The sequence below is a fragment of the Tropicimonas sp. TH_r6 genome (assembly GCF_033101155.1).
Taxonomy (GTDB): domain Bacteria; phylum Pseudomonadota; class Alphaproteobacteria; order Rhodobacterales; family Rhodobacteraceae; genus Tropicimonas.
In genome coordinates this window covers 1-55,145 of record NZ_JAWMPX010000020.1, presented here as the reverse complement: position 1 = coordinate 55,145, position 55,145 = coordinate 1, and the positions used below count along the sequence as shown (strand labels likewise).

Below are 55,145 nucleotides of genomic sequence, written 5' to 3'. Positions count from 1 at the left end.
AGGAAGGCGGTCGCATTGCCTGCCTCTTCATGGACGGCGCGCTTGGTGCGGTTCAGATCGGCTACAAGCTCGACGGTCGTGTGAACTGGCGGTTCGAATTCAACGCAGGTGCACCAGTTTTGCCCGGCTTTGAGGGTCCGGCCTCTTTCGTGCTGTAAACAAGGAAACGAAGTTGCTATAGTTCAGGCAAAAATCAGCAAAACCCACGAGAAGGAGCAGTTCGCGTGAGGATTTTCGGAAAGACCATGCGGCGTGCAGCCGTTAGCCTGGCATTCACGGCACTCGTTATCATGCCCGTTCGAGTCTCTGCGGAGACACTGACGGACGCTTTGATCGACGCGTATCGCAATTCCAACCTACTGACACAGAACAGGGCGCTCTTGCGGGCGGCGGATGACGATGTCGCCATCGCGCAATCGTCTCTGCTTCCGACTCTTGATTTCGTGATGGGTCTGGATGCGGTGCACCCGCAACGGGAGATCTATTCGAGCTTCTACAACGCTGGCCTTTCTCGCGACAATCTTGTCGCGACCTACCAGCTTCAGGCGAGCATCGCGATCTATGCCGGCGGCGCCAACCGAATGACGATCGAAAGCCGCAAGGAAACCGTTCTGGCGACCCGGGAAGCGCTGCGCTCGCTGGAGCAGAGGGTCCTTCTAAACGCCGTCGTCGGGTATATGGGGGTTCTGCGGGCGGAGGCCTTTGTCACCTTGCGCGAGAACAACGTGCGCGTTCTCACCCAGGAGAAACAGGCGACGGAAGACCGTTTCGAGGTTGGTGAGGTGACGCGAACGGACGTCGCGCTCGCCGAGAGTCGGCTTGCGGCGGCAATCAGCCAGCTGGAAGCAGCGCGCGGCGATCTCGCTGTCTCGCGCGAAACGTTCCGGACCGCAGTCGGGCGCTACCCGAACAACCTTACATTTCCGGGTGCGCTGCCCAAGACGTCGTCGAGCGTTGACGAGGCGATCCGGGTCGGTGTGCGGACCCATCCCGACATCCGCCAGGCGCAACGTGAAGTGACGGTTGCGGAGCTTGGTATGCGAATTGCCTCGGCGAGCTATCGGCCTTCCATCAGCGGTAGTATCATCTCGCAAACGGATTCGGAGTATCAGGACGAGGAACACTTCCTCTCGCTGGATCTCAGGCAGCCGATCTATCGCGGCGGCGCTCTTGCCGCGTTTGAGCGTCAGGCTATCGCACAGCGCGATTCCAACCGGGCGAACCTGCTGCAGGTCACGCTCGGGATCGAGGAGCAAGTCGCTTCGGCCTGGGCGAATTTCGACGCCGCGACGGCGCAGATTCGGGCGTCCGAATTGCAGATTCGCGCCGCTGAGATCGCCTTCGAAGGGACACGCGAGGAAGCGACCCTCGGTGCGCGGACGACGCTGGACGTCCTTGATGCGGAACAGGAACTGCTCGACGCGCGCGCGGCCCGGATCGATGCGATTGCAACGCAGTATGTAGCAGTTTATTCACTTCTTTCTGCGATGGGTCTGATGACCGTAGATCATCTAAGCCTCGGAATTCAGACCTATGACCCGGCCGGTTATTACAATGCTGTCAAGTCCGCTCCTGCGCGCCTGTCGCCGCGTGGTCAGAAGCTTGACCGCGTGCTTCGCAAGCTTGGCAAGCAGTAAGCCAGGCGTTCTTCGCACGGTTTTTGCTTCCGATCTGGAGGGGATGACGCTCCGGATTGGTATGCGCAGGGTGCAGGTTCGTGTATCTGAGAGAGAATCTGGAAGACAGGAGCTGACATGTCGGACCCGGTAAGCAACGCAGAAATCGAAGACGTGCTTTCCTCGATTCGCAGGCTTGTTGCGGGGGACCGTGACGAGACACCCGAGGAGGCGGAAGCTCCGGAAAACACGGCGCAGGACGTCCCGCCGGAGGAGTCGGACGCCCTTGTTCTGACTCCCTCTTTGCGGGTCGAGGAGGTGCCGGAGCCCTCGGAAGGCGCGTCGGACCAAGAAGCGCGCGCGTGGGACGAGGATGCGAAGGTGGAACTTGGTGAAGCTCTGGAGGAGGCAGATCCGGAGTCGCTGGAACGTTCCCCGGAAGAGGCTGAATTGGACAGCGTTTCAGAGCCGGTCTTTGTTCGTCAGGATGTGACGGACCTCGAGCCGGACCTTACGGAGTTGGACGATGATCCGACCGAGTATGTTGAGGCGGCACAGTCGGATGATCTCGAGACTGAAATGGAATTGCCCAGTTTTGTGCGCCCGAAACTCAACGTTTCCGATGACTCCAGTGCAGAGGATGTTGTGTTCTCCGAGGACGAATTGAGCGGCGATGGGTCTGCGGAGGTCGATGAGCCTGTCGCGGAGGCAGAGATTGCAGAGCTGGAGACCCCCGATGAGTCCGAGGGGTGGCAGGCCGAAGCGGACGCCGTTCCCCCGCGCAATGCGCCGCGCGCCGGCTTCATGTTCGGGTCGATCCGGGATGAAGACCTGGTCGAGGAGGGCGACGCCCTTGGGCAGGAGAAACAACTCGACGTTCCTCTTATAGAGGAAGGCCTTGCTCCACCGGCTCTGGAGGCTGAAGAGGAGGTCTCTCCAGTCGACTACGAGCCCGAGCCATCAGATGAAGACGCTTTCGACGAGGCTCTCCATGCGGCGGAGATCGAAGAGTTGTTGGAAGAAGACGTCCAGCCTGATCTTGCCGAGGCACTTCCGGAAGCGGACGAGATCCTGGCCGAGGCCGTCCAGAGTTTTTCGGCCGAAGGGGACGACGAGACGACCGCCGATTTGTCGGAAGATCCGGAAAATCTCTTTGCGGAGAATGGCGCAATACCAGTTGAGGCGGATTTGCGTGATCTCATCGCCGAGTTGCTACATCAGGAGTTGCAGGGGGCACTTGGCGAACGGATCACACGGAACGTTCGCAAGCTGGTTCGTCGCGAAATTCACCGGGCACTCGCCGCGCGCGACTTCGACTGAGCTCTCGCGAACCTGACGAACTGGATCCTGCTTGTCCGCTGGCGGCTTGTCTGCTGAGCGAAGGCAGAACGGAATTTTTTCCAGGAGTTACTTTGTGTGGGGCGACCCACAGATCGTCCGATCCTCAGGCGCCACGGCGTGGTAGAGGATAGCGGCTGGGCGCAAGAAATCTCGCAGCGCGGTTTGACCCGTCCGTGACGGCATGTCCTGTTTACAAGAACTCCAAGCCCACCGAAGCCATCCGGTCGTGTCAGATTGTCTTGTTCAGGTAAGGGTCTAGCCGTGCAGTGGTGACCGACACTTCTTCGGGGCGGTGAGGCTCTCGAGCTTTCGTAGGTAGGAGGCAAGCAAGCCCCTATGGCTGGCTCCTGCAGGGCCGAAAAAGAAACGCGCCTCTCGGCGCGTTCTTTTAATTTCCGAAGGTTCCCTCGGATTATGCGGCTTCGGCCTGTTCAGCAGCCTGCCGCCGTTCGCTTTCCTCGCGCGACAGCGCGACGGAGGTGCGGACACCGTTGGACACGAACTCCATAAGCCCGGACACGACACGTTCGTTCGGGTCGATACCGGCGCAGCTGAGAACTTCGCGGCCATCCCGCGAGCGTGCCCAACGGGCGATCTGCTCCGGACCGTTGCCATATTTCTTGTCGTCGGCAATAGCATCATCCAGCGCGGCCAACACGACAGCAGCAAAGAGCTTGCGCGCTCGTTGACCCTGTTCGTAGTTGAATGCCGTACCGTCAACGAAATCGGTCATCTCGTCGTCCTTTTTATTCTTGCTCTTGTCTTTTCGGCGTGAGGCCGAATATGACGTTTTTACAGCGATTCGGTATTTCCCTTTTGGAATGCCTCCTATGCGTTTTGTGCATAGCTAAGGTTTCTCCAACGCCATATATGCTCGGCTTGTCAGCCGCCGGCCTCCAAGATATAGACGCGTCCAACATTCGTTCAAGCGCGGTGAAGGTCAAATATGCCGAAAATCAACGGAAACGAAATTCGCCCCGGAAACGTTCTGGAGCACAATGGCGGGCTCTGGGTTGCCGTGAAGGCGGACCATGTGAAGCCCGGAAAAGGCGGCGCCTTCGCACAAGTCGAGATGCGCAACCTGCGCAACGGCTCGAAGCTGAATGAACGTTTTCGCAGTGCCGACAAGGTAGAGCGCGTCCGGCTTGAGCAGAAAGACCAGCAATTCCTGTATGAGAATGACGGAATGCTTGTGTTCATGGACAACGACACGTTCGAACAGATCGAGCTGCCGGTCGAGATTCTTGGTGATCGCCGCCCTTTCCTGCAGGACGGCATGACGATCCAGATCGAGTATTACGAGCATGAGGCGCTGAGCGCGACGCTCCCGCAGAAGGTGGTTTGCAATGTCGTCGAGACCGAGCCGGTGGTGAAGGGTCAGACAGCCGCGAACTCGTTCAAACCGGCGCTGCTGGACAACGGTGTCAAAGTGATGGTGCCGCCGTTTGTTGGTCAGGACGAGGATATTGTCGTCAACACGGAGACGATGGAGTATTCCGAGCGCGCCTGACGCCAACATTCGGTCACGGAAACATGGGGGCTGCCTGCGGGTGGCCCTTTGTGTTTTCGGTCAGTGACCGAGGCGCGACAAGCGGGCTTCGACCATGTCGCGATAGCCGGGCCCGAAAAGCGTCATGTGCACAAGTGCGGGCCAGAGTTGGTATGCGGCGCGCCGCTCCTTTGCGCCGGGCAAGAGTGGGCCGTAGCTTTCGGAAAAGGCAGCCGGCGGGTGGTTGAAGAGTGCCAACATGGCGAGATCTACCTCTGGGTCACCGAAATAGCAGGCCGGATCGATCAGGTGGACCGCTCCATCGGGGCCGAACAGAACGTTGCCGGTCCACAGGTCGCCATGAAGGAGGGCAGGGGACGGCGTTTGAGGCAGAAAGTCCCCGAGCCGGCCCGACAGGGCTTCGACCCGCCGAGCGAGGTCCATTGGCAGGTCTTTCAGAAAGGGCAAAAGGCGGCTCTCCGCCCAGAAACCCGGCCAGTCCGAGGCCGGGCCATTGGCGATCGGCACCGATCCGAAGGCGTAGTCGTGGCTCCAGCCAAAGTGCGGCGCGCTCTGGCTGTGTAGCTGTCGCAACCCTTGGCCAAGTGCGCGCCAACCCGCCGGGGATGCGCTGGTTTCGGGCAAGCCTTCCAGGAGCAGAACAGTGTCAACGACGCCGAGAACCTTCGGTGCCGGCGCCCCGGCGGCGGAGATTGCGCGCAGCATCTCCGCTTCCTGCGCGACAAGCGGCCCGGACTTGGCGACCGCTGTGCAGCCGTCAGAGAGAGACAGGCGCCAGACCTCGGACAGCGAGCCGCCATGGAGTGACTGGATGCGCTCGACGGAGAGCCCGAGCCTTTCGGATACCGCGGTTTCAATGCGGTTCAGCCGCGCCATGTCACCTGTGCTCCGGCAGCCTGCATCTCGTTGCCCGCCCGGTCGAAACGGAGATAGGCGATGGCACGGCCGCCGGATTGTGTGAAAATCTGGCCGACAGGCTTCCCATCCGCTTCGACCCCGGTCCCAACCGGGACATCACCGGTGATGTCGACCGTCGCGAAACCCTTTTTCAGCTCGGTCTTGTGCTTCATCCGGGCCGTCACCTCCTGCCCGACATAGCAACCCTTGCGGAAATCGACTCCGTTCAGCCGTTCGAACCCCGCTTCAAGGATATAACTTTCATTGGGACGCAACTCGGCTCCGCTTTCGGGAACGCAATGCGCGACGCGAAGTGCGTCCCAGTCAGTCTCGTCTTGCGGCAGTGCCGTTTCGGCATAGAGGCGCCAGCCGAGTGCGTCATGGCGCGGATCGGACAGGGCGCCTTCGGGAGCGGTGCCGGTGCCACGCGAGACCGCAAGATTGGTCGACGTGATCTGCACATCGGCCCGAAGACGATACATGGAGAGACGTTTGACCAGATCGTCCGCCAGCGTCTCGGCCACGTCAAGCAAGACGCGCTCGCCCTCCGCGACCAGAAAGAAATCGGCAAGATACTTGCCTTGCGGGCTCAGAAGGGCCGCATAGACCGCGCCGTCCTTGAGTTTATCCACATCATTCGTGACCAGCCCCTGGAGAAAGGACAGCCGGTCCGCGCCCGTGATGGCCAGCACCCTGCGTTGTGATATCGCTTGCTCCGACATTTCAGGCTCCCTCGTTGCATCGCAATCATATAGGGGAGGATGCGCCCGCCCGACAGCCCGGAGATTGCCATGCCCGCCCCGCTTTCCGTCATCATCCCCACGCTGAACGCCGCGCCGGAGGCTGCCGGGCTTCTTGCCGAGTTGATGGATGGTGTCGCAACGGGGCTGGTGCGAGAGGTGATCGTCAGCGATGGCGGTTCGTCGGACGATATCGAGGAACTGGCCGAGGCGGTCGGGGCGGAGTTCGTCTCAGGGGCGGCGGGGCGCGGCGGACAGTTGCGGCGCGGCGTGGCTGCGGCGCGGGGCGAGTGGTTTCTTGCATTGCATGCCGACAGCCGGCTGCCCAACGGTTGGGCCGAGACGGTTCAGGCGGCGATGGCGGCGCAAGGGCGCGCCTATGCGTTCCGGCTCGGCTTTCGGGCGCAGGGGCTGGCGCCGTGGCTCGTGGCTGGATGGGCAAATCTGCGCACGCGTGTCCTGCATTTGCCCTACGGGGATCAGGGGCTCCTGGTCGCGCGGCCGGACTACGCCGACGCCGGAGGCTATCGGGACATCCCGCTCATGGAGGATGTGGCGCTTGTCCGCGCGTTGAATTGCAAGGTTGTGCTGCTGCCGCTGGTGCTCACCACATCGGCAGGCCGGTACGAGGCGGAGGGATGGCTGCGGCGCGGTGCGCGGAACCTGTCGCTGCTGCTGCGCTATCTTGCCGGGGCGGACCCGGAGCAGCTTGCCCGTGCCTATTCAGGCAAGTCCTGAAGCGGCGGGAGCAGGTCCTGCCAGGGCTTGCCGGATTGCTTGGCGCGGAAGGTCTCGGTGGCAACCCGGTGATCGTATTCGGTCCGGAACCAGTCCTCCATTGCGATCGGCGCGGCGGCGTTGCGCAGCTCGTAGAGATCGATGATGTGGTCGACGATACCGGTCTCGGTCCAATCGAGATGGATATACTTGACCGCCAGATGCTTGCGCGCCTCCTCGAGCGGAACGCCCTCGATGATCGCCTTGTAGAGTACGGCGGCAAAGCCAGCGCGGTCGGCGCCGGACTTGCAGTGCATCACGAAGGGTTTGGGCATCTCGCGCATGGTGTCGATCAGGCGAACGATCTCCTGGCGCTTGGCAGCCTTGCGCGCGTAGATCTTGGCGACCCGCAGATCGAGTCCCAGCTCTTCGCAGGCCTCCTGCTCGAAGAGCCACGGAGAGTAACCGTCCTCACCGCGCAGGTTCAGCACGCCGCGGATTCCCATCTCCTTGTAACGCACAAGCCGGCGCGGGCCGGGATGATTGGAGCGGTAGACATCCTCGGCGACGCGGTCGAAATTTGTCCAGGGCAGGCGCAGGAAAGCATGGTCGAACAGGTTGAAATGCCACCAGGCCTGACGACGCAGTTCCGGCGTCGAGATATCGTCGCCAAAGGACCGACGTAGGCGGCGTTCCGTGGTTTCGAACCAGTTTGAGAGGCGTTTGAACATGCAACCTGTCGGATTTCCGGCGCCATTTGCGAAGCGCGCCGGGCGGGTCTAGCCTGAACCGGTCGAGCGGGCAAGCTGGCTGACCGGCACGTCGCGCCGCGGTCCGTAATTCTTGGGTGGTTTAACGTTTGAGCAACAGCGTCTGAGATGCGGGCAGAACGGGTGTCCACGGGGGCGTGGCGCAAGGTCGGGTTTGACGGATTGGCGAAGGCGTCTTAGGACCAAGCGTCGGCCCTGCAAGGAGTTCGTGCCATGACGCTGTCCCGTGGTAGCCATTACCTCGCCATTCCCGGCCCCTCCGTCATGCCTGACGAGGTGTTGCGTGCCATGCATCGGCCGGCGCCGAATATCTATACGGGCGAGTTGCATGACATTGTCGACACGATCATTCCGGACCTGAAGCGCGTCGCCGGAACGCAGCACGATGTGGCAATCTATATCTGCAACGGGCATGGCGCGTGGGAAGCGGCGCTGACCAATGTCTTCCGGCGGGGCGACAAGGTCCTGGCGCTGGCAACGGGGACCTTTACCCATGGCTGGGCGGACAAGGCGGAGCAATTGGGCATCGCGCCCGTGCGGCTGGATTTCGGGCGGCGCGATGCAATCGATCTTGCGCGGGTCGAGGCGGTGCTGACGGAGGATGCGGGCCACGAGATCAAGGCTCTCCTCTGCGTTCAGGTCGATACGGCAAGCTCCGTGAAGAACGATATCAAGGGGGTGCGGGCGGTTCTGGATCGAGTCGGCCACCCGGCCTTGCTGATGGTCGATTGCATCGCCTGTCTCGGGGTGGACGAGTTCCACATGGATGACTGGGGTGTCGATGTGATGGTGACCGGCAGCCAGAAGGGGTTGATGACGCCACCTGGCCTCGGTTTCGTCTATTTTTCTCCGAAGGCCGATGCAGCGCGGGACCGGGCGGATCTTGTCACGGGCTACTGGGATTGGCGGCCGCGGGTGAACGCGGAGGCGTTCTACCAGTATTTCTGCGGGACTGCGCCGACGCATCATCTCTACGGGTTGCGTGTGGCGCTGGATCTGATGCTGGACGAAGGGATGGAAAAGATCTGGGAACGGCACGCGGCGCTGGCGAAAGCGGTCTGGGCGGCCTTTGACGCCTGGGGCGCGGGGGGGCCGCTGGAGCTCAATATCGCCGATCCGGCCATGCGCAGCAACGCGGTGACGGCGGTTCGTGCGGGTCGGGAGAACGGAACGCGGCTGCGTGACTGGGTGAGCGCGCATGCGGGCGTGACGCTCGGGATCGGACTGGGCATGGGCACGGACGAAGATCCGGCCTCGGACGGCTTCTTTCGGGTCGGCCACATGGGGCATGTGAACGCACAGATGGTGATGGGGGCGCTTGGCGCCATCGATATCGGGCTCAAGGCGGTCAAGATTCCGCATGGGCCCGGCGCGCTGGAGGCGGCTTCGACAGTGCTGTCGCGGGCCTAGCGGCGCCTGCCAAGGCGGGTGATAAGCCGGTCGGTCGCGAAGGCTGTGATGAGCGGGACGACAAGGCCGAAGGCGAGCCAGAGCGCGTAGAGCAAGCAGAAGAGGTTGATGCCGAGCATGATCAGCGCGGCATTGGTGTAGTCGGGAGCACGGTCCTGTGCGTGATGCTTCATCGTCGGCCTCCGAACAGCAGGATAGCGCGATTGTGCCGCCGGGGAATGACATTCGAGTGAAGCGACGGAGGAGGGCGGATTGGAGGCCGGGTTTGCCGTTCGCCGACAGGACGCTTCCGGCTTGCCTGTGCGCCTTCAATCGCCAAGGGTTCCTCAGTTCGATCTATCTCGGATGGCTGGAGATACGGTCGGGCGCGGCGCGGTCCTCAGTCGTCTGACTGCTTCAACAGTCGTTTGACCATATCGCTTTGGGGATCGCAGAGTGGGTCGAGAATGTCGAAATGGTGCCTGTTCTCGGAAATGGTCAGATCGGCCTTCTGCCAGTGATCCGCCATGCGGATCGACTGGTCGATGAAAGCAGGCCGTTCTGCTGAGCCGACCTCGATGGCCACATTGCAGAGCGGTTCGGGATAGGAGATCGGGCTTTCGCGCTCGGCTTCCTCGGCGTCGATTCGGAGCGTCGCGTTCATCGGCAGCATGACGAGTGGCGTCAGGTCGGCCAACGGTGAGATCGGCTGGATGCCGGCAATACGCGCCGCGACTGCCTCCGACAGCCCGACATCGGGGCAGACCATCCGCATGGCGAGGTGCCCGCCCGCCGAGTGGCCGCCGATCAGGATGGGGCCGGGAAGTTCCCTGGCCGCGGCCTCCAGCGCAAGGACAATCGACCGGGTGATCTCCGAGAGACGTGCCGTCGGAGCCAGCGGATAGGAGGGCAGGGCGACCGCCCAGCCATTGCCAAGCGCGCCCTGGGCAAGATGCGACCAGTCTTCGCGCCCACTCAAATACCAGAAACCGCCATGAATGAAGAAATACAGCCCGCGCGCAGGCCATTCCGGGAGAAAAAGATCATAGCGCTGACGGTCGCCGGCGCCATAAGCCCGATCGCGCCGTTGCAATACGGTCGGGTGATGTGCTCTGAAGTTTTCCGCTGCTTCCGCCCAGCGAGCGAAATAGGAATGCCCATCGGGAATGAAATCGGCGTTGTCATAGGCTGTCGGGTCAGTCATCCAGCGTCTCCTGAAACTCGATGCTGGCGCGGCGAGCCACGCCAGGTTCGATTGGTGGCGTCGGCGCGGTGACGCGACGCGGGTCAGGTCTGCGCGACCCCCATTGCGGCGAGCTTCTCCGCCTCTTCCTTCAGCAGCGCTTGTAGCTCTTCTTTACGCAAGGGCTTGAAAACATTGTAACCCACGGCCAGATCTCGGGCCGAGGCGATCATCTTCGCGGCCACGATCGGCGCGTCCGATCCACCGGTGACAAACCGCAACCGCAACGGCCGGTCTACATCGACGATCCACTCGATGGCCTCGATCCCGTCCATTTCCGGCATGTTCACATCGACCAGTACAAGCGCCGGCCCACTTCCCATTCTCAGCGTTTCGAGCAGGATCGCGCCATTTTCGCAAGTCTCGACGCTCCAACCTTCGCGCCGGCAGACGGTCGCGACGTAATTGGCGAATTCCAGGTTGTCATCGGCAATGACGATCTGTGGCATTACGGCTCCAACGGAAATTATCGCCGTTTCGTGGCGATACTCATTCCGGCGCATCATAGGAAGAATTCCGCCCGGAATACAATATCTCCGCGCCTGTGCAGGTGCGTTGGTCGGACATGCCGCGGGAGGGTTGAAGCATTGTCACATTGGCATTCACCAACGCGAGGCATATGTCTGCCGATGTAGATCTGGTCGGACCAAAACATGAAGCTTGAGAACCGTTACCCTTCCATTCCGTATCTTGCCGAGAAAGCCCGAAAGCGGGTTCCCTTCTTCGCCTGGGAGTATCTCGCCAGCGGCACCGGGACCGAGCGTCTGGTGCCGCATAACCGCGCCGCGCTCGATGCGGTCGAGATGGTCCCACGCGTGCTTCGGGGGCGGTTTACCCCCTCGTTGGAGACGGAGATTTTCGGGCGCCGCTACTCGGTTCCCTTCGGCGCGGCGCCGGTTGGGCTGTCGGGGCTGATGTGGCCGGGCACGGAACGCTATATCGCCCGGGCGGCAGCGGAGAAGGGCTTTCCCTACGGTCTCTCCACGGTTGCCAATGAGGCGCCGGAGACAATCGGTCCGCTCTGCGAGGGCAATGGCTGGTTCCAGCTCTACACCCCGGTCGACCCCGAAATCCGAGCTGACATCATGCGCCGCGCCCATGAATGTGGCTTCGGAACGCTCATGATCACGGTTGACGTGCCGGTCGGAAGCCGTCGGGAGCGACAGCTTGTCGCCGGGGTCTCCGTACCGCCGCAGTTCACGCCGCAATCGATCTGGCGCGCCGCGATCCGTCCGCGCTGGTCGCTGGAGACATTGGCCAACGGGTTGCCGCGCTTCAAGATCCTCGAATCCTATTTCGACGGCCAGACCTTTGCCGGGGCCGCACGGTTTGTCGGCAAGGTGGTCGATGGCCGGCCGGATTGGGAGATGCTGCGCCAGATGCGGGATGCGTGGCCGGGGCATTTCGTGGTCAAGGGGGTGATGCATCCCGAGGATGCGGAACTGGCTGTCGCGGCGGGCGCAGACGGGATAGTCGTGTCCAACCATGGTGGCCGGCAATTCGACGCCGGCCCTGCCAGCATCGATGTGTTGCCCGAGATTGCCAGGGTTGTGAACGGCCGCCTCAAGGTGTTGTTCGACAGTGGCATCGAGGGCGGGCTGGATATCATGCGCGCCCTGTCGCTCGGTGCCGATTTCTGCATGCTCGGACGTGGATTCCTCTACGGGACAGCCGCGCTCGGGTCGCGTGGGGCAGAGCATGTCTATGACATCCTGAAGGCCGATCTCGAAGCGAACATGGTGCAATACGGGGCGGTGGATATTGAGGCCCTGAAGTCGCAACCGAGGACAATTCAGGGCTGAGTGACTTGCCATGGCTGCCCGGCCTCTGGAAATACTCGCGCCATGAATTCGCCATGCCGCGTGGGTAGACAATCCTCATGAAGAAATTTCGGAATTACCTCATTGGTATCGATCAGGGCGACACGCGGCTCTTTTCCGATTTCCGGAATGACGGGCCGATGTGGGCGGGGAAAGGCTCGCGGGAGGCGACGGTCGAAATTCGCTTTTCTGAGCGTTTCATGACTCCGCCCTCGGTCCATGTTTCGTTGTCGATGGTGGATATCGCGGCCAGCTCCAATCCGCGTATCGACATCACGGCCCGTTCGATCACGGAAGAGGGGTTCGAGATCGCCGTTCACACCTGGAGCGATACCCAGATTGCCCGCGCCTCCGCGTCCTGGCTGGCCATCGGTGAGCTGGCGCATGAGGATGATTGGGACATTTCCTGACATCGGGGCTGATCTTGGGTGTTTTTGCGGTTGCGCTGCGCGTGCGTGAACGAGCATTGGCTGTCTGGACCGCTCCGAGCCCGGCACAGTGTCCTTCGGCCGTGAGGCCGGGCCAACGGCACTGGGCCCCCACCCCCTCATCAGGCTTTTTCACCCTCTTTCGACGGATCAAACTTCAGCAGAGGCTGGCCAAAGCCTTGGGCAGCGCGGCTGCAAAGAGGTCCATCTCCCGATCCGGGCCACAGGAAATGCGGATACAGCGGTCCTGCGGTGCGACGAATGGCATGCGGACGAAAATGTCCCGTTCGATCAGCGCCTGCAACAGAGCGCGGGCGAAATCGCCGTCACGCCCCGTGTCGAGAGCGACGAAATTGGTGGCGGAGGGGAGTGGGGTCAGACCATTTGCACGCGCGATCTCCGCGATGCGGTCTCGGGAGCGGGCGACACGCGCGATGGTCTCGGCAAGATTGTCCGGATCGGCGAGGCTCGCCAGCGCTGCGGCCTGGCTGACCCGGCTCATGCCGAAATGGTTGCGGACCTTGTTGAAGGCGGTGATCAGTTCGGGATGACCCACCGCGTAGCCGACCCGCATGCCCGCAAGCCCATGCGCCTTGGAGAAGGTCCGCATGCGGATGACGCGTCTGTCGGTCGGGTCGAAAGCGGGCGCGGTGCCCTCGGGGGCAAGCTCGATATAGGCCTCGTCGAGCAGTAGGACGCAGCCCTCGGGCACGGCGTCGATGGCGCGGGAAATACTCGCGGCGTCATGCCAGGTTCCCATCGGGTTGTCCGGATTGGCGAGATAGACCAGCTTTGCCCCGACCTCGGCGGCACGGTCGAGAAGCGCCGCCGGATCTTCGTGATCGTCGCGATAGGGAACCGTGTGCAGCGTGCCGCCGAAACCCGCGACGTGGTAATTGAAGGTCGGATACGCGCCGGCGGAGGTGACGACCGAGTCGCCCGGTCCGACAAGCAACCGCACGAGATAGCCGAGCAGCCCGTCGATTCCCTCGCCGACCATGATCGCCTCGGTCGGCAGGGCGTGATGGGTGGCAAGCGCCTGAATCAGGTCGTGATTCTCTGGGTCGCCATACATCCAGGCACCGCTGGCCGCGTCCGCGATGGCGCGCATGACCGACGCGGCCGGGCCGAAGCCGGATTCATTGGCGCCGAGGCGCGCGGCAAAGGGGCGGCCGCGCGCGCGTTCCTGGGTTTCGGGGCCGACAAAGGGCACGGTGGCGGGGAGCGAGGCGGCAAGCGGGGTGTAGCGAGGTCCGGTCATGGGCGAGGAGAGTGGCGCAAGCCGGGCGCAACGGCAAGGCTTGCGATGCGCTCCGGCTCGGCTAGTGTTGCGCGGCAAAAAGACAGGGAAAGAGCCATGGCCGATCCGCAATTCCTGACGACGCCGCAGGGGCGTCGCATCGCCTATCATCGCCACAAAGGACAGGGCCCGGCCATCGTCTTCTGCCACGGGCTGCGCTCCGACATGGGGGGCACCAAGGTGCTGCACCTGGAAGCCTGGGCGCGGGCGCAGGGGCGGCCCTTCATCCGGTTCGACTGCTCGGGGCACGGGCAGAGCAGCGGCGCGTTCGAGCAGGGGGCGATCGGCGACTGGTTCGAGGACGCTTCGGCGGTGATCGAAACGCTGACCGATGGGAAGATCCTGTTGCTCGGCTCGTCCATGGGCGGCTGGCTCTCGCTGCTGCTGGCCCGGGCGATGCCGGAACAGCTGGCCGGGCTTGTCACCATCGCCGCGGCGCCAGATTTCACCGAAGATGGATTCTGGGCCGGGTTTTCCGAGGCCCAGAAGGCGGAAGTGCTGGAAGCAGGGCAGGTTGCGCTTCCATCCGATTACGGCGACCCGATGATCGTGACCCGGCGACTGATTGAGGAGGGGCGCGACCGGCTCGTCCTGCGATCCCCGCTCACGCTGCCTTTCCCGACCCGTTTCCTGCAAGGTACGGCGGATGAGTCGGTCGAGACCGCCACCGCGCTGCGCCTGCTGGAGCATGTCGAGGGCGAAGATATTCGCCTGACGCTCGTCAAGGGCGCCGACCACCGCTTCTCGGAGCCTGCGGATATGGGCCTGATCGTTGCGGCGGTCGAAGAGGTGTTGCGGGAGGTGGAAGGATGAGAATGCTTGCCTTTGGGGTTCTGGGCCTCCTGCTTGTCATTGGAGCCCTGTTCCTGTTCGGGCCTCGCGAACCGGTGGACCGGGACATATCCTTCGCGGCCGACACACTCGGCGACAATCTCGATGACTGGCTGGCCAAACAGGAGGCAGATGTGCCGAACCTGCGCCCGGAAGCCGTGAAGCGCATCCAATGGGCTGGGGAACCGGGGGCGACGACCCCGCTCTCCATTATCTATTTGCACGGCTTTTCGGCCAGCGCCGAGGAGATCCGCCCGGTGCCGGACAAGGTGGCGGAGACGCTCGGCGCCAATCTCTTCTTCACCCGTCTCACCGGGCATGGCCGCGACGGGGATGCGATGGCCGAGGCAACGGCCGGGGACTGGATCGAGGACATGGCGGAAGCGCTGGCCATTGGCCGCCGCCTCGGTGAGCGCGTCCTCGTGATCTCCACTTCGACCGGCGGCACGCTGGCCGCCCTCGCCGCGACCGACCCCGACCTCTCCGATGGGCTCGCGGGCGTGGTCTTCGTCTCGCCGAACTTCGCCTTGCAAAACCCGAAGGCCGGTATGCTGACCCTGCCGCTGGCGCGGTACTGGCTGCCGCATCTTGTCGGGCCTGAGCGTGGTTTCGAGCCGCTGAACGACGCCCATGCCGCTCATTGGACCACGCGTTACCCGACCACCGCCGTTCTGCCGATGATGGCGCTGGTGGAGCATGTCGACGGGCTTGACCTGTCTGCGGCGACCGTTCCGGCGCTGTTCGTCTATTCCGAGCAGGACCAGGTCGTTTCACCTGAGAAGACTGCTGAGGCGATGGCGGCCTGGGGTGGGCCGACAGAGGTCTCGCTGCGGGTGATGGGTCCGGAGGACGACCCCAGCTCGCATGTGATTTCCGGGGACAGCCTGAGCCCCGGGCAGACCGAAGAAACAGCCCGGATCATCGCTGATTGGGCCGGGAAACTGTGATGGAGATGAGTATGGAACGTCGTGTCAGCCTGATCACCCTCGGCGTGGCCGATCTGGAGCGGGCCGCACGCTTCTACGAGGCACTTGGATGGGAGAGGGAGGCGAGCCCGGACGGGGTGATCGCCTTCAACCTTCTGGGCCAGACGCTCGGGCTCTACCCGCTCGACAAGCTGGCCGAGGATATCGGCGTGCCGCTCGAGTCCCTCACCCCGGGCAGCTCCACGATGACGCTCGCGCATAACGTGCGCAGTCCGGAGGAGGTCGCGCGCCTTCTCGCCGCCGCGGAAGCGGCTGGCGGAAAGCTGCTCAAGCCAGCGCAGGATGTGTTCTGGGGCGGCCATCACGGCTATTTCGCTGATCTTGACGGGCATTTCTGGGAAGTCGCCTATAACCCCTTCTCGCCGCTTGGCCGCGACGGGGCCTTCCAGTGGGGAGGCGGCGCTACCGAGTGAGGCGTTTCGGGCTTTCCGCCGGACTGGCGCCGCTCTATAGCCTGCGGCCGGATGCATGTAACGGTGCCAGAGCAGTCAACGAGGGCCGAGTGAATGAATGAACCGCTGGTATTCCTGCCCGGCATGATGTGCGACGCGCGGCTCTTCTGGCCGCAGGTGATGGAGTTCGGACGCGATCGTGCGGTCATGGTCGCCCCCGTCGCTGGAGCCTCCTCCATCGGGGCCATCGCTGCGCAGGTGCTGGAGGCCGCTCCGAACCGCTTCGCCCTTGCCGGGCTCGCCATGGGCGGGATGGTCGCCATGGAAGTGCTCCGCCGTGCGCCCGAGCGCATCACCCGGCTGGCGCTCTTCGACACCAGCCCGCTGCCCGAGACGCCGCAGGCCGCCGCAGATCGCGAACCGCAGATCGTCGCCGTGCGCTCCGGACGGCTCGGGTCGATGATGCGCGAGGAGATCGGCCCGCGCTCCCTCGCCCAGGGACCCAATCGCGGCGAGGTTCTCAACCTCATCGTCGACATGGCTGAAACGCTCGGCCCGGAGGTCTTCATCGCCCAGTCCCGTGCGCTGCAGCGCCGCCCGGATCAGCAGAAGGTCCTGCGCACGACCCGTGTTCCGACGCTTGTGCTCTGCGGCGACCAGGACGTGGTTTACCCGGTCAAACGTCATGAATTCATGGCCGAGCTTATCCCGAATGCCGATCTGCACATCGTGGAAGGCGCCGGTCAGCTGCCGACACTCGAACAGCCGCAAGTCACCAACCAGATCCTGCGCAACTGGCTCGAATCTCCGCTCATCCTCCGCTGATCGAAAGGTCTTCGGTCGGGAATGTCGCCAAGGCGGCCGCGGCCGACGCCGCGACAGCAAGGGCGATCCCCGTTCGCCCCTACCGCGAATGCAGCGACTTGATGTTGGCGAAATCCATCCGGCGCCGCTCATGGGACATGTTCGCGTCGATGAATTCCAGAACCAGCGGCCGGATATTGTTGCGCCAGGATTTGCCGGCAAAGATGCCGTAATGGCCGGCGCCCGGTTCCAGGTGGCTCGCCTTCTTGCTGTCGTCGAGCCCGGTCAGCAGGTCCAGCGCGGCGACGCATTGGCCCGGCGCCGAGATATCGTCATTCGAGCCCTCGACCGTCTTCACCGCGACATCGGTGATCGCGCCGATATGCACGCGCTTGCCGTTCACCTCGAAGATGTCCTGGGCGATCTCGCGATTCTTGAAGATCCGCTCGACGGTCGACATGTAGAATTCCGCCGTCATGTCCATCACGGCGAGATATTCGTCGTAGAACCGGTTGTGGCGGTCATGCTCGTGCGCCTCACCGCGTGCCGTGCGCACGATCTGGTCGAAGAAGGCGGAGGAATGCATCTCCGAATTCATCGCGATGAAGGAGGCGAGCTGTTGCAGGCCCGGATAGACCATCCGCCCCGCGCCGGCATATTTGAATCCGACCCGTTGCAGCACATGCTGTTCCAGCTGTCCCATCGTGGCCGTGCGCCCGAACTCGGTCACCTCGGTCGGGGATGCGCCCGGATCGATCGGGCCGCCGATCAGGGTCAGCGAATTGGGCTGTGCGGCGGGGTCTTCCTCCGCGAGATAGGCGGTAGCCGCTAGTGTCAGCGGGGCCGGCTGGCAGACTGCGATCACATGCGTGTCCGGTCCGAGATGCTTCATGAACTCGACAAGGTAGAGCACGTAATCCTCGACATCGAACTTGCCGGCTGAGACCGGGATGTCGCGCGCATTGTGCCAGTCGGTTGTATAAACCTCGCAATCGGGCAGCAGCGAGAAGACAGTCGAGCGCAGCAGCGTTGCGTAATGGCCGGACATCGGCGCCACCAGAAGCACCTTGCGCGGCAGTTCTTCCCGGCCCTGGACCTCGAAGTGGATGAGGTCGCCGAAGGGCTTCTCGACCATCGGTATCACGTCGATCAAGTGGTCGCGCCCGTCTCTGCCGACGACGGAGTTGATGTTCCAGTCCGGTTTGGCCTGCATGCGTTGGAAGCTGCGCTCGGTCACTTCGCCCCAGGCTGCGGTGAGCTGGAGGAACGGATTCATGGACAGCCCGAAGGCCGGATGGGAGCACGCCGCCTTGGCGGTGGAGCCAAGCCACTCATTGGTGACCCGGATACTCTCCATCAGGTCATAGGTTGCCATGTATTTCATGCGTCACTTACTCCTTGGGTGGCGCCTCTGGCGGGCGACCGGAACAAAAGGTCGCTTTGCCGGAACATTCCTGCGAATATATTCATTGCGGCGAAACTAATGGAAAAGGGCCTTCCATGACAACCGATCAAGAGACTCAAACACCAGATCAGGACGAGCTCGCGGCCAATCTGGCGAAAATCGAGTCGCTTTCTCAACGGCTTGTGGCGGCCCTGTCGCATCAAAGACCGATTGACCCGGCACTGCAGTCCCCGGGTCAGGACCTCTATATGAAGGCCGGATCGGCCTATTGGACCGAGATGATGAAGAATCCGGCCAAGATCTTCGAACATCAGGTGGATTTCTGGGGAAAGACGTTGAAACACGCCTTTGAGGCCCAGCAGGTGCTCGCATCCGGCAAACTGACCGCCCCTGAGGACAAGACACCGCAAGACCGCCGATTCGCTGGTGAGCTCTGGCAGACGCACCCCTATTACAACTTCCTCAAGCAGCAATATCTGATGACGGGTGAGGCCATCAACAAGGCTGTCGCCGATCTCGATTATCTCGAACCGAAGGACAAGCAGCGGCTGGAATACTTCACCAGCCAGATCGTCGACATGATGAGCCCGGCCAATTTTCTCAGCACCAATCCGGAGGCGTTGCAGAAGGCTGTGGACACGGAAGGGCAGTCCTTGGTTGCCGGGCTGGAGAACCTTGTGCGGGATATGGAGGCCAATGACGGCGATCTGGTCGTCACGCTGGCTGACAAGGACGCCTTCACCGTGGGCCAGAATATCGGTGCGAGCGAGGGCGAGGTCGTTTTCCGCAACCGGATGTTTGAGCTGATCCAGTACAAGCCGACGACCGAGACGGTCGCGCGCGCGCCGCTGCTGATCTTCCCGCCCTGGATCAACAAGTTCTACATTCTGGATCTCAAGCCTGCCAACTCGCTGATCAAATGGGTGGTGGATCAGGGCTACACGGTCTTCGTCGTCTCCTGGGTCAACCCCGATGAGTCCTATGCGGATGTTGGCATGGAGAACTACATCGAGGAGGGCTATCTCACCGCCATCAACGAGGTGAAGTCCATCTGTGGCGAGGAGAAGATCAACGTTATCGGCTATTGCATCGCCGGCACAACGCTGTCGCTGACGCTGTCGCTGATGAAGAAGCGCGGTGACAAGTCGATCCGCTCCGCGACCTTCTTCACGACGCTCACCGATTTTTCGGATCAGGGCGAGGTCGGCGTCTTCCTGCAGGACGATTTCGTCGACGGAATCGAGGCGGAATGCGTTAACTCGGGTATTCTCGACTCGTTCTACATGTCGCGCACCTTCTCCTATCTGCGCAGCAACGACCTGATCTATGCGCCGGCGATCCGCAGTTACATGATGGGGGAGGCGCCGCCGGCCTTCGACCTGCTCTATTGGAACGGCGACGGCACGAATCTGCCCGGCCGCATGGCGGTGCAATATCTGCGCGGCCTCTGCCAGCGGGACGAATTCGCTGGCAGCGAGGGGTTCGAGCTCTGCGGCGAGACGCTCTCGATCAAGGATGTGGATGTGCCGCTCTGCGCCATCGCCTGCGAGACCGATCACATCGCCGCCTGGAAGAGTTCGTTCCGGGGTATCCAGAAGATGGGTTCGAAGCAGAAGACCTTCATTCTCTCCGAATCCGGCCATATCGCCGGTATCGTGAACCCGCCGAGCAAGAAGAAATACGGCCACTACACCAATGAGGACATGACGCTGTCGCCGGAAGATTGGCAGGCGACGGCCGATTTCCATCAAGGCTCCTGGTGGCAGCGCTGGGAGGAATGGCTGAAGCGCCGCTCGGGTGCACAGGTGCCCGCGCGACAGCCCGGTGATTCGGACCATCCCGCGATAGTTCCCGCGCCGGGGACCTATGTTGTGGCGAAAAAAAGCGCCTGAGATCGGGCTGTTGTCTGAAAAAATGCTGCGCTGCAGCAAACAATCTTGAAATGCTGCGGCGCAGAAAGTATATCTTGGTCATCGAACAACAGCAGCGCCCGACAGCCCGGGCCGCCCTCGCCAGGAGCAAAGCCATGACCAAGACCGATGACATGACCAAGATGATGCAGGAAATGATGTCCTCCTTCCCGATGGACACTTCCGCCATGCAGGACGCTTTCAAATCCCAGGCCGCTCTGGGTGAGAAATTCTCCAAGGTCGCTCTGGAAGCCGCCGAGAAGTCGACCGAGATCTCCTCCAAGTGGACCAAGGAAACCCTCTCCAAGCTGGGTGAAGTCACCAAGCTCAAGGAAGAGCCGGGCGACTACCAGAAGGCCATGACCGATTACGCCTCCTCGCAGGCCGAGATGGTTGCCGAGACCATGTCCGCCTTCGCCGAAGTCGCCAAGAAGGTCCAGATGGAAACCGTCGAGCTGATGCTGGCCGCTGGCAAGGACTTCTCCGAAGACGCCCAGGCTGCCGTCAAGAAGGCCACCGACGAGGTGACCACCGCTGCCAAGAAAGCCACCGCCGCCAAGTGAGGCACAAGGTGAGAGGTTTCGCGCGGGTGTCCTCCTCCCTGACCCGTTGAGACCTGAAGGGTGGGCTGTTTCAGCCCACCCTTTTCCGTTTGTAAGCTTTTCTTTTGATCAGGCGTCGTCTAGGCTTTGCTGCACTGCAAAAAGGGAGGGAAACGCGTGGCCGACGATACACCGCTTCTGATCAAGCGCTACGCCAGCCGGCGGCTCTACAATACCGAGACCAGCGACTACGTGACGTTGGAGAACATCGCCGCGTTCATCCGGGATGGCCGTGAGGTCCAGATTGTCGACCTGAAATCGGGCGACGACCTCACCCGCCAGTATCTGCTTCAGATCATTGCCGAACATGAGAGCAAGGGCGAGAGCGTCCTGCCGATCAATGTGCTGACGGATCTTGTCCGTAGCTACACGAGTTCGGCCAATTCGGTGGTGCCCCAGTTTCTCGCCATGTCCTTCGAGATGCTCCAGAACGGGCAGTCGAAGATGATGGAGAACATGGGCAAGATCAATCCGATGGCGACCATGCCCGGCTTCGAGGCGATGCAGGCGCAGCAAGCCGCCTTCCTCAAGGCGATGACCGGCGGCATGGGCAGTTGGCCGCCCGCCCAACCGGGAACGGACGCGCCCAAGGAGAGCAAGGGCGAGGATCTCGACGAGATCAAGAGCCAGCTTGCCGATCTGCAGGCCAAGTTGGCCCGGATGAACAAGTAACGCCCTGCCCGCCGGGTGTCCGGCGGGGGGTGCCCTGACGGGGGATGTGATGACCGATACCGCCGGTCGGGTGACGCTGTGGGGCATCGAGGTTTTCCTCGCTGTCGCCGAGGAGGGCTCTGTCTCTGCCGCTGCGCGCCGGCTCGGCGCCAGCCCTTCGGGTGTCAGCCAACAGCTCAGCAATCTTGAGACGGCGCTCGGTCCAACGCTGATCGACCGCACGCTGCGTCCGGCACAGCTGACCGTTGCGGGCGGGATCTTCCGCAAGCGCGCGATGCGGATCTGGACAGAAGCCCAGAGCGCCCGGGCCGAGCTTGCGGCCGGCGACATGCGGAACCTGACCGATCTGCGGCTCGGCATGATCGAGGATTTTGATGCCGATGTGACACCGCGGCTGCTCTCCTCCATGTCCGAGGAACTCGGCGATTGCCGTTTCCTGCTGGAGACCGGGGCCAGCCATCGCCTCTTCGACCACCTCGAGGAGCGCGCCCTGGATGTCATCGTTGCCGTGGATCTCGCCGAGACCGTGGCGGACTGGACAGAGGTTCACCCCCTGCTCGAAGAGCCCTTCGTTGCCGCCGTGCCAAAAGGGTTCGAGACGGGGGAGGCGCCGCTGGAGCGGCTGCAGGCACTGCCCTTCATCCATTACACCGAGCGCCATCTGATGGGTCGGCAGATCTCGGCGCATCTCGCGCGGAACCGGGTCCAGCTTGGCCGCCGCTTCGAGCTGGACAGCTATCACGCGATCATGGCGATGGTGGCGGCCGGTGCCGGTTGGACCATCCTGACCCCGCTCGGCTATCTCCGCGCCCGTCGTTTCAGCGACGCGGCCGACATACTGCCGCTGCCAATGGAGCCGATGTCGCGACGTATCTCGCTGATTGCGCGATCGGGCCTGTTGCAGGAAATGCCGGAGCGGCTGGTGACCCAGCTCAGGCCGTTGCTGCAAGAGATGATCGTCGCGCCGGCCGTCGAGCGGATGCCTTGGTTGGAACAGGAGCTCAGAATTCTCTGAGGCCTGGCCGGCACGGTCATCGTTATCCCGAAAGAACCGTCTTTCGACGAGTCAGGTGCCGTAGGCGCGCTGCTCGGCCATCGCCTCGGACGCCGCACCGGTCAGGGCGTCGGCGATGAAGTCCAGCTCCGGTGTCTTCAGCCGCGCCGGCAGCCGCACATCGCAGGCACGCATCAGCATCGCCCGGGTCTGCGGCAGGTCCGGCATTTCACCCTCGATGAACTGCCAGTTCCAGAAGGCGCGCGCATTGTCCGTGCTCTTGCCAAAGACCTGTACCTTCACACCTGCCGCCTCGGCGTGCCTCGTGAAGGCAGTGACCTCCATGTCCGACATGCCGACCAGGTTGAACTGGATCGAATCCGGCGCGCGCAGTTCCTGTGCCAGCGGCGGCGGAACGTCGAGCCAGGGAGAGCTGTTGAGCGTCTCGGCCACGTAGTCATGGTTCGACCGTCCGCTCGTGACACGCTGCGCCAGCTCGTCGAGCTGCGGGCGGATGACGGCGGCGGAGAGGTTCTGGAGCCGAAGGTTGTACAGCGGGAGCTTGTTCTGCCAGCGTTCGAAGGCCGCCTGCAAACCGTCATGCTTCTTCCAGTTATGCTCATAGGCGCCGGACATGATGACCGCGCGGGCCACGATCTCGGCGTCGTCGGTGATCATCACCCCGCCTTCACCGGCATTGAGCAGCTTGTAGGACTGGAAGGAGAAGCAGCCGATGCTGCCGATCGTGCCGATCTTGCGGCCAGACCAAAGCGTGCCAAGCGAATGCGCCGCGTCTTCGATGACCGGGATGCCCCTGGCCTCGGCCAACTGCATGATCGCGTCCATGTCGGAGGTATGGCCGCGCATGTGAGAGATGATGATGGCGGAGATCTCGTCGGTTAGCTTGGCTTCGAAGTCCTCGAGGTCCATGCGGAAATTGCTGCCACATTCGACCAGAACCGGCTGGCAATCGGCGTGTACGATCGCCGAAGGCACGGCGCCGAAGGTAAAGGCCGGGATCAGCACTTTCGCCCCGCGCGGCAGGTCCAGCGCCTTGAGTGACAGGAAGAGCGCGGCGGAGCAGGAGGAGACGGCGAGAGCGTATTTGCTGCCCATCAGCTCGGCGAATTCGCGCTCCAGCAGCGTGACCGGCGCGTCCTGCGCGGCGGTGTAGCGGAAGAGATCCCCGGTGCTCAGAAGGCGGTCGATCTCGGCGCGGGCGGCTTCGGGGATCGGTTCGGCATCATAGACATTGGGGGCCTGGACCTGGGACATCTTCGAGACTCTCATAGCTGTTTCAGTTTTTCTGTAGAATACATTCGAAAATCTGGAAAGAAAAACTTTGCTGCAAGGAGAGCGTTGGCGGCAACTGGCTGCTGCGCGGGTCGGGGTCAGACGTTCAGGAGAAGGTGTTCGCGTTCCCAGGGGCTGATGACCTGCAAGAACTCGGCATACTCGGTCTCCTTGACCGCGCCATAGACCTTGCAGAACTCCGCGCCCAGCACCTCATGCACCGCCTTGGCGTCGGTGAAGAGCGGCAGCGCCTCGCCGAAGGTGCGCGGGATGCCGGCATCGCTGCTATAGGCATCTCCCTCGAACTCCGCCGCCGGAGGGCGCTTCTCCCGCATGCCGAGCCAGCCGCAGGCGAGCGAGCCGGCAATGGCGAGATAGGGGTTGCAATCCATCCCGGCGAGTCGGTTCTCCACCCGCCGCGAATGCGGGCTGGAAACGGGGACGCGCAGGCCGGTCGTGCGGTTGTCCCGCCCCCATTCGAGATTGATGGGGGCGGCGAAATCGGGAACGTAGCGGCGGTAGGAGTTCACGTAAGGCGCGATCAGGGCGATGATCGACGGCATATGCCGCTGCAACCCGCCGATGAAATGCAGGAAGGTCTCGCTGTCCTGCCCGGTTGCGTCGGTAAAGATGTTACGGCCCGACGCGCTCTCGACCACCGAGTGATGAATGTGCATCGCCGAACCGGGCTCGTTCTGGATCGGCTTGGCCATGAAGGTGGCGTAGCAATTGTGGCGCAGCGCCGCCTCGCGGATCAGGCGCTTGAAGAAGAAGATCTCGTCGGCCAGTCGAACCGGGTCGCCATGGCGCATGTTCAGCTCGACCTGGCCGGCGCCGCCCTCCTGCATAATGCCGTCAATCTCGATGCCCTGCGCCTCCGCGAAATCGTAGATATCGTCAATGACAGGGCCGTATTCGTCGATCGCGGAGAGCGAGTAGGCCTGCCGCGCGGCGGCGCGGCGTCCGGAGCGGCCCATCGGTGGTTCGACCTCCTTCGCCGGGTCCGTATTGGGGGCGACGAGGTAGAATTCCAGCTCGGGGGCAACGATGGGTGTCAGACCCTGCGCCTCGAACAGCCCGACCACCCGTTTGAGAACGTTGCGCGGTGCTGTCGGGACGGGATTGCCCTCCTGGTCGGCGATCTCGTGAATGATCTGGAGCGTCCAGTCGGCGGTCCAGGGGGCGGCGGTCGCGGTGCTCAGATCCGGGGTCAGCACCATGTCCGGCTCGGTATAGGGCATACCGTCGATTTCGGTCCAGTCGCCGGTAATCGTCTGCAGGAAGACAGAGTTGGGCATGTAGAAATGTGTCTGCCGGGCGAATTTCAGCCCCGGCATCGCCTTGCCCCGCGCCACCCCGGCAAGATCCGCGATGACACATTCGACCTCTTCCAGCTTGCCATGATGGAGATAGGCCTGCGCGGCTTCGGGGAGACGGTCGATCAGGGCGCGGACCATGGGTCAGCCTTTCGCGTCGAGGAAGAAGCGGGCGATGCGATTGCCGAAATCGGCATTCCGGGTGGGGGCGTCGAGGCGGGCTCTCGCCTCGGCGATCAAATGGTTGGGGACAAGGCCGCCCCGCGCTTTGATCAGCCCGTCAATCACATCTGCGCCGTACTCGGGATGCGGCTGGACGGTGTAGATCGAGTTGCCATAGAGCAGTGCGGCATTGGCGCAGAAATCAGAGGAGCCGACGACCCGCGCGCCCTCGGGACGCTCGGTGACCTGGTCCTGGTGCCAGGCGTTGAGCGCGACCTCTTCGCCTTCGAAATCGTAGTTTGTGCGGCCGATGGACCAGCCGCCGGCGTATTTCTCGACCCTGCCACCCAATGCCTGCGCGATGATCTGGTGTCCGAAACAGATGCCCACGAGCGGGCGGCCATCTGCGTGGACGGCCCGGATGAAATCTTCCAGTGGCGGGATCCAGGGGTGATCCTCATAGGCGCCGTGTTTGGAGCCGGTGATCAGCCAGCCATCGGCCTCCTCGATGCTGCCGGGCTGTTCGCCATCGACCACGGCCCAGCTTCGGAAGCTGAGGCCGTGTCCGTCCAGCAGGCGTACGAACATGGAAGGGTATTCGCCAATTTCGCTGGCGAGTTCTTCCGGCGCATGGCCGGTCATGAGGATGCCGATCTGCATGGGATTTCCGCTACTTGGTTTGTTCGAAAGTTACGCTTGGGGTGAGGCAGGGACAAGGGGCGAGCGGAAAGAAGGCGCGCGCAGGCCGAATGGATGAAACAGCCGCGTGTGGCATTGGGGCAATGCTCTGACAGGCACGGGATCAAACTGAAGGCGCTTTGGCACCTGTTGCGGCGTCACCCCACGAGGGCGCTGGCGTGGCGAGCATCGGTAGAATTCGCAAGTGAGAGAGCTCAGACCGAATCCAGGTAGAGCGCCAGTATCTCCGAGCGTTCCAGATCGGCCAGTTTGCGCATTTCCTGCCGCTTGGTCATCACCATATTGCGCACCAGTTCGTCCGGGAAGATCCGTTTCACGCAGTGATCGCTCTCGAAGGCGCCGATGGCGGAGTCCCAGTCGGCGGGGATCTGGGGCAGGGCTATGTCATAGGCATTGCCGGTGATGGGAGCGACCGGGTCCACGGCGTCCTCCAGCCCGTTCACGGCCGCGCCGAGGATGGCGGCGAGGGACAGGTAGGGGTTCACATCGCCGCCGGCGACGCGATGTTCGATCCGCCGCGCCTTGGGGCTACCGCCCGGAACGCGGATCGCGGCGGTGCGGTTCTCATAGGCCCAGCAGATCCCGGTCGGTGCATGGGCGTCCGGAACCATACGTTCATAGCTCGGCCCGTGCGGGGCGAAGACCAATCCGCAGCCGGGCAGCGCCTTGAGGCAGCCGGCAATCGCATGCAACAGCGCGTCGCTGCCCCGCTCCGTGCCGTCGTCGAAGATGTTCCGGCCCTCGCCATCCACCAGTGAGAAATGCGTGTGCATGCCATTGCCGGAGGCATGAGGATAGGGTTTGGCCATGAAGGAAGCGGCAAAACCGTGCTTGCGGGCGAGACCTGTCACCAGCAGCTTGAAAAACCATGCGTCATCGGCCGCCTTGAGCGGGTCCGACTGGTGCATGAGGTTGATCTCGAACTGGCCGGGGCCGGCTTCGGAGATGGCGGAATCTGCGGGAATATCCATCGCCGCGCAGCCGTCATAGAGATCGGTAAAGAAGGCGTCCCAGATGTCGAGCGCCTTGAGCGACAGGATCTCGGAGCCGAGGCGGCGTTTCGAGGTGCCGGGCGAGGGTGGAACTTGCAGCTCGGAGCCGGAATCGTCGGCGAGGTAGAATTCCAGCTCGGTGGCGACGACGGCGGTCAGGCCGCGGGACTCGAGGCGGCGGACAACGTTGGCCAGCGCGTGGCGCGGGTCGCCGCCGAAGGGGGCGCCATCCTCGTGATAGGCGCAGAGCGGCAGGAGAGCTGCGGGCGTGGTGAGCCAGGGCATCGGCACGAAACCGCGCTCGGTGGGCTTCATGATGCCATCGGGATCGCCACTTTCGAAGACCAGCGGAGAGTTGTCGATATCCTCGCCCCACATGTCTAGATTGAGCGCCGAGAGCGGCAGGCGGACCGCACCGCCTTCTGCCTTGGACGCAAAGCGCGCCGGAATACGCTTGCCGCGCGCCTGACCGTTCAGGTCTGGAGTCGCGGCGCGGATGTTCTGGATTTGCGGGTTTTCGTCGAGCCAGCTCATGGCGCTCTCCTCAGCGGATCCATTGCGGGCGGAAACGGAAGCGCTTGCGCTGGATTTGCGGCAGGTGTCGGTTCAGCCTTTTCCCGATCCGTCCGAAGATCAGGATAATCGCAAGTGTTCCGAGAATGAAGAAACCGGCGACGATGGGGTATGGCACGAAGGGGTTGAAGGTCTTGTCGGCGAAATAACTCGCGTAGTAGAGCGCGTCGCCCATCTGCTTGCGTGCCGGAAAACCGGAGAAATAGACCAGTGTCGTGGCGTGGAAGAGGAAGATCGCCTCGTTGGTATAAGCGGGCCAGGCGAGACGCAGCATGGTCGGCCAGACGATGCGGCGGAAGCGGGGCCAGCCGGTCAAGCCATAGGCGTCGGCGGCTTCGAGGTCGCCCTTGGGGATGGAGCGCAGCGCGCCGTAGAAGATCTCGCCGGTATAGGCGGCGGTGTTGAAGATCAGCACGATGGTGGCGCCGAGCCAGGCGCGGGTCAGCCAATGCGTGCCGGCGCCGAATTCGATGCCAAGCAGGGTGAACTCGATCCCGACCTTGGGCAGCTTCACGAAGACCAGGTAGGCGAGAAAGAACTGGATGAAGAGCGGCGAGCCACGGAAGACGAAGATGAACCACTCGGCAGGTTTGCGGATCCAGCGGGACGGGGCGGCCTTGGCCATAGCAAGCGCAGTAGCGAGGAAGAAGCCGACCAGCAGGGCGAGAGCTGCGAAATAGATGTTCCAGATCAGGCCGGAGCCGATCAGGACGACCTGATCGCAGAGCGTGATATCCGATTTGGGCAGCAGCCGTTCGCCGAAGCCGAGCGAGCGGAAGGCATAGGCCTGGAAAGTGTCGCCGCAGCTCATGCTTCACGCCTCATCTGTTCGCCGGCGGCCGTGGCCTGTCCGTAGGAGAGCTTGCGGGTCATCCGTTCGATCATGATCTCGGAGACACGGGTGAAGGCGAGGTAGAAGACCAGCAGGAAGAGGAAGTAGTAGAGGCGCCAGTCGCCATGCGGGTACGCATAGACGGCGGTCTTGGAGCCGCCAAGCTCGCGCGCCCAGTAGACGATATCGCGCACACCGAGCAAGAAGAGAAGCGGTGTCGCCTTGATGAGGATCATCCAGAGATTGCCCAAGCCGGGCAGCGCATAGACCCACATCTGCGGGACGAGAATGCGCCAGAAGGTCTGTCGGTTCGACATGCCATAGGCATGAGCCGTTTCGAGCTGTGCCTTGGGGACGGCGTTCATGGCGCCGTAGAGCACGTTGGCTGCAAAGGCGCCGAAGACGATGGCGAAGGTGAAGACCGCGAGCGAAAAATTATAGGTTTCGTGGATCCATTGCGGCGCGGTGGAAAGCGGGGCCTTGGCTTGCGGGCAGACGAGGAAGTCGTTGCCCTGCCGGATCGGCTCGGACCAGTCTGGGCAGAGGGCCTGATGGCGCAGCCACTCGATGCCTTGGTCGAGCGCGATGACGAAGAAGAGAAAGAAGACGATATCCGGCACGCCGCGCACGATCGATGTGTAGAGCTTGCCGAACCAGGCGAGTGGCGGGAAATGCGAGCGCGAAGCGATCGCGCCGCCGAATCCGAAGGCGAGCGAGACCGGCGCGGTGATGGCCAGAAGCAGCAGGACCGTCAGGAAAGACTGATAGAACAGCATGTGCTTGCCGTTCGTGAGGTAGCAGGAGAGCCAGGTCAGGCCTTCAAGGGTCGAGGGATCCGAGCAAAAGGAGAAGATGGCAATCCGTCCCGCGGGCGGTTTAGGTGCGGCCCGTCTGTTCTGGGTGTCGGTGGGCCGGGGCGCGTGGACGCGCCCCGGCGGAAAGTCTTACCAGAGGCTGGAGACTTCCCATTTCTTGATCAGTTCGTTCAGCGTGCCGTCGTCCTTCATGGACTGGATTGCCGCATCGAACTTGGCTTTCAGCTCGCCATCGCTTTCACGCAGGCCCAGGCCGACGCCGCCGCCGAGGGCAACCGGGTCGCCGACGATCATCAGCTCGGAATCGGCCTTCACGGCGTCCTGCAGGAAGGAGGCATCGGCCAGAACCGCATCGGCTTCGCCGTTACGGACCGCGGCGACGGTGTCTTCCGGCACCGGGAACTCGACCAGCGTGGCGCCGCTCTCGGCGACGAAAGCCGCCTGAATGGTGCCGGTCTGGGCGGCAACGACGCCACCCGTCAGATCAACGCCCTCTTCCATGGCGACGTAGAGCGACGGATCCGGCGGCGTGTAGGGCATTGTAAAGTCGATGACTTCGTCGCGTTCGTCGGTGATCGACATGCCGGCGATGATGGTGTCGTAGTTGCCCGAGACCAGGTTCGGGATGATCGAATCCCAGTCATTGGTGACCCATTCGCAGGTCAGTTCGGCGCGCATGCACAGCTCGTCGCCCAGCTCGCGCTCGAAGCCCCCGACTTCGCCATTGTCGTCGATGAGGTTCCACGGAGGGTAGGCGCCCTCGGTGCCCATGCGGATTACATCGGCGGCCGTTGCGGCGCTGGCAGCGAGCGCAAGGGCAGCGGTGGTGAGGATCAACTTGTTCATGGATCTTCTCCCGGTTGGTGGTTGATATTGAAAGGTTATTTGTCCTGACTGTGCGACAGGAACTGCCGCAGCCGGTCGGTTTGGGGATTGCCGAAGAGTTCGGAAGGCGGGCCCTCTTCCTCGATCTTGCCCAGATGCAGAAAGACGACATGGTCGGAGACATCGGCCGCGAGCCGCATATCATGGGTCACCAGAAGCATGGTCCGGCCTTCCTGGGCCAGAGACTTGATGACCTTGACGACCTCCTGTTCCAGCTCGGGGTCCAGCGCGGAAGTCGGCTCGTCGAAGAGCAGCGCCTTGGGTTCCATTGCCAATGCGCGGGCGATGGCGGCGCGCTGTTGCTGGCCGCCGGAGAGCTGGGCGGGGTAGACATCGCATTTGTCGCCAATGCCGACCTTGGCAAGCAGTTCACGCCCCAAGGCCTCGACCTCTGCCCGGTCGCGCTTGAGCACGGTGATCGGGGCTTCCGTGACGTTTTCGAGGATCGTCATATGGGCCCAGAGGTTGAACTGCTGGAAGACCATCGACAGGTTGGTGCGGATGCGGATGAGCTGTTTGTGGTCGCCCGGGCGGCGGTGATGGCCGGCGCCATGCCAGGTGACCGGCTCGCCTTCGAAGCGGATCTCGCCCTGTTGGCTGTCTTCCAGCAGGTTGGCGCAGCGCAGGAGCGTCGATTTGCCGGAGCCCGAGGAGCCGATCAGCGAGACCACTTCACCCTTGCGCGCCACCATGTCTACGCCCTTGAGAACTTCGAGCGCCCCATAGGCCTTGTGAAGGTCATGGATTTCGATGACGGGCGGTGTGGTGTCGTTCACGGGCGCTTCCTGGCTATTTCAGTGGCAGAGTAGGGCGCAAATGCTGGGCAATTGCAACGCGGAAAGGCAATTTGACCCCTTGTTAACCCTTTCGGTCAGGCGGCAACGACCGCATATGCCTCAGGACTAGGCGGATTGGGAACGGCGAGGTAGTCGGACGGGCTGGTTTGAAGGAAGGCGCGAATCCCGAGCGCCTCTCGGGAAGCGGCGGGCAGCGCAGCGATTCCCTCGCGGATGGCGCTGCGGAGGCTGGGGAGATGCTGCGGGAACGCGGTGATCAGCGCTTGGCCAGGGGAGTGGCCGCTCATCCCGAGCGTCTTCAGCGGTTCAGCGAGATCCGTATGGGCCTGGATCAGGCGCCAGCTGATCGCGTCCAGCGCGGCAATGTCGGCCCGACCTTCCGCGATGGCGATGGCGGCGTCGCGGTGGCTGCCGGTTTCGGGGCCGACCCGGAAGCAGAGCGGCGCTTCGCACGCAGTGCCCCAGCCCGATTGCGAGTGGCGGTCGTTGAAGGCCAGCACGGCGCCGTCGAACTCTTCCAGCCGGCTGCGTGGGTCGTCTCTGCGGGCGACGAAGACCGAATTGTAATGACCGGGCGGTATGTCCGGCAGGCCGTAATCCAGTGTTCCGATCAGCGCGACCTTCTGGTGAAGCTCGACCCGGAAAGGCAGACCGCACGCCTGTCCGAACAGCAGGTCGGGGCTGTGCCATTCGGCATGGAGGTCGTCGCTACGGGTCAGGGTCTCGGGGGCATCGATCCCGGTTTCGCGGAGGCGGTCGCGGATTTCGGCCCAGAAGGCGTCGGTTTCGGCCCGGACGCCCGGGTGGTCATACATCGGGAACTGCGCGAGCATTTAGCGGCCCTTCGCCTCGACCCGTTGACGCGCCAGTGCGGAATCGCGGTCGTTGATGCCGAGCAGATTCGCCACCAGCCGGATCAGCGCATCCTCTTCCTCGTCCCGCACCCCGTCGGCCAGCACCACTGCCCAGAGCGCCTCGACCACGGCGCTGCGTTCCTCGTAGGGAACTGCGTCCTTGATCGCGCGGGTGAAGCGCACGGTGTCCGGCGCCTCGGCTTCCAACTGCTCGGCCTGACCGCGCAGATGGGCGGCCTCGAAGGGCGAAAGGTCGTAGCGGCGCATCAGGATCCGGTCGATCCGGTCCAGCTCAGCCATGGAATAGTCATTGTCGGACCGCGCGACCCGCACCAAAAGGGCGGTTAGCGCGAGGCGGGCGTCGGGGTCGGGCAATTGCTCCGGCTCCGGCGTGACGAGGCGTTTGAGAAGATCGGCAAACATCTGCAATACCTATGACATCAGACAGGCCGCGCCAATAGCTCAGCCTTGGAAAGGGTCGGCCTGTTCAGCGGCCTTGCGGGCGCGGTCGATGGCCTCGGCATCCAGGCCGAGCCGCTCGCTCGCCCGCGCCAGATACGCCCCTTCCGCGGCTTGTTCCACCCCGTCGGACAGGGCAACGCGCCACATCGCCACCAGCACGGCCTCGCGATGCGCGCGATCGAGCCGCTCCCGAACGAGAGTTGCAAAGCGCCCATCCTCGGGCGCCTGCGCTTCAAGCTTCTCCGCCCCGGCGCGCAATTGCGCGGCCTCGACGGGGTTGAGACCGTAGGTTTTCGCGAGAATGCGGTCGATCCGGCGGATCTCCTCGACAGCGTAGAGACCGTCAGTCTTGGCGGTGCGGACCAACAGGCCGGCCAAGGCATGACGGCCGTCGAGCTCCGGCAGCGGTGCGGGATCGGGGTGGAAAAGGCGGTTGAGCAGGTCAGTGAACATGCCTCAGCTATGCCGCCCCGAGGAGCGCGTATCAAGACCGGAAATTGGAACGCAGCGAGCGTTTTTCAGACACTGTGGCCTTCGACGATCACCAGGTCGCCATCGGCGATCGGATCACGGATTGCCTTGGCCGCCTGGTGCTCGGGATCGTCATAGCAGGCAAGCGCATCGGCGAAGGTCGGGAATTCGATCACCACCGTGCGCGGATGCAACTCGCCTTCGCGAACATCAAACTGTCCGGCCCGGACGAGGAATCGCGCCCCGTAGCGGGCAAATGGCCTAGCGGCGGCCTCTTTGTATTCCTCGAAGACCCGCTGATCCTTCACGTCGACATGCGCGACCCAGTAGCCTTTTTGCATGGTCATCTCCTCCGATGGAGCGCTGTCGGAAACGCCTGATGCAGAATGGAATTCCCGCAACGCCTTGACCTGACGCTAGCCCAGCAGGGGCGGCTTGGCAAAGATGATATCGTCTATGGCGATGCCGCCGGGGTCGGTGTTGACGATCACAAGCCCGGCGATCCCATCTCCGCCGCCGATATGGCGGTAGCCGAAAGCGGAAATGCCCGGGCCGGGCGTCTGCTCAAGGCGCGCAAGGAGCGCGCCGTTGCGGGCAAAGAAGGAGACTTCCAGCTGGCCCTCGGGGGCCGGGCGCGCGCCGAGCGGGTCGGGATAATCGGTATGGATTCGGAAGCCCAGGGCGGTCTGGTCGTGGTCGAAAAGGAGCGCCACTGCGCCCTCGCCGCGCGCCTCCAGCGCCGGGAAGCCGGTGGCGCCGAGCGGGAAGAGCGCGTTGGAGCCGAAGCCCCGATGAAAGGCGATGGAGAGATTGCGGCCCGGTTCCCCACTGGCGATGCTCAACCAGCCTGCCGGAGCGGGATCGGTGAGCCGGTCATGTCCCGCCGCGTCCGCCGTTATCTGTTGGCCGGCGAAATGCTCGCCCAGCCAGGCGCCACGCGCATAGAAACGGTTGTCGAGGTTGAAACCCGGCTCCGGGCGTTGCGGCAGGCGCTCGAAATCGATGACCTCGGACAATTCACGGGCAAGCTGGTCATAATCTGCGGGGTGAACAGGTTCTCCAAACGTGGCGCTGGCGCTCAGGCAGAGGCCAAGGCACGCGCCGCGCAGGCTCATGCGCCGGAAGACGGTGGCAGGATCGTCCCCTGTGAGACCTCCACCGCAGCGCCAGAGATCCGGACCTCGGTCAGGGCGCTGCCGGAGACTGAAACCTGTAGCCCGACATGGCTCTCCCGACCCATCTCCACGCCTTGAACCAGCCGCCAGTCGCTCGTCCCATCCGGCAGCGCGCCGGATGCCAGCAATTGCGCGGCGAGGATCGCCGAGGCCGATCCGGTGGCTGGATCTTCCGGGATGCCTGCTGTGGGCGAGAACATTCGGGCCCGAAAGCCTGCCTCCCCGTCCGGGGTGTAGAGGTAGGCCGAATCCACGGTGCCGGCCGCCATCAGAGCGGACCAATGTGGCTCGATCGGGCGCGCGGATGCCAATGCGTCGAGATCGGCCACGGGCGCGTAGAGAAAGGCCGGTCCGCCAGCAAAGAGGCCGGGACGGTGCGCGCCGAAACCGATCTCGCTTTCTGGCAGCCCGAGCGCCTTAGCGAGGAGGCCGGTCGGAGCATCGCCGGCATGGGGATGAGGCCGGACCGGGGCGCGGAAACTGCCGGAAATCCTGCCGTTCCGCCGCGAGATCTGCACCGGGACGAGCCCTGCCTCTTCTTCGAGCACGAGGTCATCGTCGAAATCGCGGGGTCCGTTGCGCATCCATGCCAGAAGCGCGGCGCAGCCCAGTGTCGGGTGGCCGGCGAAGGGGATCTCGGCGGTGGGAAAGAAGATGCGGACGCGGGCGGTGTGGCCCGGGTCGCGCGGGGGCATGACGAAGATCGTCTCGGAGAGATTGAACTCGCGCGCGATGGTTTGCATTTGTGCCGTCTCGAGCCCGCCCGCCTCAAGAACCACGGCAAGTGGATTGCCGAGATAGGGCCGGTCGGTGAAGACGTCGAGCGTGTGAAAGGGCAGGCTGTGCATTTTGCATTTCCGAATGGTTCCGATCCCGCACAGTCTTGCCGGATTGGCGCTACGGGTAAAGCCGGTGGCGGCAGCGCAGCAGCCTCTCGGGTCGGCGTCGCGCCGGACTGTCAGTCCGGCGGCGGCGCGATGGAATCCCGTTCCACCAGTTCGCATTCGAGCTTCACAAGCGCGCCGGCATCCTCGGGTTGGCCATCACCGCGCATGATCCGTTCCATCGCCCAGCGACCCATGGCCCGGCTGGGCAGGATCAGCGATGTCAGCGGCGGCGAAAGGTGGCGGGCGATTTCCTCGTCGTCGTAGCCCACGACCGAGATCTCCTCTGGGATTCGCTTGCCCATCTCCTTGAGCGCCTCGAAACAGCCGACCGCCATCCGGTCGTTCTGGCAGAAAATCGCAGTCGGCGGTTGCTCCAGTGACATGAGCTGTTGCGTGCCGCGATAGCCGGCGGACGCCGACCAGTCGCCCTCGGCCACCAGCTCCGGGGCGAAGGGAATATCAGCCGTGGCCAATGCGTTGCGATAACCTTGCAGGCGGTCCCGCGTGGCTTCCATGAAGTTTTCGCCGGTGATCGTCCCGACGCGCCGATGCCCTGCTGCCAGGAGCGCAGCGGTCGCCCGATGCCCCCCGGCGATTTCGCCGGGCACCACGGCCGGACGTTCGCCGTCGGCGGTGTAGCAGTTGAGCAGCACCACCGGAGTCGTTGTCTCGACCAGCGCGTTCGGCAGGGTGACTTCGCGGGTGAAGATGCAGGCATAGATTATCGCCTGCACGCCCATCTCGATGAACATCTCAAGGGTACGCGGCTCCAGCATCGGGTCGCCATCTGTCTCGGCGACAACAACGATGGCGCCGAGATTGCGGGCGATCTGTCGTACGCCGTCCAGCGCGACGATGCCTTCCGGGCTGGTCGAGATCTTGTCGATCACGAAGGCGATCGTGCCCTCGTTGCGCGCCCGGTTCCGGTTCAGCCCGGGAAGGCTCGCCGGGCGGTAGCCAAGCTCGCGCGCCACCTCGAGCACGCGCCGCCGCGTCGGTTCCGAGATCTTCACCGATGTATTGGCGTTCAGGACGAAGGAAACAGTGGATTGCGAACAACCGGCCAGTCGGGCGATGTCCTGCATGGTGACGCGCTGTTTTCCAGAGATCTTGCCAAGGCCTGATCCCTTCTTGCGTGTCGGAGTTTTCGAGTCTTCGGACATTCGCGTCACCTTAGTCCCATCTGGGCCAAGCGCAAGCAGCCGGGCTAATAGTTATTTCCATTGCGCGCACCTTGATTGGTTCTCCGTCAATCGTTCGGCTCGCCGAAAACGCTCGCAATTTGAAATGGATTTTGCCCGTCTGCCCGGCATTGGTTTCGCCTTTGTTTACGCCCTTCGCAGCAGGATGTGCCGGACAATCAGGACGATTCAGGAGCGGAATTATGGTGACGAGAATCGCGGGGGCCGCGCTGGCAGTCTTGTTGAGCGTGTTCGCCTTGGCCGCGCCGGCAGAGGTGCTGGTGCTTGGAAGCCTAAATGACAATGTGCGCAAACATGTGAAGCGCTTCACACCGCTTTCGGAATACCTCCAGCAGGAACTTGCGGAGGTCGGCGTCACCGAGGTTCTGATCTCCGTGCTTCCCTCCTCCGCGGCAATGGAGGCGGCGTTGGCGGAAGGGCAGGTCGATCTCTATTTCGACAGCCCGGTCGTGGCGGCAAAGGTCGCCCGCAACAGTGGGGCGGTTCCCTTCCTGCGGCGCTGGAAACGCGGGGTCGGAACCTACCATTCGGTTATCGTCGTCCCGACGAACAGCGAGATCCAGTCCCTGCAGGATCTGGTGGGCCGCAAGATCGGTTTCCAGGACCCGGATTCGACCTCGGGGTTCCTGTTGCCCATGGGACTCATCCTGGCACAGCAACTCCCGGCGAAGGAAATCCCGGGCTATCAGGCGCCTGCACCGGAAGATGCCATCGGCTATCTCTTCAGCAAGGATGACAAGAACTCGATTCTTTGGTTGTCGCGGGGCTGGATCGATGCCGCGGCGACGGATCCGAACGGTTTCAGCAAGCTTGATGCGGCCTTCCCTGGGGAATATCGCGTCGTCGCACGCAGCATCGAGGTTCCGCGCCAGACCGTTATCCGGACCGCGAGCATGGATCCGACGCTCGTGGTGGCTTTGAGAAACCTGTTCGTGGAACTGGACAAGACGGAAGACGGCAAGGCAGTACTCAAGAAGTTCCACAAGACCTCGCAATTCGACGAGTTCCCGGACGGGGTGGAGGCAACCTTCGCGCCGATCTACGAATTGCTGGATGAGCTTGCTGCCGAGGGTGTGCTGGGAAGCTGATGCACATGCTTGCGGTCGTCAATGCGCTTGGAGATGGTGTCCGGCTGGCGAAGTCCGGGCTCGGGAGACGTTTGTCTTTCGTCTTTGGCGCATTGATTTCCGCGATCGTGGTTGCCGTCATTCTCATAAACGTCCAGACGCAACTGCAACTGGTGCATGAGCGCCAGGAGTTGCGCCTGTTCCATCTGATCGACATAGCGACCGAAGTCTCGCTGCCTTACCTGATCGAAGGGCGCGCTGCCGAGTTGGATATCATCTTCGAGGAACTGCGTGGCCAGCCCGATGTCATGGATATTTTCATCGTGGATCAACACGGCATCATGGTCGTCGAAAGCGAAGAGGATGACGAACTCGAATTCTTGAAGGTCGCCGATGACGCGCTTGCCCACGAGGCTGCGGAGACTGGCGAAATTCTGAGACAGGAGTTGGAACGAAAACAGCAGATCGCCAAGCCCTTGCTGATCGGTACCGTGAATTACGGGACGCTGCGCCTCGATTTCGATCCAGAGGGATTCCAGTCGGAGATCGTCAAGGTCTGGGCGACGAATTTGCTGGCTGGCATCCTCTTCGTCCTGGTTGGCCTCTTCACATCGAACATCGTCTCGGCCCGGCTGGTCCGGCCATTGAATCGGTTGACCCGCGCCACGGAGCGCGCCGCCGGCGGCGATCTGGATCAGACGATTTCCGTCAGGACGAACGACGAGATCGAGAGTCTCGCAACCTCTTTCAACACGATGTTGATCGCGCTGCGAAGTTCAATTCAGGAAATTCACGAGGTTGCGTACAAGGACAAGCTCACTGGCGTTCCCAACCGGGCATGGCTGAGTCACCAACTTGAGCAGATTGCGATCGAGGCGTCCTCGCGCCAGGAGGCGTTCTCCGTGCTCTTCCTCGACCTCGACGACTTCAAGTCTGTGAACGACAATCATGGGCATCACGTTGGCGACCTTCTTCTCGTTTTGTTTGCCGAGAGATTGCGCAATTGCATCTTCGATACCGGACTTGTCATGCTCAATGTCGGGTCGGCGCGCAATGGATCGAGCTATCGTTTCGACAGCGACGCCGTCGTGGCGCGGCTTGGCGGGGATGAGTTCACAATCGTGGTGCCGACGTCACTGTGTCACGAACTCCTGGAGCGGATTATCGAGGTGATGCAAGCGCCGCTGTTGGTTGAAGGCCTTACATTGCGCACAACGACAAGTATCGGCGTGGCCAGTTTTCCCGAACATGCGCCCAGCTTCGAACTGCTGCTCAAACATGCCGATGTCGCGATGTACCAGGCGAAGCGCGCTGGACGGAACACTTTCGCTTTCTACGATGGTGATCAGCATAAGCTTGCCCTCGAAAGACAGGAACTCGCCGCCGATATCCGTGACGCAATCGAGAAAGATCAGTTTGTCATTTTCCTCCAACCACAATTCTTCATCGCGAATGGCAGGGTCTCGGGGGCGGAAGCGCTGGTGCGCTGGAATCATCCTGTCCGGGGCATCTTGCGCCCGGACACATTCCTGCCGCTGGCGGCCGGGGCTGGTCTTCTGCCCGAGATCGGACGTCTGGTGGTGCGCAAGACGCTGGCTGCTGCGATGAGCATTCTTCCCGAGGTGGATATTCCCCTGACATTCGCAATGAATCTCTCCGTGGACGAACTTGCGGATGAGAAGTTCGTAGAAGATTTGCTCTGGCGGATTGATGCGGCCAATCTTCCGGCCGGGACTGTCGAACTCGAGATCACCGAGAACACGGCCATGTCGGATGCCTCCGCGATTTCGCATCGTCTCGAAAGACTGCGCCTCGCCGGGACCCGCCTGGCCATCGACGACTTTGGTGTCGGGTACTCAAATCTCGGTCGTCTCAAGGGGTTGGCCTTCGACACTTTGAAGCTCGACCGCAGCTTGTTGCAGGATGTGGGCGAAGATGAGGATGCGGAGAGCCTGATGGCAACGATTCTTGCCATGGCGCAGGTTATGAAAGCGGATGTCGTGGCCGAAGGCATCGAGACGGAAAAGCAGCTTTCGGTCCTGGAAAAATACCAGTGCCGATACTTCCAAGGTTATCTTGGGGCACATCCAATGCCTATCGATCACTTCAGTGCCTGGCTTAAGCAGCATCTCGCGGAAAAGCAGCAGGAAGAGGCCTGTTGAGCCTGCTGTGATGCGGCCTTTCGTCGGAAGGCATTCAATCCCGCCGCGCTTCGCGATAGAAAAAGGCAACCGGGAGGCCAGCTTCGGCCGTACCCGGAAGCTTGGGATCGAAAACGGAACGGATGGACATGCCGGAGACATTGAGGAAGATCGCCTGCTTTGGCGAGGCGATGATCGAGCTCTCGCTCGGAGCCGGAGAAGGCGAAGCACGGGTCGGATATGCCGGCGATACGCTGAACACCGCGATCTATCTGCGACGTCTGCTGCCAACGGATTTCGACGTTGAGTTCGTATCGGCCGTGGGGGTGGATCCTCTTTCGGATCGGATGCTGGAATTCATCAGCGATGAACAAGTCGGCGTGGCCCATATGCGGCGCCATCCCGAACGCATTCCCGGCCTCTACGCTATCACGACAGACGAGGCCGGCGAGCGGAGCTTTACCTATTGGCGCGATTCTTCCGCCGCGCGAACGCTCTTTGCCGACGATGGCGGAGAGACTTTCGCCGCCTTGTCCGAGTTCGATCTCGTGTACTACTCCGCCATCACCCTGGCCATCCTGAGCCCGGCCCAGCGGACAGCCCTGTTCGACTGGATCGACGGCTATCGGACCGCAGGCGGAAAGGTTGCCTTCGACTCCAACTACCGCCCCAAGCTCTGGGAAGATGTCGCGACCGCTCGGCGGGATGTGGAGACAGCTTGGCGCAAATGCGATGTCGCCTTCCCGTCGGTCGATGACGAAATGGAGCTTTTCGGCGACGCGGACGCGGATGCCGTGATGCGCCGTCTTGAAGGCTATGGCGTTCCATTTGGCGCTCTCAAACGCGGTGGTGAAGGTCCGTTGCCGATCGGCGCGACACTGCCGGAGGCGCTGAGCTATCGGATGGTCGCGAAGGTTGTCGACACGACGGCGGCCGGGGACAGTTTCGTCGGTGGTTTCTTGTCGCAATATGCTCAGGGCGCGGATATCGGCGCTGCACTGATGGCTGGCCATGATTGCGCGGCGCGGGTCATCACCTGCCCGGGCGCCATCGTCCCGAAAGAGATCTGGAACGCGGAAGGCTGAGCCTGCCGCGCCCGCCCGACTTCGGTCGGGCGGTCACGTCTGGGCGAAATAGTCGGGGTTCTCGGCCCGGATTCGGTCAATCTCGCTATCGAGTCGAGCGAGATGCGCGCGCATCGCCGACTCGGCGAGATCCTTGTCCCGCGCCACGACGGCGTCGAACAGCACCTTGTGTTCGTCCAGTGTCTGCTCCTGGTTGAAGGAGAGGGACAACAGCCGTACCCGATCGAGATGCGCCTTGCTCTGTTGGATGATCTGCCAGGCGAAGGGGTGGTTCGACATCAGGCAGAGCGCCTCGTGGAAGGCGTCATCGAGATGATGGAAGGCTTTGCGGTCATCTGCCTGGACGGCCAGTTCCTGTTCCGCGAGGTTGCGTTTGAGCTGCCGTTTCCATTGCGTGGTCAGACTCTCGCAGGCGACGCGCACGATTTCCACTTCCAGCGCCGTGCGGACAAAGCGCGCCTGAGCCACGGCTTCCGACGAGATCAGGCAAACCCGCGTGGCTCTCTGAGGCCGGATCTCCAGGAAACCGAGTTGGGCCAGGCGAAAGAACGCATCGCGGACGGGTTGGCGGGAGACGCCGAGCGCCTTGGCGACCTCGACCTCGGACAGGCGAGCGCCGGGTGGAAGCGTCAGCCAGACGATCTGTTTGTGCAGCTCGGAAAATGCCTGATCGGCCACGCTGGGGCGTGCAATCGGATCGAGGCTGCGCAGGGCTGGTGGGTCTGACATGGGTTCGCCAACTTGACTTCATTTTTCTACTAGCATACCAGTCGGCCAGTTGCCAATGGCCGACTGGCCGACAGGTCCGCGAGGAGGCGGGTGTTGCATGGCTCTTCTTGACCCTGATCGACTTTTCCCGATGGAACCGCAGGCTCGGGGACTGGCGCGCGCGCTTTATCAGACCGTTGCCGAGCTGCCGATCGTAAGCCCGCACGGGCACACGGATCCGCGCTGGTATGCCGAAAATGAAGCCTTTCCGGACCCTGCGCAGCTCTTCGTGACGCCAGATCACTACGTGTTTCGGATGCTGTTTTCGCAAGGCGTGAATCTGGAAGATCTCGGTGTTCCCCTCGCCGACGGTACGCGCGTCGAGACGGATGGACGCAAGATCTGGCGTCTATTTGCCGCGCATTACCACCTGTTCCGGGGCACCCCGTCGCGACTCTGGCTGGACCAGTCCTTCCACGATGTGTTCGGGCTGGAGAAGCGGCTGTCGCCTGAGACGGCGGACGAGTTCTACGATCACATCGATGATTGCCTGAAACGTCCGGAGTTCCGGCCGCGCGCTCTGTTCGAGCGGTTCGGCATCGAGGCGATTGCCACGACCGAGAGCCCGCTGGACGATCTGCGCTGGCACCGGATGATCCGTGAGAGCGGTTGGTCGGGCCGGGTCGTGACTGCCTATCGTCCCGATCCGGTCATCGATCCGGAGTTTGAGGGCTTCGCAGCGAATATCGAGAAATTCGGCGAGATGGCCGGTACAGATGCCACAAATTGGGACGGCTACCTGGATGCGCATCGCAACCGCCGCGCCTATTTCAAGGATTTCGGTGCCACGTCCTCCGATCATGGCCACCCCACCGCGCGGACCGAGAACCTGCCCCGCGCCGAGGCGGAGGCGTTGTTCCAGAAGGCGTTGAAGGGCGCTTGTACGGCCGAAGAGGCCGATGCGTTCCGCGGCCATATGTTGACCGAGATGGCACGGATGAGCCTGGAGGACGGGCTGGTCATGCAGATCCATCCCGGATCCTTCCGCAACCATTCGGGGTCGGTCATGGGCCGCTTCGGTCGCGATAAGGGGTTCGATATCCCGTCGCGCACCGATTATGTCCGCGCGCTCAAGCCGCTGCTGGACGCGGTCGGGCTGGAGCCGGGCCTGTCGATCATCCTTTTCACGCTGGACGAGACCGCTCATGGGCGCGAACTGGCACCGTTGGCCGGGGCCTATCCCTCGCTCAAGCTTGGCCCGGCCTGGTGGTTCTTTGACAGTGCCGAAGGCATGCGCCGTTACCGGGAGATGACCACCGAGACCGCCGGGTTCTATAACACGGTCGGGTTCAACGATGACACACGGGCCTTCTGCTCGATCCCGGCACGTCACGATGTCGCCCGTCGGGTCGATTGCGCGTATCTCGCAACGCTCTGTGCCACCGGCAGGCTGGCAGAGGACGAGGCATACGAGGTCGCGCAGGATCTCAGCTACCGTCTCGTGAAGAAAGCCTACCGTCTCTGACGCGGGGCAATCGGATCGCGGCCGAGTTCCATGCCCGAGCCGTCCCAAGCCCGGGCGCGGCGCCGGTCGGGTCCGGACGTGGCTGCGTCCCCCGTGATGTCGGGTGGTTTCCCGAAAGCCTCACGCCGTTCGCGCCGTAATTCACCGAAAGGACTTGAAATGTTAACCGTCGAGACCCGCTATGCCATCGATCCTGAAACTGCGAAGGGGATGGATACCGCGGCGTTGCGCAAGAACTTCCACGCCGGCGCGCTTTTTGCCGAAGGCGAAATCCGACTCATCTACACCCATTATGACCGCTTGATCCTCGGGGGCGTCGTGCCATCGGGGGGCGAATTGGTGCTCGACAGCGTCGAGGCCACGGGAACAGCCTCCTTCCTGGACCGCCGCGAAATGGGCATCCTGAATATCGGTGAGACGGGTAAGGTCTCCGCTGGCGGCGAGAGTTGGGACGTGCAGAAGGGGGAGATCCTCTATCTGCCGATGGGCTCCGGCCCGGTGAGCTTCTCAGGCCCGGGACGTTTCTACGTTACCTCGGCGCCCGCGCATCGCGCGACCAAACCGGTTCTGGTTACGCCCGAGATGGCAAACCGGTTGGAGCTTGGCTCGCAGGCCGGGATCAACCGCCGGTCGCTGTTGCAGTTCATCCACCCGGATATCGTCGATCTCAACCAACTCGTCATGGGCTACACGATTGTTCATGAAGGCTCGGCATGGAACACGATGCCGGCCCACACACATGATCGCCGGATGGAGGCGTATCTCTATTTCGACATGGATTCCGAGCATCGGGTCTTCCACATGATGGGGGAAGGCCAGGAGACGCGGCACCTGGTAATGGCAGCGGAAGAAGCCGTGATTTCGCCGCCCTGGTCGATCCATTCCGGGGCTGGAACGTCGAATTACAGCTTCTGCTGGGTGATGGCGGGCGACAATGTCGATTTCACCGATATGGACATGATCGCGATCGGCGACATGAAATAGTCGCGCTCGCCGCATTGCGCGGCGCGCGGTCCTTCGGTGGCGGGGGCTCCGCCCCCGGCGCTCTTCTAGCGCTCCCCCGGGGTCGGGCCGGATCGGGCGGATTATTCGATGGTTTTGGCTTTGTAACCGGCCTCGAGCAGGATGGTCGTGATCGACTCGGGCGAGAGGGAGCATTCGACGGTGACGGTGCGGGAGTCGATATCGCAGGCGACCTTCGCGCCGGATTCCGCTTCCAGAATCGCCTTCTCGATGGCCGCCGTGCAGTGACCGCAGCTCATGTCGGGGACGTTGAATTTCATCGGGCTTCTCCTTCTTACCCCGGTTTGACCGTTCCCCTGCGGTAAGGTCAAGTGCAATGCCCGCGGCCTCTTGACCTTCCAGTAGATGGAAGCCTTATGTCGACGCCATAGCCTACAAGGTGAGTCCCCATGAGCACATCTGATACCCTCTTTCTCAACATTGACGGCATGGCCTGTGCGGCCTGTTCGGGCCGGGTCGAACGGGCCTTGAAGGCGATGCCGGGCGTGGCCGAGGCGTCGGTCAACCTCGCGGGCGAGAGCGCCAAGGTGCGTTTCGAGGCGGAAGCTGATGCAGGCGATCTCGTCGCGACCTTGGACATGGCGGGGTATCCAGCACGGGTTCGGGAGGCCGTCTTCAGTGTTGAGGGCATGTCCTGCGCGGCCTGCGTGGGGCGGGTCGAACGGATTCTCAAGCGCGATCCGGGTGTGCTGGACGCGTCGGTCAACCTGGCCGACGAGACGGCGCGCGTGCGCTTTCTGGAGCGTCAGACCACGGAGGCGGAACTGGCGCAGGCGATGACGGCGGCGGGCTACCCGGCCGCGATGCCGGATGCGGAGATGCCGGATAGCGGCGCGCGCAAGCAGGCCGAAGCGGATGCCTTGCGGCGCGATATGTTTCTGGCGTTGGCCCTCGCGCTGCCGGTCTTCGTGCTGGAGATGGGAGGCCACCTGTTCCCACCTTTCCACCACTGGGTCGCGGCGACCATCGGTCAACAGGCCAGCTGGATCATCCAGATGGTGCTGACAACGCTTGTGTTGGTGGGTCCTGGACGGCGCTTCTATCAAAGAGGCATTCCTGCATTGCTGCGCGGTGCACCGGACATGAACAGTCTCGTCGCGGTTGGCACATTGGCAGCGTACGGGTTCTCGGTCGTTGCGACCTTGGCGCCGGGGCTGCTGCCGGAAGAAACGCGGGCGGTCTATTTCGAGGCGGCGGCGGTGATCGTGGTGCTGATCCTGCTGGGGCGGTCGCTGGAGGCGGGAGCCAAAGGTCGGACGAGCGAGGCGATCCGACATCTTGTCGGGCTACGCCCCAGCGAGGCGACGCTGTTGCGCGATGGCACGCCGGTCACCGTGACGGTCGAGGCGATCCAGCCGGGAGACACTGTCCTTCTGCGGCCTGGCGAACGTGTGGCGGTCGATGGCGAGGTGCTGGAGGGCGAGAGCCATATCGACGAGTCGATGCTGACGGGTGAGCCGCTGCCAGTGCCCAAGGGCGTTGGCGACGCGGTGGTCGGCGGCACGGTCAACGGCACTGGCGCGCTGCAGGTCCGGACGACACGGGTCGGCGCGCAGACGGTACTGGCGCAGATCGTGCGCATGGTCGAGCAGGCGCAGGCGGCCAAGCTGCCGATCCAGGGGCTGGTCGACAGGATCACGTTCTGGTTCGTGCCCGTGGTGATGGCGATCGCGGCGGTGACGGTCGGGGTCTGGTTGGCCTTCGGGCCAGAACCGGTGCTTGGCTATGCGTTGACGGCGGGCGTTGCAGTGCTGATCATCGCCTGCCCCTGCGCGATGGGTCTGGCGACGCCGACCTCGATCATGGTCGGCACGGGCCGGGCGGCCGAGCTTGGTGTTTTGTTCCGGCGGGGGGATGCATTGCAGGCGCTGCAGGCGGCACGCGTGGTCGCCTTCGACAAGACCGGGACCCTGACCGAGGGCAAGCCGAGCCTTGCGGCGGTGGCAGTTGCACCGGGCTGGTCACGCGAGGCGGTGCTGCGGCTTGCGGCGGCGGTTGAACAGTTCTCGGAACATCCGCTGGCGCGGACGATTGTCGAGGCGGGGCCGGAGGCGTTGCCTGAGGTTTCGGGGTTCACAGGGGTCACCGGGCTGGGCGTGCGAGGCGAGGTCGAGGGCCACATGGTGATCGTCGGCTCGCCGCGGCTCATGGAGCAGGAGGGACGGCGCGCCGGGCCCCTCAACGCGGATTCCGCGATCTATGCGAGCAAGGGGCAGAGCGTGATCCATGTCGCCATCGACCGGCGCGTGGTCGGGGTCCTAGCGATTGCGGACCGGGTCAAGCCGGGCGCGGCGGCGGCGGTGGCCGCGCTGAAGGCGCAGGGGGTCGAGGTGGCGATGATCACCGGCGACAGCCGTGCTTCGGCCGATGCGATTGCGGGCGCGCTGGGGATCGAGACGGTGGTCAGCGAGGTGTTGCCGGAGGGCAAGGTCGCCGCGCTGGATGATCTGTGCAAGGGCGGTCGAACACTGGCCTTTGTCGGGGACGGGATCAACGATGCGCCGGCACTGGCGCGGGCAGATGTCGGTATTGCGCTGGGGACGGGGACGGATGTTGCCATCGAGAGCGCCGATGTGGTGCTGATGAATGGCGACCCGCGCGGCGTGGTCAACGCGCTCGATCTCTCGGCGCGGACGATGCGCAATATCCGGCAGAACCTGTTCTGGGCCTTTGGCTACAACACGGCATTGATCCCGGTTGCTGCCGGTGTTCTCTATCCGGCCTTCGGCCTGTTGCTCTCGCCAATGCTCGGCGCGGGCGCGATGGCGGCCTCGTCGGTGCTGGTGGTGAGCAATGCGCTGCGCCTGCGGCGGGTTGAGCCGGCCCTGTCGCTGGAGGCGTTGGAATGAATATCGGGGATGTTGCGCGGCGCACCGGTTTGCCGGCCAAGACGATCCGGTACTACGAGGAGATCGGCCTGATCTCGCCGCTACGGGACGAAAACGGATATCGACGGTTTCGGGAGAGCGATATGCACCGGCTCGCGTTTCTCGGGCGCGCGCGCTCGCTCGGGTTCTCGATCGAGGACTGTCGGGGATTGCTGGAGCTCTATGGCGACCGGCAGCGGGCCAGCGCGGATGTAAAGCGAATCGCGCGGGGGCATCTTGCCCGGATCGACGAGAAGCTCGCGGAGTTGACAGCCATGCGGCAGGCCCTTGCCCATTTGGTCAGTTGTTGCGCAGGGGACAGTCGCCCAGATTGTCCCATCCTCGACGACCTCGCAGGAGTGGGCGCCGCTGGATCTGACGACGACCGCCAATAGCCTGCGCCACTTCAGATCAACGAATTGCCGCAATCTGCATAGGCGAGTTGTGAATTTGACAGAGGTCAAAGAAGTGTTTCTGTCGGATAGATAACGAAAGTGAAGTGTTTTAGTCGGAAATCCCGAAAGGGGAGCGGCGAGGAGCACAGGAAATCACAGCTTTCGGAGCCCCGAATGAGTCTTGAAGGCCTGCCTCTGGCACTGACCTCGATCGGCGAACAGGTCGAGGTGACGGCAATTGCCGGTGGACGGGCCGTGCAGAAGCGCCTTGGCGATCTCGGCGTGATGGCGGGCAAGACACTCCGGGTTGTCCAGAAAGCGGGTTGCGGCCGGATGGTGGTCGCAGTGGACGGGGCCCGATTTGCCCTTGGCGAGGGCGTGGCCCAGAAAATCCTGGTGACGCCGTCGAGGGAACAAGGAGACGCGCGAAATGACTGTAAAGCTCAAGGACCTTGCCGTCGGAGACCGTGCCGTCGTGGTTGGTTTCGATAGCGGAGACAAGGGCTACCGGCAGAAACTCCAGTCGATGGGGGTGATCCCCGGCGCGGAATTCCACGTGCTGCGTGTGGCGCCGCTGGGCGATCCGGTGGAGATCGAGTTGAAGGGCTTTGCGCTGAGTTTGCGCAAGGGCGAGGCGGATGCGTTCAACGTGCGGAAACTCTCCTGATGGCCGATCTGACCATGGCGATTGCCGGCAATCCAAATTGCGGCAAAACCACGCTTTTCAACGCGCTGACCGGTGCGAACCAGTATGTCGGAAACTGGCCGGGCGTGACCGTCGAAAAGAAGGTTGGGCGCTTCGTCCATGCCGGTACCTCGGTGGATCTCGTGGACCTGCCCGGGGTCTACTCGCTCTCGGTCGCTGGCGGCAGCACCTCGCTTGATGAGCGGCTGGCACGCGACTACCTCGTTTCAGAAAAGCCCGATCTCGTCATCAACGTGCTGGACGCCTCCAACCTGGAGCGCAATCTCTACCTGACGGTGCAGCTCCTGGAAATGGGCGTCCCGATGATCGTCGCGCTCAACATGATGGATGTGGCGCGCGGGCGCTGTATCGAGGTCGATGCCGAACGGCTCTCGCGCCATCTCGGTTGTCCGGTAATTCCGCTGGTTGCCTCGTCGCAGCAGGGTATTGCGGCGCTGCTGGATGGCGCGTTGGCCGCCGCGCGGGCGGGGAGGCCGCCGCGGGGCGATGTCGAGTTTGACGAGACACTTGAGGCGAGCATCACTCGGCTAATGACGGCGACGCAGGACTCCATCGAGAATGCGGATCCGCGCTGGCTGGCCATCAAGCACCTTGAAGGCGACGAACTCTGTCCCGGCATGACCGACCTGACGCTGATGAGCGCGGTTCGGACAGAGCGTGACGCGCTGCAGGCCGAGCTTGGCATGGATGCCGACACCGCGATTGCCTGCGGACGCTACGATTTCGTCACCCGCGTCGCGCGGGACAGCATGTGCCGGACCACCGAGCTCAACCGGACCATGTCCGACCGGCTCGACCGCATCGTGCTCTACCGTCCGCTTGGCATCCCGCTCTTTCTCTTCGTCATGTACCTGATGTTCATGGTCACCATTAACATCGGCGGTGCCTTCATAGATTTTTTTGACATCCTCGCCGGCACGCTCTTCGTCGATGCTCCGGCGGCGCTGTTCTCTGCCATCGGGATGCCGGAGTGGCTGAACACGCTGCTCTCCACCGGCATTGGCGGCGGCATCCAGACCGTGGCGACCTTCATCCCGATTGTCGCGGTCCTCTTCCTCTTCCTCTCGGCGCTGGAAGATTCGGGCTACATGGCGCGGGCGGCCTTCGTGATGGACCGTTTCATGCGGTTTCTCGGATTGCCGGGCAAGAGTTTCGTGCCGCTGATCGTCGGCTTCGGCTGCAATGTCCCGGCGATCATGGCGACGCGGACGCTGGAAAATCAGCGCGACCGGACCATGACGATCATGATGGCGCCCTTCATGTCCTGCGGCGCGCGGCTGCCCGTCTATGCCCTCTTTGCGGCGGCTTTTTTCCCCAGCGGCGGGCAGAACCTCGTTTTTGCGCTCTACCTGATCGGACTCGCGGCCGCCGTGGCCACCGGGTTGCTGCTCAAGACAACGTTGCTGAAAGGCGAGGCCGCGCCCTTCGTGATGGAGCTGCCGCCCTATCACCTGCCGACCCTGCGCGGGCTCGGCCTGCGCAGCTGGGATCGGCTCAAGACATTCATCGTTGATGCCGGCCGTGTGATTGTTGCGATGGTGCTGGTGCTGGCCTTTCTCAATTCCTGGGGTACGGATGGCAGCTTCGGCAACGAGGATACGGACAGCTCCGTGCTCTCCGAGATCGGCCGCACCCTGACGCCAGCCTTCGGGCCAATGGGCATCACGGAGGATAACTGGCCGGCCACAGTCGGCGTCTTCACCGGCATTCTCGCCAAGGAAGCCGTGGTCGGCACGCTGAACACGCTCTACGAGGGGCTCTCTGAAGACGGCGTTGGCGACGACGAAGAGTTTTCCTTCACGGGGGGGGTCTCAGACGCCTTTGCGAGCATCGGCCCGAACCTGAGGGACGCGTTCGGCCTCGCGACCGATCCGCTTGGGCTCGATGTCGGAACGGTGGATGACCCCGGGCTTGCCGCGGCGGAGCAGGAGGTTGCCGTCGGCACGTTTGGCACGATGGCGCGGCTCTTCGACGGTCAGGCGGGCGCTTTCGCCTACTTGCTGATGGTGCTGCTCTATATGCCTTGCGCGGCGGCCATGGGCGCGGTCTGGCGGGAGACCAATACCAGTTGGACGATCTTCGCTGCCGCCTGGACGGTGGGTCTCGGCTATGGCTCGGCGGTGCTGTTCTATCAGGCTGCGACCTTTGCCGCCCATCCCACGTCCTCCGCGCTTTGGATTGGTGGTGTGCTGCTTTTCCTGGCGTTGTTCGTGATCGTGTTGCGCCAGATCGGGACCCGCTCCGCCGCAGCGTCCGCTCCGGCGTTTTCAGCCGAGTAGGAGCGTACCGATGCTGATGGAAATCAGGGCTTATCTGGAGCGCAACGGAACGGCGACGATCCTCGACCTGTCCAACCATTTCCGCATCGCCCCTGACGCGCTGCGTGGAATGCTGGACCACTGGATACGCAAGGGCGTGATTATCCGGCGGGATTTCGCGCCGAGCTGTACCGACTGCGGCGCGGGGCATTGCGGCGGATGCGGGGTCGCGGCCAGTTTCGAAATCTACGAGTGCAGCGGCAGCGAGACCTGCTGAAACAGAGGGATGGTCGACCGGCGAGGGCTCAGCATCCAGCGCCCGAACCTGTCCCAAGGATTGTACCGGCCGGATTCGGGTCTATATCGAGCGCACTGGTTCGAGAGATTTCGGGAGACGAGATCCATGGGATATGCGCGAACTGCCATGTTGATGGCGGCGATGACGGCCCTCTTCATGGGGATCGGCTATGTGCTCGCAGGATCTGGCGGGATGGTCTTCGCCCTTGTCGCCGCTGCCGGCATGAACGCCTTTTCCTGGTGGAATTCCGACAAGATGGTTCTCCGGATGCACAATGCCCGTCCGGTTGGTGGCACTGACACGCATGGGTTGGTGCGCATGGTGGCGGATCTTGCCGACGCGGCCGGGTTGCCGATGCCGGCGGTCTATGTGATCGACACGCCCCAGCCCAACGCCTTCGCCACTGGCCGAAACCCGGACAACGCCGCTGTGGCGGTAACGACCGGGCTGTTGCAGCAACTCTCCCGCGAGGAAGTGGCGGGGGTCGTGGCCCATGAACTGGCGCATATCCGCAACCGCGACACCGCCATCATGACTGTGACCGCAACCTTCGCTGGCGCGATCACGATGCTGGCCAATTTCGCCCTGTTCTTCGGCGGACGCCGGGACGGAGGGCCGGGGTTACTCGGCTCTTTGGCGCTGATGTTCCTGGCGCCGCTTGCGGCGGGTCTTGTGCAGATGGCGATCAGCCGGACGCGGGAATATGCGGCCGATCGCGCCGGGGCGGAGATCTGCGGGCATCCGCTCTGGCTCGCCGATGCGCTGGAGCGCCTTCAGGCCGGTGCAGCGCGGATCGACTACGATGCGGCAGAGAGGAATCCGGCAACGGCGCATATGTTCATCGTCAATCCGCTTCATGCCCATACCCGGGACGCGCTCTTCGCAACCCATCCGTCGACGGCAAATCGTGTGGCAGAACTGCGCAAGATGGCCGGCGGGGCAAGCTCGTCGGGAGTGCCGCGCGTTCGGAAAGAGGCGGCCCGCGCGCCGAAATCCGGACCTTGGGGCTGATCGGGGCGCTGGTTCCTTGTTTCCCGGCTCTGGCCTTATGGAGATGGCGTGTTTGTCGGCATGCCTCCTCGGGATCCGGCGGGTCGCCTCTTCGGTGGTCAGGCAGAGGGGCGGCCACACCTTGGCCGTTGCGCCGCAGCCTCCCGAACAACTCGTTGTAAACCTGCATGGCGTCGAGCACCGTTTGGGTTGAGGCCGGATCAGAGCGGCCCGTTTCGCTATCGGGCCTGCCAATTCCAATGATGCCACCGACGCCGCGAACATCCGAAACCAATGCATGGGGTGCCGACGCCTCCCGGCGGCACGTGAGAAGATGCGCGCTCGTGCTGCCAGGGTCTGCCGATCCAGGGATTTCCAGTTCGCGAAGGCTTGGAGAATCCCTCCAACGAAACCACCTACAGGACAAACCGCGAAATGAGCGGAGCGGTCGTGTTCCAATCTTGTGGCGCTCCGAGAGGTTTTCGCTTCACCTGTTGCCGTTCGCAGTCCCGATGTCTGTCCCCAGCTTTCGCTAGAGGGCGTCGCAGCGTTCGACGGTTCTGCGTTCGCGCAACAGGAGGGGAACAGGTGTTACACTCGCCATCAAAGCAGTCGGTCGTACCGGAAACGAAGATGCTGACTGCACCCTACCGCTGACAGCGCTCGGCGGGGCGACCGGGTTGGTCGAACCAGGGGAGTGGCGAAGTTCAGGCGGGGCCGCTCCATGTGCTCTGCCAGCCGCTCCTGGCCACCCCCGCTACGAACTATTCCTGGTTGGCCAAGCGCGACCAGGGTTGCCGAGCTTGCGCTCGAGAAGCTGCGTTGAGGCCTGTCGGAAGGTGGCCAAAACACACTACCGGCGGATGCAGCGAAAGCTGGCAGATGCACGATCCGCTCTTGAACAACTGAAATTCGAGGACAATCCCAATGAGACACTGGATTCCGGCGTCGTTGCCTTTCTGTGTCATGCGTAACCAGAAGATATCACGTAACAAATTAACTCCGGTTCCCCCGTGAGGATCGGCGCTCGGAGCCGGATCCGGCTCCGGGCGTGCCCACGACCACGACGCTGCTAACCGTGTGCGACCTCGTCCGCGGCCCAGCATTCACCGAGGCAAACGGCCCAACCGAGGCCGTCGCCGAGTTATTCGAGCAATAGGAGCCCATCATGGCGCGCAACGAGCACATTTCCTTGACCGCTGGCAAGTGGACGCAACTCACGAACTCAGACGTGACCGAGATCTGCGTCCAGAATCTCAGTGGTAGCATCGTGACCCTTCAAGCCACGACCGACGAAATCGAACCTACTTCAGACGGTGGCGGCAAGCGGCTTATGCCCAATGCCATCCTGGCTGCCGATATCACGCTGGACCAGCTTTGGCCGGGTGTCTCTGGTGCGGCCCGCGTCTGGGCCTTTTGCCAGTTCGGCAGCTCGTTGAGTGTTTCACATGCGTAGCCTGTTCATCGGGCGTGATCTCTCGCTTCCCCGCGTCGTTACGCGCAAGTTCAGAGCGGTTCCTGTGGCTGGGCCTGCACCGTTTATCAGTGCGCTCACGGTGGATGAGGAGAGTGAGGAAATTAGCGTCGTTGTCGATGCCCCAAGCCGTTTGTATTGGGTGGTCACCGAGCCATCCGCAGCCCCGGATGCCGAAGCAATCATTTCGGGTGCAGGCGTGAGCGATTGCGGGCACATCGATCTTGAAACCGGAGAATGCGACAGTACCGTAACCTTTACGGACGGGCTTTCAGGGGTCTACGAACTTAGTGTCGTGGCCCGGGGCGAACCTGACGGCACTGTTTCAAATGTTGCGCGGGCCGACATCGAGTTTGCAAGCGCGGCCACCTTGAGTTTCGTGGACGCGGTTTTCGAATCCAATTCAAGCTCGACCACCACGCTCACGGCCGATCTGATCACAGGAAATCGCTATCTCCTGCTCACGACACACACTGCTGGCGGCGCGTCAGCCGCATCTGTTGGGGCGGTGTCGGCGACGCAGCGAGGGACAACTGTCGCGTATAATAGCCGCACCGTTCAGGCGTGGGAATTCGTCGCAACATCAACAGGCTCCGCAGATGTGGTTGCAAACTTCCCTGCGGCCTATTCCGGGCGCGGCTTGATGTTATACGACGTGTCGGGCAAGACCTACGCTGCCTGTTCGTCGGACAACACGATCAGCGGCGGGACGACTGCAGCAAACCTCGACGTTCTCACAGGCGCGGGCGATTTCGTAATTGGGGCAATGATTGTGGACAATACATCTGGCACGATAAGCACTTCCACTGGGTTTGAGCAAATCGACGTGTCTGGGATTGCGTCTAGGGTTATGGGGTCCTTCTCGCAGAGCAGCGCCGCTGGTGGCACGCCGGAAACGTTCGCCGTCGCGTATTCGATGGGGTACAAGCAAGGCGCAGCAATCGCCTTGGTTTATAGTTGAGGGTAGGCCAATGGCATTTGGAAAGACTGCAACATTCGCCGCAAGGGTCGGCCTGGAACCCCGGATCAACGGGATCGCGATAGTCGGAGAGACGGTCTCGATCTACACGCCATTCGAGGGCTTGCCCCACTTCATGGAAGCGCAAATCGCCGGGCGGTCTGATTGGATCGCCTTGACGCCGGCCAGTCCGATGGGAGGTTTCGAGATACCTCCACAGGCGGCGGGGTGTCGCCTTCGGGTCTGCTACGTCCGGCTGGACGAAAGCGATCGGTCGGAAGGCGTGGTCTACTCGCAACCTTTCGGCCCGGTTGGCTTGACGCTCGCGTCGCCGGATATCACGGTCTCGAGCGTGACGGACTTGAACGCCGCGATCCAGAACGATGCCTATTCCGTGGTTCAGGTTGCCGGCGGCACCTATGATGGCTCGGCGGTTGTGTTCACGGATCGGTCCTCGGTCCCGCTTACGATCCAGTCGGATCCTCTCTCGCCGGCAGTCTTCTCTGGCGAAATGGATTTCTCCGGGATGCGGTCAGTCACATGGAAGGGTCACGAGCATAGCGGCAGCGCAACTGAGGGCAGCGAGTCTGCACTTGCCGATACCGGATCGGTGCTTGAAAGCCTGCGCATCACGGGCAGGGACATTTCGGCGGCCGATGCGAAAACGGGCGACATGGCGTCGGTCAATGATGGTCCGTGGTGGTCGCTCGACCGGCTCGGGAATATCACTTATCGCGGCTTGATGATCTACAATATGCGCGGGTTCCAGGTGAACCAGTGGACCACGATCACGGACGTTTCCTGGAAATACTGCTATTTCGACGGTTTCCGCGCCGTGAGCATGGCGGGGAACACAGTGGATCACGATTTTATCGAAGAGCGGGTAACGCTGGTTGGCGTGACCGGGGTCTACGAGGAAGAAAGTGCGAGCGCCCCCCACGTAGATGCAACGCAGTGCTTCAACACCGGGGGCGGCTTGGCTCCAACCATTCAGGCCAAAGGACCGGTTCTGCGAAATGTGGTTGAGATCATCGGCAACACGCGGGCATATTCCGATGTGGGCGATGCACCGATCTTACAGGTCAGTGCGGGCCGCACGGATGACACCATTCTCGATGGCTGTTTCTGGTCTGGCCTGCAGTCGGGTATCAACTCGGCCTATTCCTCGGAAGGTATGGTTGTTCGCCGGAGCACGTTCAAGCGGCCAGAATATGGTGGCGGGGCTGTCCGGTTTGGCTCTAGCTCCTACAAATACACAGTCGGTTTCCTTGCCGATAGGTCAAGCTATTCGGCCCACGGGCTATACCCGGATTCGACGGCTTACGCCGAGACGCGCGATAACGACAAAACCATCAACACGACCTTTGACGCCAACTATCGCGGTCCGGACACCCTCTGGGATGTCGGCGACTGGATGCTGTTCTTCGTTGCCAATGCCCCGAAAACCGGGACTGACAGCGAGAGGCGGGGCGCTCTAGATGCAAACGGCAACATGATAATGCTAGAGGAACGGTTGAATGCGCCGGGTTACAGCACGTCCCAAACGGCCAGTTCAATCACCGTTGATGCCACGGCTGTCGCCGGGGCGGAGTATTACCTCCTGCGTTATCGGGAAGGCAGCGGCGGGGCCTGGTCGCTCAAAGAGTTCTCCAGCGAATCCATGACCATCAGCGGTCTGAGCAACGGTACCGAATACCAGATGCAAATCGCGGTGAGCACTGAGGCTGCCGGCTTTGGCAGATGGTCGCCTGTCTTCTCGGTCACGACGAGTTAGTGCGGTGGTTGACTGGAGGCGATCCGCCTGACCAAGGACTGAGCTGCGAGTGATGCCGTCGCAGTTGACGCAACTGAGCCTCCCCCAATGAAGT

57 protein-coding genes (1 of these 57 running past the window's edge) are annotated in these 55,145 nt (G+C 62.8%); 31 read left to right on the top strand and 26 right to left on the bottom strand.

Annotation, left to right across the window (positions count from 1 at the left end; all coding sequences use genetic code 11):
• The 3 genes from R3X27_RS17710 to R3X27_RS17700 all read left to right on the top strand — a co-directional run.
• Positions 1-158, top strand: partial view of a protein-L-isoaspartate O-methyltransferase gene (locus R3X27_RS17710; protein ID WP_317710206.1) — the 3' portion only. 496 nt of this gene lie to the left of the window's left edge; 158 of the gene's 654 nt are visible here — the last part of the coding sequence; its start codon lies off the left edge, out of view; its stop codon occupies positions 156-158.
• Positions 159-245: 87 nt separating this feature from the next.
• A complete protein-coding gene (locus R3X27_RS17705; protein ID WP_317710205.1) occupies positions 246-1,637 on the top strand; it encodes a TolC family outer membrane protein in 1,392 nt (463 codons plus the stop codon).
• A gap of 117 nt (positions 1,638-1,754) precedes the next feature.
• Positions 1,755-2,936, top strand: coding sequence for a hypothetical protein (locus R3X27_RS17700; protein WP_317710204.1), 1,182 nt, complete (start codon positions 1,755-1,757; stop codon positions 2,934-2,936).
• 433 nt (positions 2,937-3,369) lie between these two features.
• Here R3X27_RS17700 and R3X27_RS17695 read toward each other — a convergent pair whose 3' ends face one another.
• Complete coding sequence (locus R3X27_RS17695; RefSeq protein ID WP_068308919.1) at positions 3,370-3,690, bottom strand: DUF6280 family protein; 321 nt, start codon at positions 3,688-3,690, stop codon at positions 3,370-3,372.
• 213 nt (positions 3,691-3,903) lie between these two features.
• Between R3X27_RS17695 and efp the strand changes: the two genes are divergently transcribed.
• On the top strand, positions 3,904-4,467 hold the full coding sequence (gene efp / locus R3X27_RS17690; RefSeq protein ID WP_317710203.1) for an elongation factor P: 564 nt from the start codon (positions 3,904-3,906) through the stop codon (positions 4,465-4,467).
• Between the two features lie 60 nt (positions 4,468-4,527).
• Here efp and R3X27_RS17685 read toward each other — a convergent pair whose 3' ends face one another.
• Entirely contained in the window at positions 4,528-5,343 is an 816-nt protein-coding gene (locus tag R3X27_RS17685; protein WP_317710202.1) for a fructosamine kinase family protein, read from the bottom strand.
• Complete coding sequence (locus tag R3X27_RS17680) at positions 5,331-6,071, bottom strand: folate-binding protein (protein WP_317710252.1); 741 nt, start codon at positions 6,069-6,071, stop codon at positions 5,331-5,333. The genes R3X27_RS17685 and R3X27_RS17680 overlap by 13 nt, the downstream gene beginning before the upstream one ends.
• A gap of 84 nt (positions 6,072-6,155) precedes the next feature.
• Between R3X27_RS17680 and R3X27_RS17675 the strand changes: the two genes are divergently transcribed.
• The gene (locus R3X27_RS17675; RefSeq protein ID WP_317710201.1) at positions 6,156-6,842 is read left to right on the top strand and encodes a TIGR04283 family arsenosugar biosynthesis glycosyltransferase; all 687 of its coding nucleotides are present in this window, start codon (positions 6,156-6,158) and stop codon (positions 6,840-6,842) included.
• On the opposite strand, the gene R3X27_RS17670 is transcribed toward R3X27_RS17675, so the two are convergent.
• On the bottom strand, positions 6,824-7,552 hold the full coding sequence (locus tag R3X27_RS17670; protein WP_317710200.1) for a tyrosine-protein phosphatase: 729 nt from the start codon (positions 7,550-7,552) through the stop codon (positions 6,824-6,826). The two genes, R3X27_RS17675 and R3X27_RS17670, sit on opposite strands and share 19 nt — an antisense overlap.
• A 252-nt stretch (positions 7,553-7,804) precedes the next feature.
• Between R3X27_RS17670 and R3X27_RS17665 the strand changes: the two genes are divergently transcribed.
• Positions 7,805-9,001 carry a pyridoxal-phosphate-dependent aminotransferase family protein gene (locus R3X27_RS17665; protein ID WP_317710199.1) on the top strand — a complete coding sequence of 399 codons (1,197 nt, stop codon included), beginning with the start codon at positions 7,805-7,807 and terminating at the stop codon, positions 8,999-9,001.
• Here R3X27_RS17665 and R3X27_RS17660 read toward each other — a convergent pair.
• From R3X27_RS17660 to R3X27_RS17650, 3 genes are all read right to left on the bottom strand, one after another.
• The gene (locus R3X27_RS17660) at positions 8,998-9,174 is read right to left on the bottom strand and encodes a hypothetical protein (RefSeq protein ID WP_317710198.1); all 177 of its coding nucleotides are present in this window, start codon (positions 9,172-9,174) and stop codon (positions 8,998-9,000) included. The genes R3X27_RS17665 and R3X27_RS17660 overlap by 4 nt on opposite strands.
• A gap of 206 nt (positions 9,175-9,380) precedes the next feature.
• Positions 9,381-10,184 (bottom strand): alpha/beta hydrolase, encoded by an 804-nt coding sequence (locus R3X27_RS17655; RefSeq protein ID WP_317710197.1) that lies wholly within the window; start codon positions 10,182-10,184, stop codon positions 9,381-9,383.
• A gap of 83 nt (positions 10,185-10,267) precedes the next feature.
• The gene (locus R3X27_RS17650) at positions 10,268-10,672 is read right to left on the bottom strand and encodes a response regulator (RefSeq protein ID WP_317710196.1); all 405 of its coding nucleotides are present in this window, start codon (positions 10,670-10,672) and stop codon (positions 10,268-10,270) included.
• A 204-nt stretch (positions 10,673-10,876) separates the two neighbouring features.
• On the opposite strand from R3X27_RS17650, the gene R3X27_RS17645 reads away from it, so the two are divergent.
• Positions 10,877-12,025, top strand: coding sequence for an alpha-hydroxy acid oxidase (locus R3X27_RS17645; protein ID WP_317710195.1), 1,149 nt, complete (start codon positions 10,877-10,879; stop codon positions 12,023-12,025).
• Positions 12,026-12,102: 77 nt separating this feature from the next.
• Positions 12,103-12,453 (top strand): H-type lectin domain-containing protein, encoded by a 351-nt coding sequence (locus tag R3X27_RS17640; RefSeq protein WP_317710194.1) that lies wholly within the window; start codon positions 12,103-12,105, stop codon positions 12,451-12,453.
• Positions 12,454-12,628: 175 nt separating this feature from the next.
• Here the strand turns inward: R3X27_RS17640 and R3X27_RS17635 are convergent, their stop codons facing one another.
• Entirely contained in the window at positions 12,629-13,732 is a 1,104-nt protein-coding gene (locus R3X27_RS17635; RefSeq protein WP_317710193.1) for a pyridoxal phosphate-dependent aminotransferase, read from the bottom strand.
• Positions 13,733-13,828: 96 nt separating this feature from the next.
• Between R3X27_RS17635 and R3X27_RS17630 the strand changes: the two genes are divergently transcribed.
• From R3X27_RS17630 to R3X27_RS17615, 4 genes are all read left to right on the top strand, one after another.
• Positions 13,829-14,584 (top strand): alpha/beta hydrolase, encoded by a 756-nt coding sequence (locus R3X27_RS17630; protein ID WP_317710192.1) that lies wholly within the window; start codon positions 13,829-13,831, stop codon positions 14,582-14,584.
• Complete coding sequence (locus tag R3X27_RS17625) at positions 14,581-15,549, top strand: alpha/beta hydrolase (RefSeq protein ID WP_317710191.1); 969 nt, start codon at positions 14,581-14,583, stop codon at positions 15,547-15,549. The genes R3X27_RS17630 and R3X27_RS17625 overlap by 4 nt, the downstream gene beginning before the upstream one ends.
• An 11-nt stretch (positions 15,550-15,560) precedes the next feature.
• Entirely contained in the window at positions 15,561-16,001 is a 441-nt protein-coding gene (locus tag R3X27_RS17620; protein WP_317710251.1) for a VOC family protein, read from the top strand.
• Between the two features lie 93 nt (positions 16,002-16,094).
• A complete protein-coding gene (locus R3X27_RS17615) occupies positions 16,095-16,805 on the top strand; it encodes an alpha/beta hydrolase (RefSeq protein ID WP_317710190.1) in 711 nt (236 codons plus the stop codon).
• Positions 16,806-16,884: 79 nt separating this feature from the next.
• Here the strand turns inward: R3X27_RS17615 and phaZ are convergent, their stop codons facing one another.
• Complete coding sequence (gene phaZ / locus R3X27_RS17610) at positions 16,885-18,168, bottom strand: polyhydroxyalkanoate depolymerase (protein ID WP_317710189.1); 1,284 nt, start codon at positions 18,166-18,168, stop codon at positions 16,885-16,887.
• A 116-nt stretch (positions 18,169-18,284) separates the two neighbouring features.
• Here phaZ and phaC point away from each other — a divergent pair, with 116 nt between their 5' ends.
• The 4 genes from phaC to R3X27_RS17590 all read left to right on the top strand — a co-directional run bounded on the left by phaC (position 18,285) and on the right by R3X27_RS17590 (position 22,388).
• Complete coding sequence (gene phaC, locus R3X27_RS17605) at positions 18,285-20,081, top strand: class I poly(R)-hydroxyalkanoic acid synthase (RefSeq protein WP_317710188.1); 1,797 nt, start codon at positions 18,285-18,287, stop codon at positions 20,079-20,081.
• Positions 20,082-20,215: 134 nt separating this feature from the next.
• Positions 20,216-20,662 (top strand): Phasin, encoded by a 447-nt coding sequence (locus R3X27_RS17600; protein ID WP_317710187.1) that lies wholly within the window; start codon positions 20,216-20,218, stop codon positions 20,660-20,662.
• Between the two features lie 156 nt (positions 20,663-20,818).
• Entirely contained in the window at positions 20,819-21,373 is a 555-nt protein-coding gene (gene phaR / locus R3X27_RS17595) for a polyhydroxyalkanoate synthesis repressor PhaR (protein WP_317710186.1), read from the top strand.
• A gap of 49 nt (positions 21,374-21,422) precedes the next feature.
• On the top strand, positions 21,423-22,388 hold the full coding sequence (locus R3X27_RS17590; protein WP_317710185.1) for a LysR family transcriptional regulator: 966 nt from the start codon (positions 21,423-21,425) through the stop codon (positions 22,386-22,388).
• Positions 22,389-22,439: 51 nt separating this feature from the next.
• Here the strand turns inward: R3X27_RS17590 and R3X27_RS17585 are convergent, their stop codons facing one another.
• From R3X27_RS17585 to R3X27_RS17515, 15 genes are all read right to left on the bottom strand, one after another.
• Positions 22,440-23,642 carry a DegT/DnrJ/EryC1/StrS family aminotransferase gene (locus R3X27_RS17585; RefSeq protein ID WP_317710184.1) on the bottom strand — a complete coding sequence of 401 codons (1,203 nt, stop codon included), beginning with the start codon at positions 23,640-23,642 and terminating at the stop codon, positions 22,440-22,442.
• A gap of 116 nt (positions 23,643-23,758) precedes the next feature.
• Positions 23,759-25,117 (bottom strand): glutamine synthetase family protein, encoded by a 1,359-nt coding sequence (locus R3X27_RS17580; RefSeq protein WP_317710183.1) that lies wholly within the window; start codon positions 25,115-25,117, stop codon positions 23,759-23,761.
• Between the two features lie 3 nt (positions 25,118-25,120).
• Complete coding sequence (locus R3X27_RS17575) at positions 25,121-25,798, bottom strand: type 1 glutamine amidotransferase (RefSeq protein WP_317710182.1); 678 nt, start codon at positions 25,796-25,798, stop codon at positions 25,121-25,123.
• 233 nt (positions 25,799-26,031) lie between these two features.
• Positions 26,032-27,363, bottom strand: coding sequence for a glutamine synthetase family protein (locus R3X27_RS17570; protein WP_317710181.1), 1,332 nt, complete (start codon positions 27,361-27,363; stop codon positions 26,032-26,034).
• A gap of 10 nt (positions 27,364-27,373) precedes the next feature.
• A complete protein-coding gene (locus R3X27_RS17565) occupies positions 27,374-28,213 on the bottom strand; it encodes an ABC transporter permease (protein ID WP_317710180.1) in 840 nt (279 codons plus the stop codon).
• On the bottom strand, positions 28,210-29,088 hold the full coding sequence (locus tag R3X27_RS17560; protein WP_317710250.1) for an ABC transporter permease: 879 nt from the start codon (positions 29,086-29,088) through the stop codon (positions 28,210-28,212). Before R3X27_RS17560 ends, R3X27_RS17565 begins: the two co-directional genes overlap by 4 nt.
• Positions 29,089-29,178: 90 nt before the next feature.
• Entirely contained in the window at positions 29,179-29,895 is a 717-nt protein-coding gene (locus tag R3X27_RS17555) for a transporter substrate-binding domain-containing protein (protein ID WP_317710179.1), read from the bottom strand.
• A gap of 35 nt (positions 29,896-29,930) precedes the next feature.
• On the bottom strand, positions 29,931-30,710 hold the full coding sequence (locus R3X27_RS17550) for an amino acid ABC transporter ATP-binding protein (protein ID WP_317710178.1): 780 nt from the start codon (positions 30,708-30,710) through the stop codon (positions 29,931-29,933).
• 95 nt (positions 30,711-30,805) lie between these two features.
• Complete coding sequence (locus R3X27_RS17545; RefSeq protein WP_317710177.1) at positions 30,806-31,564, bottom strand: phosphate/phosphite/phosphonate ABC transporter substrate-binding protein; 759 nt, start codon at positions 31,562-31,564, stop codon at positions 30,806-30,808.
• Complete coding sequence (locus R3X27_RS17540) at positions 31,565-32,008, bottom strand: TerB family tellurite resistance protein (RefSeq protein ID WP_317710176.1); 444 nt, start codon at positions 32,006-32,008, stop codon at positions 31,565-31,567. It abuts the gene before it with no gap.
• Positions 32,009-32,047: 39 nt separating this feature from the next.
• Entirely contained in the window at positions 32,048-32,500 is a 453-nt protein-coding gene (locus R3X27_RS17535; protein ID WP_317710175.1) for a TerB family tellurite resistance protein, read from the bottom strand.
• A gap of 65 nt (positions 32,501-32,565) precedes the next feature.
• Positions 32,566-32,859 (bottom strand): DUF1330 domain-containing protein, encoded by a 294-nt coding sequence (locus tag R3X27_RS17530; protein ID WP_317710174.1) that lies wholly within the window; start codon positions 32,857-32,859, stop codon positions 32,566-32,568.
• Between the two features lie 75 nt (positions 32,860-32,934).
• The gene (locus R3X27_RS17525) at positions 32,935-33,633 is read right to left on the bottom strand and encodes a hypothetical protein (RefSeq protein WP_317710173.1); all 699 of its coding nucleotides are present in this window, start codon (positions 33,631-33,633) and stop codon (positions 32,935-32,937) included.
• Positions 33,630-34,541, bottom strand: coding sequence for a PhzF family phenazine biosynthesis protein (locus R3X27_RS17520; protein ID WP_317710172.1), 912 nt, complete (start codon positions 34,539-34,541; stop codon positions 33,630-33,632). Before R3X27_RS17520 ends, R3X27_RS17525 begins: the two co-directional genes overlap by 4 nt.
• A 110-nt stretch (positions 34,542-34,651) precedes the next feature.
• Positions 34,652-35,743, bottom strand: a complete 1,092-nt coding sequence (locus R3X27_RS17515; RefSeq protein WP_317710171.1) for a LacI family DNA-binding transcriptional regulator — start codon at positions 35,741-35,743, stop codon at positions 34,652-34,654.
• Positions 35,744-35,964: 221 nt separating this feature from the next.
• Between R3X27_RS17515 and R3X27_RS17510 the strand changes: the two genes are divergently transcribed.
• The 3 genes from R3X27_RS17510 to R3X27_RS17500 all read left to right on the top strand — a co-directional run bounded on the left by R3X27_RS17510 (position 35,965) and on the right by R3X27_RS17500 (position 40,075).
• On the top strand, positions 35,965-36,870 hold the full coding sequence (locus R3X27_RS17510) for a phosphate/phosphite/phosphonate ABC transporter substrate-binding protein (RefSeq protein WP_317710170.1): 906 nt from the start codon (positions 35,965-35,967) through the stop codon (positions 36,868-36,870).
• A gap of 5 nt (positions 36,871-36,875) precedes the next feature.
• Positions 36,876-39,011, top strand: coding sequence for a putative bifunctional diguanylate cyclase/phosphodiesterase (locus R3X27_RS17505; protein WP_317710169.1), 2,136 nt, complete (start codon positions 36,876-36,878; stop codon positions 39,009-39,011).
• A gap of 128 nt (positions 39,012-39,139) precedes the next feature.
• The gene (locus tag R3X27_RS17500) at positions 39,140-40,075 is read left to right on the top strand and encodes a sugar kinase (RefSeq protein ID WP_317710168.1); all 936 of its coding nucleotides are present in this window, start codon (positions 39,140-39,142) and stop codon (positions 40,073-40,075) included.
• A gap of 33 nt (positions 40,076-40,108) precedes the next feature.
• On the opposite strand, the gene R3X27_RS17495 is transcribed toward R3X27_RS17500, so the two are convergent.
• Positions 40,109-40,804, bottom strand: coding sequence for a GntR family transcriptional regulator (locus tag R3X27_RS17495; RefSeq protein WP_317710167.1), 696 nt, complete (start codon positions 40,802-40,804; stop codon positions 40,109-40,111).
• A 97-nt stretch (positions 40,805-40,901) separates the two neighbouring features.
• On the opposite strand from R3X27_RS17495, the gene uxaC reads away from it, so the two are divergent.
• Together uxaC and kduI are read left to right on the top strand one after the other, a co-directional pair.
• Positions 40,902-42,308, top strand: coding sequence for a glucuronate isomerase (gene uxaC, locus R3X27_RS17490; RefSeq protein ID WP_317710166.1), 1,407 nt, complete (start codon positions 40,902-40,904; stop codon positions 42,306-42,308).
• A 159-nt stretch (positions 42,309-42,467) separates the two neighbouring features.
• Complete coding sequence (gene kduI / locus R3X27_RS17485; protein ID WP_317710165.1) at positions 42,468-43,292, top strand: 5-dehydro-4-deoxy-D-glucuronate isomerase; 825 nt, start codon at positions 42,468-42,470, stop codon at positions 43,290-43,292.
• A gap of 101 nt (positions 43,293-43,393) precedes the next feature.
• Here kduI and R3X27_RS17480 read toward each other — a convergent pair whose 3' ends face one another.
• On the bottom strand, positions 43,394-43,591 hold the full coding sequence (locus R3X27_RS17480) for a heavy-metal-associated domain-containing protein (RefSeq protein WP_317710164.1): 198 nt from the start codon (positions 43,589-43,591) through the stop codon (positions 43,394-43,396).
• A gap of 129 nt (positions 43,592-43,720) precedes the next feature.
• On the opposite strand from R3X27_RS17480, the gene R3X27_RS17475 reads away from it, so the two are divergent.
• The 10 genes from R3X27_RS17475 to R3X27_RS17435 all read left to right on the top strand — a co-directional run bounded on the left by R3X27_RS17475 (position 43,721) and on the right by R3X27_RS17435 (position 55,051).
• Positions 43,721-46,180 carry a heavy metal translocating P-type ATPase gene (locus R3X27_RS17475; RefSeq protein ID WP_317710163.1) on the top strand — a complete coding sequence of 820 codons (2,460 nt, stop codon included), beginning with the start codon at positions 43,721-43,723 and terminating at the stop codon, positions 46,178-46,180.
• Entirely contained in the window at positions 46,177-46,593 is a 417-nt protein-coding gene (cueR, locus tag R3X27_RS17470; RefSeq protein ID WP_317710162.1) for a Cu(I)-responsive transcriptional regulator, read from the top strand. The genes R3X27_RS17475 and cueR overlap by 4 nt, the downstream gene beginning before the upstream one ends.
• Before the next feature lie 174 nt (positions 46,594-46,767).
• Entirely contained in the window at positions 46,768-47,085 is a 318-nt protein-coding gene (locus tag R3X27_RS25680) for a FeoA family protein (protein WP_411572510.1), read from the top strand.
• Complete coding sequence (locus R3X27_RS17465) at positions 47,024-47,260, top strand: FeoA family protein (RefSeq protein WP_317710161.1); 237 nt, start codon at positions 47,024-47,026, stop codon at positions 47,258-47,260. The genes R3X27_RS25680 and R3X27_RS17465 overlap by 62 nt, the downstream gene beginning before the upstream one ends.
• The gene (feoB, locus tag R3X27_RS17460; protein WP_317710160.1) at positions 47,260-49,578 is read left to right on the top strand and encodes a Fe(2+) transporter permease subunit FeoB; all 2,319 of its coding nucleotides are present in this window, start codon (positions 47,260-47,262) and stop codon (positions 49,576-49,578) included. Before R3X27_RS17465 ends, feoB begins: the two co-directional genes overlap by 1 nt.
• A 10-nt stretch (positions 49,579-49,588) precedes the next feature.
• Positions 49,589-49,834 (top strand): FeoC-like transcriptional regulator, encoded by a 246-nt coding sequence (locus R3X27_RS17455; protein ID WP_317710159.1) that lies wholly within the window; start codon positions 49,589-49,591, stop codon positions 49,832-49,834.
• 126 nt (positions 49,835-49,960) lie between these two features.
• Entirely contained in the window at positions 49,961-50,866 is a 906-nt protein-coding gene (htpX, locus tag R3X27_RS17450; RefSeq protein ID WP_317710158.1) for a zinc metalloprotease HtpX, read from the top strand.
• Positions 50,867-52,013: 1,147 nt separating this feature from the next.
• Positions 52,014-52,301: a hypothetical protein gene (locus R3X27_RS17445; RefSeq protein ID WP_317710157.1), complete on the top strand. Its 288-nt coding sequence runs from the start codon at positions 52,014-52,016 to the stop codon at positions 52,299-52,301.
• The gene (locus R3X27_RS17440) at positions 52,294-53,280 is read left to right on the top strand and encodes a hypothetical protein (RefSeq protein ID WP_317710156.1); all 987 of its coding nucleotides are present in this window, start codon (positions 52,294-52,296) and stop codon (positions 53,278-53,280) included. The genes R3X27_RS17445 and R3X27_RS17440 overlap by 8 nt, the downstream gene beginning before the upstream one ends.
• A gap of 10 nt (positions 53,281-53,290) precedes the next feature.
• Positions 53,291-55,051 carry a fibronectin type III domain-containing protein gene (locus R3X27_RS17435; RefSeq protein WP_317710155.1) on the top strand — a complete coding sequence of 587 codons (1,761 nt, stop codon included), beginning with the start codon at positions 53,291-53,293 and terminating at the stop codon, positions 55,049-55,051.
• Positions 55,052-55,145: the final 94 nt, after the last annotated feature.

Excerpts from the sequence above, each read along its gene's own strand:
- R3X27_RS17705 (WP_317710205.1), top strand. The coding sequence starts at position 246 with ATGCGGCGTGCAGCCGTTAGCCTGGCATTCACGGCACTCGTTATCATG.
- R3X27_RS17700 (WP_317710204.1), top strand. The coding sequence starts at position 1,755 with ATGTCGGACCCGGTAAGCAACGCAGAAATCGAAGACGTGCTTTCCTCG.
- R3X27_RS17695 (WP_068308919.1), bottom strand. The coding sequence starts at position 3,690 with ATGACCGATTTCGTTGACGGTACGGCATTCAACTACGAACAGGGTCAA.
- efp (WP_317710203.1), top strand. The coding sequence starts at position 3,904 with ATGCCGAAAATCAACGGAAACGAAATTCGCCCCGGAAACGTTCTGGAG.
- R3X27_RS17685 (WP_317710202.1), bottom strand. The coding sequence starts at position 5,343 with ATGGCGCGGCTGAACCGCATTGAAACCGCGGTATCCGAAAGGCTCGGG.
- R3X27_RS17675 (WP_317710201.1), top strand. The coding sequence starts at position 6,156 with ATGCCCGCCCCGCTTTCCGTCATCATCCCCACGCTGAACGCCGCGCCG.
- R3X27_RS17670 (WP_317710200.1), bottom strand. The coding sequence starts at position 7,552 with ATGTTCAAACGCCTCTCAAACTGGTTCGAAACCACGGAACGCCGCCTA.
- R3X27_RS17665 (WP_317710199.1), top strand. The coding sequence starts at position 7,805 with ATGACGCTGTCCCGTGGTAGCCATTACCTCGCCATTCCCGGCCCCTCC.
- R3X27_RS17660 (WP_317710198.1), bottom strand. The coding sequence starts at position 9,174 with ATGAAGCATCACGCACAGGACCGTGCTCCCGACTACACCAATGCCGCG.
- R3X27_RS17655 (WP_317710197.1), bottom strand. The coding sequence starts at position 10,184 with ATGACTGACCCGACAGCCTATGACAACGCCGATTTCATTCCCGATGGG.
- R3X27_RS17650 (WP_317710196.1), bottom strand. The coding sequence starts at position 10,672 with ATGCCACAGATCGTCATTGCCGATGACAACCTGGAATTCGCCAATTAC.
- R3X27_RS17645 (WP_317710195.1), top strand. The coding sequence starts at position 10,877 with ATGAAGCTTGAGAACCGTTACCCTTCCATTCCGTATCTTGCCGAGAAA.
- R3X27_RS17640 (WP_317710194.1), top strand. The coding sequence starts at position 12,103 with ATGAAGAAATTTCGGAATTACCTCATTGGTATCGATCAGGGCGACACG.
- R3X27_RS17635 (WP_317710193.1), bottom strand. The coding sequence starts at position 13,732 with ATGACCGGACCTCGCTACACCCCGCTTGCCGCCTCGCTCCCCGCCACC.
- R3X27_RS17630 (WP_317710192.1), top strand. The coding sequence starts at position 13,829 with ATGGCCGATCCGCAATTCCTGACGACGCCGCAGGGGCGTCGCATCGCC.
- R3X27_RS17625 (WP_317710191.1), top strand. The coding sequence starts at position 14,581 with ATGAGAATGCTTGCCTTTGGGGTTCTGGGCCTCCTGCTTGTCATTGGA.
- R3X27_RS17620 (WP_317710251.1), top strand. The coding sequence starts at position 15,561 with ATGGAACGTCGTGTCAGCCTGATCACCCTCGGCGTGGCCGATCTGGAG.
- R3X27_RS17615 (WP_317710190.1), top strand. The coding sequence starts at position 16,095 with ATGAATGAACCGCTGGTATTCCTGCCCGGCATGATGTGCGACGCGCGG.
- phaZ (WP_317710189.1), bottom strand. The coding sequence starts at position 18,168 with ATGAAATACATGGCAACCTATGACCTGATGGAGAGTATCCGGGTCACC.
- phaC (WP_317710188.1), top strand. The coding sequence starts at position 18,285 with ATGACAACCGATCAAGAGACTCAAACACCAGATCAGGACGAGCTCGCG.
- R3X27_RS17600 (WP_317710187.1), top strand. The coding sequence starts at position 20,216 with ATGACCAAGACCGATGACATGACCAAGATGATGCAGGAAATGATGTCC.
- R3X27_RS17590 (WP_317710185.1), top strand. The coding sequence starts at position 21,423 with ATGACCGATACCGCCGGTCGGGTGACGCTGTGGGGCATCGAGGTTTTC.
- R3X27_RS17585 (WP_317710184.1), bottom strand. The coding sequence starts at position 23,642 with ATGTCCCAGGTCCAGGCCCCCAATGTCTATGATGCCGAACCGATCCCC.
- R3X27_RS17580 (WP_317710183.1), bottom strand. The coding sequence starts at position 25,117 with ATGGTCCGCGCCCTGATCGACCGTCTCCCCGAAGCCGCGCAGGCCTAT.
- R3X27_RS17575 (WP_317710182.1), bottom strand. The coding sequence starts at position 25,798 with ATGCAGATCGGCATCCTCATGACCGGCCATGCGCCGGAAGAACTCGCC.
- R3X27_RS17570 (WP_317710181.1), bottom strand. The coding sequence starts at position 27,363 with ATGAGCTGGCTCGACGAAAACCCGCAAATCCAGAACATCCGCGCCGCG.
- R3X27_RS17565 (WP_317710180.1), bottom strand. The coding sequence starts at position 28,213 with ATGAGCTGCGGCGACACTTTCCAGGCCTATGCCTTCCGCTCGCTCGGC.
- R3X27_RS17555 (WP_317710179.1), bottom strand. The coding sequence starts at position 29,895 with ATGAACAAGTTGATCCTCACCACCGCTGCCCTTGCGCTCGCTGCCAGC.
- R3X27_RS17545 (WP_317710177.1), bottom strand. The coding sequence starts at position 31,564 with ATGCTCGCGCAGTTCCCGATGTATGACCACCCGGGCGTCCGGGCCGAA.
- R3X27_RS17540 (WP_317710176.1), bottom strand. The coding sequence starts at position 32,008 with ATGTTTGCCGATCTTCTCAAACGCCTCGTCACGCCGGAGCCGGAGCAA.
- R3X27_RS17535 (WP_317710175.1), bottom strand. The coding sequence starts at position 32,500 with ATGTTCACTGACCTGCTCAACCGCCTTTTCCACCCCGATCCCGCACCG.
- R3X27_RS17530 (WP_317710174.1), bottom strand. The coding sequence starts at position 32,859 with ATGCAAAAAGGCTACTGGGTCGCGCATGTCGACGTGAAGGATCAGCGG.
- R3X27_RS17525 (WP_317710173.1), bottom strand. The coding sequence starts at position 33,633 with ATGAGCCTGCGCGGCGCGTGCCTTGGCCTCTGCCTGAGCGCCAGCGCC.
- R3X27_RS17520 (WP_317710172.1), bottom strand. The coding sequence starts at position 34,541 with ATGCACAGCCTGCCCTTTCACACGCTCGACGTCTTCACCGACCGGCCC.
- R3X27_RS17515 (WP_317710171.1), bottom strand. The coding sequence starts at position 35,743 with ATGTCCGAAGACTCGAAAACTCCGACACGCAAGAAGGGATCAGGCCTT.
- R3X27_RS17510 (WP_317710170.1), top strand. The coding sequence starts at position 35,965 with ATGGTGACGAGAATCGCGGGGGCCGCGCTGGCAGTCTTGTTGAGCGTG.
- R3X27_RS17505 (WP_317710169.1), top strand. The coding sequence starts at position 36,876 with ATGCTTGCGGTCGTCAATGCGCTTGGAGATGGTGTCCGGCTGGCGAAG.
- R3X27_RS17500 (WP_317710168.1), top strand. The coding sequence starts at position 39,140 with ATGCCGGAGACATTGAGGAAGATCGCCTGCTTTGGCGAGGCGATGATC.
- R3X27_RS17495 (WP_317710167.1), bottom strand. The coding sequence starts at position 40,804 with ATGTCAGACCCACCAGCCCTGCGCAGCCTCGATCCGATTGCACGCCCC.
- uxaC (WP_317710166.1), top strand. The coding sequence starts at position 40,902 with ATGGCTCTTCTTGACCCTGATCGACTTTTCCCGATGGAACCGCAGGCT.
- kduI (WP_317710165.1), top strand. The coding sequence starts at position 42,468 with ATGTTAACCGTCGAGACCCGCTATGCCATCGATCCTGAAACTGCGAAG.
- R3X27_RS17480 (WP_317710164.1), bottom strand. The coding sequence starts at position 43,591 with ATGAAATTCAACGTCCCCGACATGAGCTGCGGTCACTGCACGGCGGCC.
- R3X27_RS17475 (WP_317710163.1), top strand. The coding sequence starts at position 43,721 with ATGAGCACATCTGATACCCTCTTTCTCAACATTGACGGCATGGCCTGT.
- cueR (WP_317710162.1), top strand. The coding sequence starts at position 46,177 with ATGAATATCGGGGATGTTGCGCGGCGCACCGGTTTGCCGGCCAAGACG.
- R3X27_RS25680 (WP_411572510.1), top strand. The coding sequence starts at position 46,768 with ATGAGTCTTGAAGGCCTGCCTCTGGCACTGACCTCGATCGGCGAACAG.
- R3X27_RS17465 (WP_317710161.1), top strand. The coding sequence starts at position 47,024 with ATGACTGTAAAGCTCAAGGACCTTGCCGTCGGAGACCGTGCCGTCGTG.
- feoB (WP_317710160.1), top strand. The coding sequence starts at position 47,260 with ATGGCCGATCTGACCATGGCGATTGCCGGCAATCCAAATTGCGGCAAA.
- R3X27_RS17455 (WP_317710159.1), top strand. The coding sequence starts at position 49,589 with ATGCTGATGGAAATCAGGGCTTATCTGGAGCGCAACGGAACGGCGACG.
- htpX (WP_317710158.1), top strand. The coding sequence starts at position 49,961 with ATGGGATATGCGCGAACTGCCATGTTGATGGCGGCGATGACGGCCCTC.
- R3X27_RS17445 (WP_317710157.1), top strand. The coding sequence starts at position 52,014 with ATGGCGCGCAACGAGCACATTTCCTTGACCGCTGGCAAGTGGACGCAA.
- R3X27_RS17440 (WP_317710156.1), top strand. The coding sequence starts at position 52,294 with ATGCGTAGCCTGTTCATCGGGCGTGATCTCTCGCTTCCCCGCGTCGTT.
- R3X27_RS17435 (WP_317710155.1), top strand. The coding sequence starts at position 53,291 with ATGGCATTTGGAAAGACTGCAACATTCGCCGCAAGGGTCGGCCTGGAA.